The organism is Syntrophobotulus glycolicus DSM 8271 (assembly GCF_000190635.1).
GTDB classification, from domain to species: Bacteria; Bacillota; Desulfitobacteriia; order Desulfitobacteriales; family Syntrophobotulaceae; genus Syntrophobotulus; species Syntrophobotulus glycolicus.
Map to the genome: position 1 here is coordinate 3275712 of NC_015172.1, position 57671 is coordinate 3333382.

At 45.1% G+C, this 57671-nt stretch carries 57 protein-coding genes (2 of these 57 cut by a window edge); 2 read left to right on the top strand and 55 right to left on the bottom strand.

All coding sequences use genetic code 11. The features are described 5' to 3' along the window. The 12 genes from rsgA to prfB all read right to left on the bottom strand — a co-directional run. Window positions 1-525, bottom strand: partial view of a ribosome small subunit-dependent GTPase A gene (rsgA, locus tag SGLY_RS16220; RefSeq protein WP_013626231.1) — the 5' end (the start) only. The gene continues 549 nt to the left of window position 1, outside the view; 525 of the gene's 1074 nt are visible here — the first part of the coding sequence; the start codon lies at window positions 523-525; its stop codon lies off the left edge, out of view. 74 nt (window positions 526-599) lie between these two features. Continuing rightward, entirely contained in the window at window positions 600-1220 is a 621-nt protein-coding gene (locus SGLY_RS16225) for a carbonic anhydrase (protein WP_013626232.1), read from the bottom strand. A gap of 372 nt (window positions 1221-1592) precedes the next feature. Then, on the bottom strand, window positions 1593-4427 hold the full coding sequence (gene uvrA, locus SGLY_RS16230; protein WP_013626233.1) for an excinuclease ABC subunit UvrA: 2835 nt from the start codon (window positions 4425-4427) through the stop codon (window positions 1593-1595). Between the two features lie 96 nt (window positions 4428-4523). After that, entirely contained in the window at window positions 4524-6584 is a 2061-nt protein-coding gene (gene uvrB, locus SGLY_RS16235; RefSeq protein ID WP_052298655.1) for an excinuclease ABC subunit UvrB, read from the bottom strand. Between the two features lie 214 nt (window positions 6585-6798). Beyond that, complete coding sequence (locus tag SGLY_RS16240; protein ID WP_013626235.1) at window positions 6799-7815, bottom strand: hypothetical protein; 1017 nt, start codon at window positions 7813-7815, stop codon at window positions 6799-6801. 91 nt (window positions 7816-7906) lie between these two features. Then, window positions 7907-9091 (bottom strand): S41 family peptidase, encoded by a 1185-nt coding sequence (locus tag SGLY_RS16245; protein WP_013626236.1) that lies wholly within the window; start codon window positions 9089-9091, stop codon window positions 7907-7909. 54 nt (window positions 9092-9145) lie between these two features. Next, window positions 9146-10282, bottom strand: coding sequence for a murein hydrolase activator EnvC family protein (locus SGLY_RS16250; protein WP_013626237.1), 1137 nt, complete (start codon window positions 10280-10282; stop codon window positions 9146-9148). A gap of 81 nt (window positions 10283-10363) precedes the next feature. Beyond that, window positions 10364-11248 (bottom strand): permease-like cell division protein FtsX, encoded by an 885-nt coding sequence (ftsX, locus tag SGLY_RS16255; protein ID WP_013626238.1) that lies wholly within the window; start codon window positions 11246-11248, stop codon window positions 10364-10366. Beyond that, window positions 11238-11924, bottom strand: a complete 687-nt coding sequence (gene ftsE / locus SGLY_RS16260; protein ID WP_013626239.1) for a cell division ATP-binding protein FtsE — start codon at window positions 11922-11924, stop codon at window positions 11238-11240. The genes ftsX and ftsE overlap by 11 nt, the downstream gene beginning before the upstream one ends. A 145-nt stretch (window positions 11925-12069) precedes the next feature. Further along, window positions 12070-13011, bottom strand: a complete 942-nt coding sequence (locus SGLY_RS16265) for a transketolase family protein (protein ID WP_013626240.1) — start codon at window positions 13009-13011, stop codon at window positions 12070-12072. After that, on the bottom strand, window positions 13008-13841 hold the full coding sequence (locus tag SGLY_RS16270; RefSeq protein ID WP_013626241.1) for a transketolase: 834 nt from the start codon (window positions 13839-13841) through the stop codon (window positions 13008-13010). Before SGLY_RS16270 ends, SGLY_RS16265 begins: the two co-directional genes overlap by 4 nt. A 42-nt stretch (window positions 13842-13883) precedes the next feature. Beyond that, window positions 13884-15000 (bottom strand): peptide chain release factor 2 gene (gene prfB, locus SGLY_RS16275; RefSeq protein ID WP_013626242.1). Its coding sequence is split into 2 segments (ribosomal slippage): window positions 13884-14930 and window positions 14932-15000, totalling 1116 coding nucleotides; the frame shifts between segments, so codons are not numbered across the junction. 331 nt (window positions 15001-15331) lie between these two features. Between prfB and SGLY_RS17290 the strand changes: the two genes are divergently transcribed. After that, window positions 15332-17260 carry a cell wall-binding repeat-containing protein gene (locus tag SGLY_RS17290; protein ID WP_013626243.1) on the top strand — a complete coding sequence of 643 codons (1929 nt, stop codon included), beginning with the start codon at window positions 15332-15334 and terminating at the stop codon, window positions 17258-17260. 412 nt (window positions 17261-17672) lie between these two features. Here SGLY_RS17290 and SGLY_RS16285 read toward each other — a convergent pair whose 3' ends face one another. The 7 genes from SGLY_RS16285 to SGLY_RS16315 form a co-directional block, all read right to left on the bottom strand. Then, window positions 17673-19658 carry a cell wall-binding repeat-containing protein gene (locus tag SGLY_RS16285; protein ID WP_169312034.1) on the bottom strand — a complete coding sequence of 662 codons (1986 nt, stop codon included), beginning with the start codon at window positions 19656-19658 and terminating at the stop codon, window positions 17673-17675. 333 nt (window positions 19659-19991) lie between these two features. Further along, entirely contained in the window at window positions 19992-22496 is a 2505-nt protein-coding gene (gene secA, locus SGLY_RS16290) for a preprotein translocase subunit SecA (RefSeq protein WP_013626245.1), read from the bottom strand. Window positions 22497-22685: 189 nt separating this feature from the next. Continuing rightward, a complete protein-coding gene (gene hpf, locus SGLY_RS16295) occupies window positions 22686-23231 on the bottom strand; it encodes a ribosome hibernation-promoting factor, HPF/YfiA family (protein ID WP_013626246.1) in 546 nt (181 codons plus the stop codon). 296 nt (window positions 23232-23527) lie between these two features. Continuing rightward, a complete protein-coding gene (locus SGLY_RS16300) occupies window positions 23528-24271 on the bottom strand; it encodes a ComF family protein (RefSeq protein WP_169312035.1) in 744 nt (247 codons plus the stop codon). Then, a complete protein-coding gene (locus tag SGLY_RS16305; protein WP_013626248.1) occupies window positions 24268-26004 on the bottom strand; it encodes an ATP-dependent helicase ComFA in 1737 nt (578 codons plus the stop codon). The genes SGLY_RS16300 and SGLY_RS16305 overlap by 4 nt, the downstream gene beginning before the upstream one ends. Beyond that, the gene (locus tag SGLY_RS18200) at window positions 25952-26254 is read right to left on the bottom strand and encodes a hypothetical protein (protein ID WP_013626249.1); all 303 of its coding nucleotides are present in this window, start codon (window positions 26252-26254) and stop codon (window positions 25952-25954) included. Before SGLY_RS18200 ends, SGLY_RS16305 begins: the two co-directional genes overlap by 53 nt. Before the next feature lie 19 nt (window positions 26255-26273). Next, window positions 26274-27518: an O-antigen ligase family protein gene (locus tag SGLY_RS16315; protein WP_013626250.1), complete on the bottom strand. Its 1245-nt coding sequence runs from the start codon at window positions 27516-27518 to the stop codon at window positions 26274-26276. Window positions 27519-27620: 102 nt separating this feature from the next. On the opposite strand from SGLY_RS16315, the gene SGLY_RS16320 reads away from it, so the two are divergent. Further along, window positions 27621-28748, top strand: coding sequence for a glycosyltransferase (locus SGLY_RS16320; RefSeq protein ID WP_013626251.1), 1128 nt, complete (start codon window positions 27621-27623; stop codon window positions 28746-28748). A gap of 3 nt (window positions 28749-28751) precedes the next feature. Here the strand turns inward: SGLY_RS16320 and SGLY_RS16325 are convergent, their stop codons facing one another. From SGLY_RS16325 to pyrG, 36 genes are all read right to left on the bottom strand, one after another. Continuing rightward, window positions 28752-29489: a WecB/TagA/CpsF family glycosyltransferase gene (locus tag SGLY_RS16325; protein WP_013626252.1), complete on the bottom strand. Its 738-nt coding sequence runs from the start codon at window positions 29487-29489 to the stop codon at window positions 28752-28754. Window positions 29490-29516: 27 nt separating this feature from the next. After that, a complete protein-coding gene (mreB, locus tag SGLY_RS16330; RefSeq protein WP_041444868.1) occupies window positions 29517-30509 on the bottom strand; it encodes a rod shape-determining protein in 993 nt (330 codons plus the stop codon). Window positions 30510-30721: 212 nt separating this feature from the next. Then, the gene (gene spoIIID, locus SGLY_RS16335; protein WP_013626254.1) at window positions 30722-30982 is read right to left on the bottom strand and encodes a sporulation transcriptional regulator SpoIIID; all 261 of its coding nucleotides are present in this window, start codon (window positions 30980-30982) and stop codon (window positions 30722-30724) included. Window positions 30983-31167: 185 nt separating this feature from the next. Continuing rightward, complete coding sequence (gene spoIID / locus SGLY_RS16340; protein WP_013626255.1) at window positions 31168-32121, bottom strand: stage II sporulation protein D; 954 nt, start codon at window positions 32119-32121, stop codon at window positions 31168-31170. 94 nt (window positions 32122-32215) lie between these two features. Continuing rightward, window positions 32216-33466: a UDP-N-acetylglucosamine 1-carboxyvinyltransferase gene (gene murA / locus SGLY_RS16345; protein ID WP_041445520.1), complete on the bottom strand. Its 1251-nt coding sequence runs from the start codon at window positions 33464-33466 to the stop codon at window positions 32216-32218. A gap of 51 nt (window positions 33467-33517) precedes the next feature. Then, window positions 33518-34192: a hypothetical protein gene (locus SGLY_RS16350; protein WP_013626257.1), complete on the bottom strand. Its 675-nt coding sequence runs from the start codon at window positions 34190-34192 to the stop codon at window positions 33518-33520. A gap of 193 nt (window positions 34193-34385) precedes the next feature. Next, window positions 34386-34796 (bottom strand): F0F1 ATP synthase subunit epsilon, encoded by a 411-nt coding sequence (locus SGLY_RS16355; protein WP_013626258.1) that lies wholly within the window; start codon window positions 34794-34796, stop codon window positions 34386-34388. Window positions 34797-34799: 3 nt separating this feature from the next. Beyond that, entirely contained in the window at window positions 34800-36203 is a 1404-nt protein-coding gene (gene atpD / locus SGLY_RS16360; protein ID WP_013626259.1) for a F0F1 ATP synthase subunit beta, read from the bottom strand. A gap of 39 nt (window positions 36204-36242) precedes the next feature. Beyond that, window positions 36243-37091, bottom strand: coding sequence for an ATP synthase F1 subunit gamma (atpG, locus tag SGLY_RS16365; protein ID WP_013626260.1), 849 nt, complete (start codon window positions 37089-37091; stop codon window positions 36243-36245). A 19-nt stretch (window positions 37092-37110) separates the two neighbouring features. Further along, complete coding sequence (atpA, locus tag SGLY_RS16370) at window positions 37111-38619, bottom strand: F0F1 ATP synthase subunit alpha (RefSeq protein WP_013626261.1); 1509 nt, start codon at window positions 38617-38619, stop codon at window positions 37111-37113. Between the two features lie 4 nt (window positions 38620-38623). Beyond that, window positions 38624-39193: a F0F1 ATP synthase subunit delta gene (locus SGLY_RS16375; RefSeq protein ID WP_013626262.1), complete on the bottom strand. Its 570-nt coding sequence runs from the start codon at window positions 39191-39193 to the stop codon at window positions 38624-38626. Continuing rightward, complete coding sequence (atpF, locus tag SGLY_RS16380; protein WP_013626263.1) at window positions 39187-39744, bottom strand: F0F1 ATP synthase subunit B; 558 nt, start codon at window positions 39742-39744, stop codon at window positions 39187-39189. Before atpF ends, SGLY_RS16375 begins: the two co-directional genes overlap by 7 nt. A gap of 58 nt (window positions 39745-39802) precedes the next feature. Beyond that, a complete protein-coding gene (gene atpE / locus SGLY_RS16385) occupies window positions 39803-40033 on the bottom strand; it encodes a F0F1 ATP synthase subunit C (protein WP_013626264.1) in 231 nt (76 codons plus the stop codon). Between the two features lie 85 nt (window positions 40034-40118). Further along, window positions 40119-40859, bottom strand: a complete 741-nt coding sequence (atpB, locus tag SGLY_RS16390; RefSeq protein WP_013626265.1) for a F0F1 ATP synthase subunit A — start codon at window positions 40857-40859, stop codon at window positions 40119-40121. A gap of 7 nt (window positions 40860-40866) precedes the next feature. Then, window positions 40867-41220: an ATP synthase subunit I gene (locus tag SGLY_RS18690; RefSeq protein WP_013626266.1), complete on the bottom strand. Its 354-nt coding sequence runs from the start codon at window positions 41218-41220 to the stop codon at window positions 40867-40869. Then, entirely contained in the window at window positions 41210-41446 is a 237-nt protein-coding gene (locus SGLY_RS16400; protein WP_013626267.1) for an AtpZ/AtpI family protein, read from the bottom strand. The genes SGLY_RS18690 and SGLY_RS16400 overlap by 11 nt, the downstream gene beginning before the upstream one ends. 172 nt (window positions 41447-41618) lie before the next feature. Then, window positions 41619-42755, bottom strand: coding sequence for a non-hydrolyzing UDP-N-acetylglucosamine 2-epimerase (gene wecB, locus SGLY_RS16405; protein WP_041445524.1), 1137 nt, complete (start codon window positions 42753-42755; stop codon window positions 41619-41621). Window positions 42756-42831: 76 nt separating this feature from the next. After that, window positions 42832-43278: a deoxycytidylate deaminase gene (locus SGLY_RS16410; RefSeq protein WP_013626269.1), complete on the bottom strand. Its 447-nt coding sequence runs from the start codon at window positions 43276-43278 to the stop codon at window positions 42832-42834. Between the two features lie 130 nt (window positions 43279-43408). Then, window positions 43409-43831, bottom strand: coding sequence for a hemerythrin domain-containing protein (locus SGLY_RS16415; protein WP_013626270.1), 423 nt, complete (start codon window positions 43829-43831; stop codon window positions 43409-43411). A 28-nt stretch (window positions 43832-43859) separates the two neighbouring features. Next, entirely contained in the window at window positions 43860-45119 is a 1260-nt protein-coding gene (locus SGLY_RS16420) for a serine hydroxymethyltransferase (protein WP_013626271.1), read from the bottom strand. Window positions 45120-45203: 84 nt separating this feature from the next. Then, window positions 45204-45644 carry a ribose 5-phosphate isomerase B gene (gene rpiB, locus SGLY_RS16425; RefSeq protein ID WP_013626272.1) on the bottom strand — a complete coding sequence of 147 codons (441 nt, stop codon included), beginning with the start codon at window positions 45642-45644 and terminating at the stop codon, window positions 45204-45206. After that, entirely contained in the window at window positions 45644-46096 is a 453-nt protein-coding gene (locus tag SGLY_RS16430; protein WP_013626273.1) for a low molecular weight protein arginine phosphatase, read from the bottom strand. Before SGLY_RS16430 ends, rpiB begins: the two co-directional genes overlap by 1 nt. A 36-nt stretch (window positions 46097-46132) precedes the next feature. Further along, window positions 46133-46702, bottom strand: coding sequence for a manganese efflux pump MntP (locus tag SGLY_RS16435; RefSeq protein WP_013626274.1), 570 nt, complete (start codon window positions 46700-46702; stop codon window positions 46133-46135). Between the two features lie 51 nt (window positions 46703-46753). Then, window positions 46754-47857 (bottom strand): L-threonylcarbamoyladenylate synthase, encoded by a 1104-nt coding sequence (locus SGLY_RS16440; protein ID WP_041445525.1) that lies wholly within the window; start codon window positions 47855-47857, stop codon window positions 46754-46756. An 8-nt stretch (window positions 47858-47865) separates the two neighbouring features. Beyond that, complete coding sequence (gene prmC / locus SGLY_RS16445; protein ID WP_013626276.1) at window positions 47866-48729, bottom strand: peptide chain release factor N(5)-glutamine methyltransferase; 864 nt, start codon at window positions 48727-48729, stop codon at window positions 47866-47868. Window positions 48730-48745: 16 nt separating this feature from the next. Then, entirely contained in the window at window positions 48746-49816 is a 1071-nt protein-coding gene (gene prfA / locus SGLY_RS16450; protein ID WP_013626277.1) for a peptide chain release factor 1, read from the bottom strand. Between the two features lie 15 nt (window positions 49817-49831). Continuing rightward, window positions 49832-50710, bottom strand: a complete 879-nt coding sequence (locus SGLY_RS16455; protein ID WP_013626278.1) for a DUF1385 domain-containing protein — start codon at window positions 50708-50710, stop codon at window positions 49832-49834. An 81-nt stretch (window positions 50711-50791) separates the two neighbouring features. Further along, entirely contained in the window at window positions 50792-50992 is a 201-nt protein-coding gene (gene rpmE / locus SGLY_RS16460; protein WP_013626279.1) for a 50S ribosomal protein L31, read from the bottom strand. A 108-nt stretch (window positions 50993-51100) separates the two neighbouring features. Next, window positions 51101-52075 (bottom strand): class II fructose-bisphosphatase, encoded by a 975-nt coding sequence (gene glpX, locus SGLY_RS16465; RefSeq protein ID WP_013626280.1) that lies wholly within the window; start codon window positions 52073-52075, stop codon window positions 51101-51103. A gap of 80 nt (window positions 52076-52155) precedes the next feature. Continuing rightward, complete coding sequence (gene fsa, locus SGLY_RS16470) at window positions 52156-52794, bottom strand: fructose-6-phosphate aldolase (protein ID WP_013626281.1); 639 nt, start codon at window positions 52792-52794, stop codon at window positions 52156-52158. 70 nt (window positions 52795-52864) lie between these two features. Continuing rightward, on the bottom strand, window positions 52865-53719 hold the full coding sequence (locus SGLY_RS16475; protein WP_013626282.1) for a class II fructose-1,6-bisphosphate aldolase: 855 nt from the start codon (window positions 53717-53719) through the stop codon (window positions 52865-52867). Between the two features lie 19 nt (window positions 53720-53738). Beyond that, a complete protein-coding gene (locus tag SGLY_RS18205) occupies window positions 53739-54419 on the bottom strand; it encodes a hypothetical protein (protein WP_013626283.1) in 681 nt (226 codons plus the stop codon). Between the two features lie 77 nt (window positions 54420-54496). After that, a complete protein-coding gene (locus SGLY_RS16485; protein ID WP_013626284.1) occupies window positions 54497-54868 on the bottom strand; it encodes a response regulator in 372 nt (123 codons plus the stop codon). Window positions 54869-54873: 5 nt separating this feature from the next. Next, a complete protein-coding gene (gene alr, locus SGLY_RS16490; protein ID WP_013626285.1) occupies window positions 54874-56097 on the bottom strand; it encodes an alanine racemase in 1224 nt (407 codons plus the stop codon). Beyond that, the gene (locus SGLY_RS16495) at window positions 56097-57173 is read right to left on the bottom strand and encodes a lipid II:glycine glycyltransferase FemX (protein ID WP_013626286.1); all 1077 of its coding nucleotides are present in this window, start codon (window positions 57171-57173) and stop codon (window positions 56097-56099) included. The genes alr and SGLY_RS16495 overlap by 1 nt, the downstream gene beginning before the upstream one ends. Window positions 57174-57255: 82 nt before the next feature. Next, window positions 57256-57671 carry the final stretch of a CTP synthase gene (pyrG, locus tag SGLY_RS16500; RefSeq protein ID WP_013626287.1) on the bottom strand. It continues 1198 nt past the right edge of the window, so the window shows 416 of its 1614 coding nt (coding positions 1199-1614); the start codon falls outside the window, past its right edge; the stop codon is at window positions 57256-57258.

The window sequence follows — 57671 nt, forward strand, 5'->3', positions numbered from 1 at the left end:
CACAATATCAACACCCGTCGCAACACTTTGGATTTCCGTAAGTCTTTCAGGAAGATCATTACATAAATCCGACTTTGTCAGTATCACTACAGGCACTGCTCCGCTGTCCCAAGCAATCGAAAGATAACGCTCCAACCTTCGCAGATTGAAATCATGATTGAGAGACATGCAGATAAAAATGGTGTCAATGTTTGCGGCCACTACTTGAACATCGTGGGAAGTTCCTGCCGCTCTGCGAACAAATAAGCTTTTTCTCGTCAATATTTTATGGATAATGGCATTGCCATGCTGCTCATCCTCCCGGTCGACCATAACAAAGTCACCGACCGCCGGATAATCCGACGACTCATCGGAAGAATAGCGCAGCTTTCCGGATATTTGCGAGAGGACTTCAGATTTTTCTGTTGCTACATTATACAAATCTTTGTATTGGGCAACAACTCTCCCCAAATAAAGCCCTCCATGGAATGTCGATTCTTGAAGGAATCTCTCCGAGAATCCTAAATTTATTAATTTCTTATTCAAAATTCCACCTTCTTATCCGTCCATCTTATTGATACAGACTATGGTCTCTCGGTTTGGCAAAGTCGCCATCCCTCCTAATTTGATAGCTCGAATAGCCCATTTTGTTTATTGTAAATATACACCTCACCGGTCTCTATCATATAATACCACCCATAAATTGAAAGGGTTTTTTCTGTATATTTTTCTTGAATAAAAGGGTATGTTAACAAGTTTTTCATCTGCTCTAAAATATTAATTTGCTCTGTCATCCATTCTCGTTTTCCTTTTTCTTCAATAACATCGGCTAAGACTTTATTTTTAACAGGAACTGCTAGCTCCAACCACTTTTTTGTATGCGGAATTGTACTTAATATTTCATCAGGTAAATACAGAGATCTGCATCCTCCACAATTTGAGTGCCCGCACACAACAATATGTTGTATCTTTAGAACCTTTACGGCATATTCAATTGCTGATGTCGTTGATAAATACTCCTGTGATTTTCTATACGGCGGAACGATATTGGCAATATTTCTTACGACAAATAATTCTCCAGGCAAAGTTTGCGTAATTAAATTTGGATCTAACCTCGAATCGGAGCATCCGATAAATAAAGTGTGCGGATTTTGGGCTTCCCTTAACTCCTCAAAAAGTTCTTTATGTGTTTCAAAATCATTCTCCTTGAATTTGTTTAATCCTTCTAAAAGCTTCTGCATAATTAATCATCCTTTAATTCTATCTCCATTCGATACATTCAATGATATTCCATACTAATGCAAAGGAAACAGCATGTGTTCGCAAAAGATCTAAGCAAATTTCCTGTGGACGTCCGTAAATCTATCATTTCTTTTACAGACAGTACTAATATTTTCATTAAACTCTCTTATAAATCAATTCCACACTATTAATTTGAACATAAGGACCAGGAATAATCTTCTCATTGCTTATCCAGAATATTTTACTCCATCACCAATGAATTTATTGATTTCGGCATCAAAGGTTAATATCCTGCCAATAACAGGAAAACAATAAAAAACCAGCATTCTTGTACTTAAAGAACCCTCATTCAATTGCGCTTTACAATTTATTCAGCTTTTCCCCTGCTCCAGAGCTTTAACCAAATAATGCCCGGTATGGGACTTCTTATTTCGGGCAATTTCTGTGGGAGTTCCTTCGGCCACGATCTCCCCTCCCCGGTTGCCGCCTTCCGGACCGAGATCAATGATATAGTCTGCCGTTTTAATCACGTCCAGATTATGCTCAATAACCAAAACTGTATCCCCGGCTTCTACCAGACGGTGCAATACCAGCAGAAGTTTATCCACATCGGCGATATGCAACCCTGTAGTCGGCTCATCCAGAATATAAATGGTCTTGCCCGTGCTGCGCCGGGAAAGCTCTGTTGCCAGCTTGATTCTTTGGGCCTCTCCTCCGGAAAGTGTGGTGGCCGGCTGTCCCAGCTTGATATAGCCCAGGCCGACATCAAAAAGAGTTTGAAGTTTGCGGGCGATTCGGGGAACCGCGCTGAAAAACGCTAAAGCCTCTTCGACGGTCATATCCAAGACTTCCGCAATATTCTTGCCTTTATAGCGTACTTCTAAGGTTTCACGGTTATATCTCTGGCCCCGGCAGATTTCACAGGGCACATAGACATCCGGTAAGAAATGCATTTCAATCTTGATAATGCCGTCCCCCCTGCAAGCTTCACATCTTCCGCCTTTTACATTGAAGCTGAAGCGGCCCTGTTTATATCCCCGTATTTTTGCTTCGGGAACCTGAGAAAAAAGCTCGCGAATCAAATCAAAAACACCTGTATAGGTTGCCGGATTTGACCTGGGAGTCCTGCCTATTGGCGACTGGTCGATATCAATGACCTTATCAACATATTCCAATCCTTTTATCTGCTCATATTTCCCGGGCTTGATTCTGCTGCTTTGTCCGATCTCATTCATCAATCCTTTATAGATGACTTCATTGACAAGGGAGCTTTTACCTGACCCCGAGACTCCGGTTACGCAAGTAAACAATCCCACCGGAATTTTAGCTGTTATTCCTTGCAGGTTATTCTCCGCCGCTCCTTTGACTTCCAGCCATTTGCCATTGGCCGTCCGGCGTTCTTCAGGAACGGCGATTTTTCTTTTGCCGCTAAGATATTGACCGGTTATTGATTCCGGGACTTCCTTGATCTCGGCAACCGTTCCCTGGGCAATGATCTTTCCTCCATGAGCGCCGGCTCCTGGTCCGATGTCGATAATGTGGTCGGCTTCCAGCATGGTATCCTCGTCATGTTCGACAACCAGGAGGGTATTGCCGAGATCCCTCAGATTTTTCAAGGTAGACAAAAGACGGGCATTATCCCGTTGATGAAGACCTATGCTGGGCTCATCCAAAACATACAGTACACCGGTCAAGCTCGACCCGATCTGAGTGGCAAGGCGGATCCTCTGCGCCTCGCCCCCGGACAATGTTCCTGCCGCTCTGCCCAAGGTCAGGTAATCCAAACCGACATTGACCAAGAAGCCCAGCCTCTCCTTGATTTCTTTTAAGACCTGGCGGGCGATAACCTGTTCTTTTTCGGAGAGCTGAAGCAATTGGATAAACTCCAGCAGTTCACTGATATTCAAGTCCGTCATTTCCACAATGGAGATTCGTCCGACTTTGACAGCCAGCGCTTCCGGTTTCAGGCGTTTTCCGGCACAGACCGGACATGGCTTTTCCGTCATATAGCTTTCTATCTCCGAACGGACATAATCTGAGGTGGATTCCTTGTGTCTGCGCTGAAAATATGGAATCAACCCTTCGAAAGGGGCCTTCCAAACCTTTAGCTCATCAAAAATATTGTGATAGGTGAACCTAATGGGGACATCGGAACCATATACCAGAGCCTGCCACTGTTCTTCCGTAAAATCCTGGACGGGCCGGTCCATGCTGAACCCCAATTTCTCGGCCAGCCCTTCCAACAGAGCGGGATAATAATTCGAGCTTGATTTTGCCCAGGGTACGATGGCTCCTTCATTAATTGATTTACTGCGGTCCGGTATGATCAAGCCGATATCCGCTTCCAAATTAGCGCCCAGACCGGTACAAGCGGGACAAGCTCCATAAGGGCTGTTAAAAGAAAACAGCCTTGGCGAAATCTCTTCCAGAGCAATCCCGCAATCCGGACAGGCAAAATTCTCACTGAATAAAAGCTCCTCATGATCGATCACGTCGATAACGACTGTCCCTTCGGCCAGCTTAAGAGCTGTTTCTAAAGAATCCGCCAGACGGGCGGCACTTTCATCCTTTTTCAGGGAAATCCTGTCAACCACTACCTCAATCGCATGTTTTTTATTCTTTTCCAAGGTTATTTCTTCACTGAGATCACGCATTTCTCCATCAATCCGCACCCGTACATAACCGTTTTTGCGCGTCTGTTCCAAAAGCTTGGTATGCTCCCCTTTTTTACCCCTGACAACAGGAGACAGAATCTGCATTCTGGTTTTTTCAGGATAGGTCAGCAGTTGGTCCACCATTTGCTGGATTGTTTGCTGGCTGATCTCCTTGCCGCATTTAGGACAATGAGGATGGCCGATTCTGGCATAAAGAAGCCTCAGATAATCATAAATTTCCGTCACGGTTCCGACTGTCGAACGGGGATTGCGGGTAGTCGTCTTCTGATCTATGGAAATTGCGGGAGATAACCCTTCAATATCATCGACATCCGGCTTGTCCATTTGTCCCAAAAACTGACGCGCATAAGCGGAAAGGGATTCCACATATCTTCTTTGCCCTTCGGCATAGATGGTGTCAAAAGCAAGAGAGGATTTCCCTGAGCCGGATAAGCCGGTAACAATCACCAGCTTATTGCGGGGAATATCTACATCCATATTTTTTAAATTATGCACACGTGCACCGCGCACCTTGATATACTCCTGTGCCATAAAACCTCCGCTCAAACATTTAATATTTATATTTATTCTAATTATAGAATAAACCATTTCATTTGTCCCATTTTTGCGCTTGGGATTATCCGGATATTATTTTCGGCGCCTTCCCTTATGGCCATAGACTGGACCAGGATTCCCTGCCGCCTTGCCGCCTTTAGACGAGGATAAGGCTTTTCTGCGTCCCTTGGCTGTTTCACCCTTTAATTCAATGATCGCATCCCGCAGCTCCGCAGCCCGTTCAAAATCCAGGTCTTTCGCTGCTTTATACATCTCCGCTTCAAATGCTTGAATCAGTTTTTGCCGTTCTTCAGGAGAAACTTCCCCTGTTTTTCCGTACCCGGCTTCTTTTTCGGCCGCCCTCGTGGCTTCCGGAACCTCGTAGATTTGCTTACGGATGGTTTGCGGTGTGATCACATTTCTGACGTTGTATTCATTTTGAATTTTCCGTCTGCGATTCGTCTCCTCAATAGCAATTTTCATCGATCTTGTTAGCTTATCCGCATACATGATTACTTTACCGTTTGCGTTACGGGCCGCCCTTCCTATGGTCTGGATCAATGAGCTTTCCGAACGCAAAAAACCTTCCTTGTCCGCATCGAGAATAGCGACTAAAGACACCTCAGGCAAATCCAGACCTTCCCTGAGAAGATTGATTCCGACAATGATGTCGATTTCACCCAATCTCAATTCCCGCAGAATCTCCATTCGCTCTAAAGCGGATATATCGGAATGGAGGTATCTGACCTTCATGTTCAGCTGTTTAAGATAGTTCGTCAGCTCCTCCGACATTCTTTTTGTCAGGGTAGTGACGAGTATTCGTTCATCCCGGTCTATGCGCAGCCGGATTTCCCCGATCAAATCATCGATCTGTCCTTTAATCGGACGAACATCCACTTCGGGGTCCAATAATCCGGTTGGTCTGATGATCTGTTCAACCGAAACCGGACTATGCTCCAACTCGTAAGGCCCGGGAGTGGCACTTACATATATCCTTAAGGGGGTATACTGTTCGAACTCGTTAAAGCGCAAGGGCCTGTTATCCAGTGCTGAAGGCAGCCTGAAGCCGTAGTCGACAAGCGTTTCTTTACGGGAACGGTCACCTTCGTACATCCCTCTGATCTGGGGCAGAGTCCGGTGAGATTCATCGACAAACAGCAGGAAGTCTTTAGGAAAGAAATGCAACAGTGTGTAAGGCGTCTCTCCAGGCTCCCGAAAGGTCAAATGACGGGAATAGTTTTCAATTCCGTTACAAAAACCCAGCTCCCGTAACATCTCCACATCATAACGGGTTCTCTGTTCCAGTCTCTGTGCTTCGACCAGCTTTTCCCTCCCTCTTAAGACCTGAAGTCTTTCCTCCAGTTCAATTTCAATATTGCCTACAGCCTTGAGAAGTTTTTCCCGCTCTGTGACATAGTGGGAATTGGGGAAAATGGAGACATGTCTTCTTTCTCCCAGGATTTCTCCTGTTAACACATTAACCTCATAAATGTGCTCTATCTCATCTCCGAACAGTTCTACTCTAATTGCTTTTTCACTTGATGAGGCCGGACAGATTTCCACAATATCTCCACGGACCCTGAATGTTCCCCGGGCAAAGGCGATATCGTTACGGTCGTATTGGATCTCGACCAGCTTTCGTAAAATCTTATTGCGGTCAATCTCCTGATTTTGTCTCAAAGAGAGGACCATATCCCGGTACTCGTCCGGGGAACCCATGCCGTAGATACAGGATACGCTGGCGACAACAATGACATCCCGTCTTTCAAACAGGGCGGCTGTCGCTGAGTGCCGAAGCTTTTCGATTTCCTCGTTAATGGAGGCATCCTTTTCAATATAAGTATCACTGAACGCGACGTAGGCTTCCGGCTGATAATAATCATAATAACTGACAAAATATTCAACTGCATTTTCCGGGAAAAATTCTTTGAACTCACAGTAGAGCTGGGCAGCCAAAGTCTTATTATGAGCCAAAACCAAGGCAGGTTTATTCGCCCCGGCAATGATATTGGCCATGGTAAAGGTCTTGCCGGAACCGGTAACGCCAAGCAAGGTTTGGTGCTTTTTTCCCTTTAAAACTCCGGCGGTCAGCTTGTCCACCGCTTGCGGCTGATCTCCTTCCAAACGATAGGGGGCATGCAGGTTAAAATCCATCTCAGTCACTCTTTCCCACAAAAATACTCGATAGTTAATTATATCATTTAACCTGAATGAAAGCATTTTTAGGAGCACTCATCTCACAGGATATCTCGTCATTGCTCTTAAAACCAGCTTTTATAATCGCTTTTGATTTCTTATCCCGAAATAAAATTTTACTCATCTTGATCTGAGCCGTTTCTCCGCATGCGGATAGAACCTTTAAAACAAATTATATTAGCTGTGCCAGGATACTATTTAGAATGTCCGTGCGTAATTTATCCATGCCCTCAAAATTAGCACATTTGTTCATCAGATTTTTCAGTTCTATTCTCTTTTTTCGGTAAGCTTCCAGTGTTTTGACGATTTCCCGGCCGTGTTCATCTGTCAGGCCCTGTTCTTCCAGCCCATTCGGATCTCCTCTCCAGATAGCGAGATTTTTCTCCGGAAATACGATGCCGATTAAAGAGTCTGTGAACAAGGGATGGACAACAATATCTGCCGCCTGCCCCATGCTCCTGGTCTCCTTGAAAATATCTCCCAGTATTCTGTTTGGATCTTCCGTTTCCAGGCAAATGCAGTCATATTGTTTTAAATATCTGGGGGCGAGATTCAGCCAACCCTCAATCTGTAAAGCATGCAGAAATAAAAACGAAATCGCTTCTTTCTTGATTGCCAAGAGAATTCTCTCCAGTTCTCCTGTCTGCCCCGCCTTATTGACAGTGCTTTCGGACATCCCTTCTCTTGTAATTGCTTTGTTGAAAATATGCTCCAACTTAAAGTCCTTGCTTATTGTTTCATCTTTATACTCTATACTCAATTGATATAATAATTTTGTTTCCAGAGCCTCAAGCTCAAATTCGATTTTTGCAATTTCATTTTTATATTTGCCCGCTTTGATCCGGTCGCAGAAGCGATTCGTATCGATAAGCCGGACATCCCCTTCGGCGAAATTGATGTCATCAGTAGCAAATTCTTTTACATCAAGCAGACAAATTTGTTGTTTGGGCAGCAGAAATCCTGCAACTGAATCCGGGTCCCTGATGGATCGAATATAATCCAAGTCATAACCCCTGTCCAGAAGCTGAATTCCTATCAGCTTGATCATCGTCGATTTTCCTGTTCCCGGTCCTCCTTGAAGCAAATATGTATGTTTTCTTTTTGCCAAAAGCTTTGGCAGTAATGAAATATATCCATTAGGGGTAAAAGCCTCAATAAAATAATGGCGAACGCCAACCATATTTCCCACTTTTGATCTTCCTCCAGTCCACTTCTGTTTATTTATTTTATGCATAACAAAAAGCCGGGGATACACCCCGGCAGATTATCTTGCCATTATTTTATGATTTCATTTTTGATCTTATGACTTCTGCCGCTTTTTGCAGCTGGGTATCAAGCTTATTGTCCGAAGGCAGAATAGTCGGCTTTTCTCCTTCTTTAAGCTGGACAGCAATATCTGGCTCAATGCCGATCTTATGAATATCGTTCTTGTTGGGCGTAAGGTACTTATCGGTCGTCAGCTTGACACTGGTCATACTATCAAGTTGAAAGACCGTCTGGACTACTCCTTTGCCATAAGTTTTTTGCCCGATCAAGGTACCGGTCCCATAATCCTTGACAGCGCCGGAGACAATTTCCGATGCTGAAGCAGTGTACTCATTCGTCAGAACAACAAAAGGAAGGTTCAAGTACTGGGCAGTCGATTGCTTAGTTTCGGTTTTGCCTTGATTATCCACGATATGAACGATGGGACCTTGGGGAACCAGCATGCTCGCTACCTTCACTGCCGCATTGACTTCACCGCCATAATTATAACGCAAATCAATAATCAGGCCCTGACAATTCTTAGCAAGTAATTCCTTGACCACCTTTTCAAACTCATCTCCGGTCTGGGCGGAAAAGCTCGCTATATTGATTAAGCCTATTCCTGAAGATCCCGGCAGGATCTCCCCCTCTACTGTAGGCACATCAATATATTCTCTTGTCATGGTGACATTAAACTCACTGTTTGTTTTTGGCCTTACAACACCAACTGTCACCTGGGTTCCGGGTTCCCCGCGCAAGATGGCAATTGCCTGGTCCTGACTGATGGCGGATACTTCCGTACTATCAATTTTGTAGATAATATCCCCTGCTTCCAGTCCTGCTTTTTCAGCGGGGGAATTTTTGACGGCCCGCATAATCACCAGCTTTTGCGGATCAGCAGTGCTGATATGGACCCCTACTCCGCCTATCCTGCCTTGAATAGAATTCATCAGGATAGTATTTTCTTCTTCATTTTGAAAGGAACTATACGGATCAAGGGAACTCAGCATTCCTTTGATTGCCCCGTCTACAAGCTCTTCTCCGCTCGCTCCGTTCAGATACTGTGTCTCAATCAAATGAACCACGGCAACAAGCCGGCCCAAGTGTTTATAGTTGGTCATCGCCAACCCGGCTACAGCCAGAACGATAACCAGACACAAGATGAGGCCGACTACAGCGGCCTGTTTGAATGCTCTCAGCCATTTTGTTTTATCAGACAAATTATCCACCTGCCAAATTGTTGATCCTTCTTAAGGCTATTATATGCTTGTATTCTATTGGAAATACCCCAATGGATTAACTGGATTTCCATTTTGTCTGATTTCAAAATGGAGATGCGGTCCTGTGCTCCATCCTGTGGAACCGACATAGCCTATCGTCTGTCCGGGTGAGACTGCGGCACCATTGGCAATGGCAATTGAAGACATGTGCCCGTATAATGAGGAGAGTCCATTACCATGATTAATAATCACCGCATTACCGTATGCGCCGTACCATCCGGCAAAAATCACCTCTCCGGTGCCGGCAGAGACGATCTTGGCCGACGCCGGTGCGCCAATATCACAACCGGTATGCAGTTTGTTTTGGCCTGTAATCGGATGGGTCCGATATCCGAACGGACTTGTGATATACCAATATCCCGGTGTGGGCCAAGTCGATATGCTGCCCTTGACTCCGGGATTATCTTTTTGGAGCTGACGGATCTTTGCTCCCAGAGCCTGGGAATCCGCCTCCAATTTTTCTATCTGTGTAATCAGATCGTCCTGTTGCTTTTTATTCATTGCCAAGGCTGTTTCCTGTTTGCCTTTACGGTCGCTTAAATACGTTTTAGCATTTTCAGCTTCAGATTTAAGCTTCTCTGTTTCCGCTAACTTTACCGTAAGCTCAGCTTTTTTATCCTTTAACTCCTCTTGCTGTCCTCGTATCCCGCCGAGAATATTTTGATCATTTTCGACCAGGCAGCCCAAATATTCTACTCTGGAAATAAAATCTGAAATGCTCGTTGAATTGAATATGACTTCCAAATAGTTTACCTGTCCATTTTCATAGATGGCCCGTACTCTCTTCTGCAATGTGACCTGTCTTTGCTCCAGCTCCTCTGTCTTCTTTTCGACATCTTGCTGGACGACAGCAACATTTTTTTGAGCCAGTTTATATGCATTTTCTTTTGCGGTTAAATCCTTCTCCGCCTGAGAAATCTGAGATTTTAGAGTGTCAATTGTCTTCTCCATCTTTTCCGCGCCATTAGTAAGGGTATTCAACTGAGACTGAACCGTATTTTGTTTTTGACTGAGTTCCTGCTGCTGCTGCAGAAAATCATCCAATTCGTCGGCACATACAGGTAAAACAGGGGCCGCGAAAACAAACAGACTGATCACCAAGGCTATTCTGCCTTTTTTATGTAAAAACATCTTCTCACCTCTCTAAACCATTTCTGAGACTTATTTATCATCATCTTTACTTTGCTCAATCTTTAGTTTCGGTCACTTTTTCTAGAAATTCAGGAATTTTCTCATAGAAATCGCTGTTCCCAAAACGCCCAGGGTAATGCCGATTAAGAGCATGGCGCCTAAAACACCGAAAACGAATAAAGCATCGGATACAATTGGGACAAAGGTCAGTGTGGTAATGATATAATCCATCAGTCCGGAGTATGTCACTCCCACAATAATGATCGCAAAGACTGCTCCCAGAAAGCCCATAAACACGCCCTCCACAAAGAACGGCCACCTGATAAACGCATTACTTGCCCCGACCAGCCGCATGATACGGATTTCCTTTTCCCTGGAATAGACATTGGTTTTAATGTTTAATGAAATCAAAATCAGAGAAGCGCCGGCAAAAGCAATAACAACCCCGATCCCGATCATGCGGAGCCAATCTGTAAACTTCAGGAGGTCTTCCAGAATCCCCTCTCCATACCGGACTTTTTCGACTCCCTGAATTCCGGATATGGAATTTGCAATGTCCTTCACAAGATGGGCATCGGAAGATACGATCGAAAATTTATCCGGTAAGGGGTTTACTCCCCCCATATCCTCCACCAAAGATTCCGAACCCATAGAATTTTGAAAGTCAGGCAGCGCCTGCTCTTTCGTAATCAATGTCACTGTCGCGACTCCGTTTAACCGTTCAATCCGTCCCCGGATTTCCTCAATTTGCTCCGGTGTGCTGTTGTCCTCTATAAAAACTGCTATTTCCACCTGAGATTCAAAATTTTTGGCGATATTTGAGGTGTTGGCCAAAAAAATAAAAGAGAACCCCAGCAGAACCAGTGCTATTGTCAACGTGAGAATGGAAGCAACGGTTAACCATATATTCCGTTTCAGGGATAATAAGGCTTGTTGGATGATATAACCAGCTGAATTAACTGCCAAAGTAGGGTACCTCCTCAGCAATGTCTTCGGCTACTGTACTGCCTTCGATTTTGATTACCCTTTTTTTCATTTGTTCAACAATGTGCAAGGCATGGGTGGCCATCACAACAGTTGTTCCGAGCTTATTGACTTGAGTGAGGAGATCCATAATCCCCCATGCCGTATCCTGGTCCAGATTCCCCGTCGGTTCATCAGCAACCAGAAGCTGAGGTTTGTTAATAATGGCCCTGGCTACACAAACCCTTTGCTGTTCTCCGCCAGAAAGCTCATTGGGGAATACATTGCCTTTTTTACTCAACCCAACCAGCTCCAGCATATTGGCAGTATTATTTCTGATCTCGCGCGACGACTTCCCAATAACTCTCTGCGCAAAGGCGATGTTTTCAAAAACCGTCTTATTGGGCAGCAGCTTAAAATCCTGAAACACTACCCCGATTTTGCGCCTGAACATGGGAATATCCTTGGATTTGAGCCTGACGAGATTGACATTGTTTATGATGACCTGTCCGCGGGTTGCAAATTCTTCCCTATACAACAGTTTGACTAAAGTAGACTTTCCCGCTCCACTCTGCCCAACCAAAAAAACAAATTCCCCTTTTTCAATGTTCAGGTTGACATTAACCAAAGCCTTCGCGCCATTTGCATATATTTTGGAAACATTCCTAAGCTTGATCATTTTGTCCTCCTTGAAACCGGCAAAAGCACCACATTAAAATCTACTTTAAAATTTCCTCAATCTATATTTATTTCGACACTATACCACATTCTCCTGTCAATTCCCTTTGGAAATTTTTTTCGGCCAAAAAATCAGGTTATGTCCGCTAACCCTTTCTTGTTCGTACTTCCTTAACCGCTTTGATGATGGCCTCTTTTGTCAGGTTGTATTTGATTAAAAGTTCCTCCGGTTTTCCTGACTCCCCAAAAGTATCTTTCAGTCCCACTCTTTGTATCGGCACCGGGCAGTTTTCACCCAAAACTTCGGCAACCGCGCTTCCCAGCCCGCCAATAATATTATGCTCTTCAGCCGTGACTACCGCCCCGGTTTCTTGGGCCGCTGTGACGATTGTATCTGTATCCAGAGGTTTAACTGAGGCACAATTCACTACGGTAACCAGGATTCCCTCCCCGGCCAGTTCCTCAGCAGCCTCCAAGGCCTTGGCCGTCATCAGGCCATTGGCAATAATCGCCGCATCTGTGCCCTTCTTCAGAACATTTGCCTTGCCGATTTCAAACTTATAGCTGCCATCGAAGATGACGGGCACAGCAAGTCTCCCCATCCTGATGTAAACCGGGCCATGGTAATTGGCGGCAGCAATCACCGCTTCTCTTGTCTCTGTGGCATCGGCCGGGACTAATACTGTCATATTGGGGACACTGCGCATCAGGGCAACATCTTCCACCGCCTGATGTGAGGCCCCGTCTTCCCCCACACTGATACCGGCATGGGTAGCAGCTATTTTTACATTAAGCTTTGGATAAGCAATGGAATTGCGGATTTGTTCAAATGCTCTGCCTGTAGCAAATATAGCAAAGGTACTGGCAAAAGGAATTTTTCCCGCCGCGGCCAGTCCTGCCGCAACTCCCGTCAAATTCTGTTCGGCAATTCCCATATTAAAAAATCTTTCCGGATAAACCTTAGCAAAATCAGCTGTCTTGGTCGATTTTGACAAATCGGCGTCCAGAACGACAATCTGCTCGGAACGCGCCCCCAGTTCTACAAGAGCCTTGCCGTAGGCATCACGTGTTGCAATTTTTTCCGTCATGACTGTCCGCCCCCTTTTAATTCGCTCAGCGCAATCTCCGTTTGCTCGGCATTCGGAGCATTCCCGTGCCATCCGGCCTGGTTCTCCATAAAAGAAACGCCCTTGCCCTTGATTGTTTCCGCAATGATGATGGTTGGCTTATTCTTGACTGCTCTTGCTTCGGCACATGCATCCAGGAGCTGACGGACATCATGCCCGTCAGCCTCAATCACATGCCAGCCGAAAGAACGCCATTTGTCTGCCAGCGGCATGATATTCATTACTTCGGAATTGGGCCCGTCAATCTGCAGGCCATTATGATCCAGAATCGCCAGCAAATTGTCCAGTTTATAATGAGCGGCGGACATAGCAGCTTCCCAGACAAGCCCCTCGGCCATTTCCCCGTCTCCCAAAAGCGCGTATACCCTGGCGGAGGCTTGGTCAAGCTTACCGGCCAAAGCCATGCCGCAGGCCGCGGAAATGCCTTGTCCCAAAGAACCGGTTGACATATCCACCCCCGGAATCTTTTTCATATCCGGATGTCCCTGCAGCAGATGACCGGCCTTCCGCAAATATTTCAGCTCTTCCCGGGGGAAAAAGCCTTTTTCAGCAAGTGCCGCGTAAAGAACCGGAGCGGCATGCCCTTTACTGAGGACAAAACGGTCTCTTTGCGCCCAGCCGGGATTTTGCGGATCGACATTCATTTCAGCAAAGTACAGTACGGCGACGATTTCTGCTGCTGACAGGCTTCCGCCCGGATGCCCAGACTTGGCCTGAAAAAGCATCTCTATAATATCCCGGCGCATGATATTTGCCATTTTCTCCAGATATTTCACATCAGCTTCTGCCATTTTTTGTCCTCCTGCAAGTCCATGATATAAATTTTTTCATTTTTATTTTCCGGCAACAGCCTTCCGGGCATTTTGTTTCAAATAGGCGGAAATAAAAAGATCAATTTCCCCATCCATTACACTATTGACATTACCTGTCTCCGTATTTGTCCGGTGATCCTTAACCATGCTGTACGGGTGAAACACATAGGAACGGATCTGGCTGCCCCAGGCAATATCATTTAATTCTCCTCTGATCTCCAGTAATTCTTCTTCCTGCTGTTTCCGTTTGAGCTCCAGAAGTTTTGCCTGAAGTATGCGCATGCAATATGCCCTGTTCTGAATCTGGGAGCGTTCACTCTGGCATTGAACGATGATCCCTGAAGGAATATGCGTAATCCGCACGGCGGAATCTGTCTTATTGACATGCTGTCCCCCAGCGCCGCCGGAACGGTAAGTATCTACTTTCAGATCTTCGGAATCAATATTAATTTCCATGTCTTCGTTCACTTCAGGAATGACATCAACAGAAGCAAAAGAGGTATGCCTGCGTCCGGAAGAATCAAAGGGGGATATGCGCACCAAACGGTGCACACCTTTTTCACATTTGGCATAACCAAAAGCGTTCTCTCCGGCCAAAGAAAATGTCACACTCTTGATCCCTGCTTCCTCTCCCGGCAGCAAGTCCAAGGTTTCTACCTTGTACCGGCGCCGTTCTCCCCAGCGCAGGTACATTCTGTAGAGCATTTGAACCCAATCCTGGGCCTCCGTTCCCCCTGCCCCGGAATGCAGGGTGATAATCGCATTATTTCGGTCATATTCACCGCTTAAAAGAATTTCCAGCTCCAGTTCATCATATTGGGCCCTGATCCTGTGGATGTCCTTCACAATTTCATCCTCCAGAGAGGAATCATCTTCTTCCATGGCCATCTGCCATAAGACTTCCAAATCTTCGGTTTCAGTTTTAAGTTCTCCAAATAATGCTACTTTATCCTTATTTCCGGTCAGTTCCTGCATGATCTTCTGGGCATTGCTCCGATCATCCCAAAAATCCGGTCTGTTCAGTTCTTCTTCCAATTGTCCGATCTTAACTTCCCGTGCAGGGACGTCAAAGAGAAACCCTCAAATCCGCAAGACGCGCTACTAGGTTCTCGATCTCTTTTTTCCAGTCAGCAAGCATTTTACCACTCCTCACAAAATATATTAATCAGTTTTCGTTTCTTGGCTCTTCGCCTCCTCCAGAAACGCTTTTCCGCCCGGACTCAGTCTGCTCTCAGTTTGAGCCTTTTAGCCGTCCCTTGACAATATGCTATCTTTATAATAATAAAGGGAGGTTTTGAAAATGTCCACCCGATTTTAGGGATAAATCCGCATATCCATCATCAGACTGCATCCGGTGTCCTCTCCACTTGCAAGTTAAATAATGATTTACTATGCAGCACGGATAAATGTACCATTTTTCTCAACAAATGTTATGATATAAACAAAATTATAGAGAGGAGCCATTCAGAATGCGGAAAAAAATATTAGCCTTAATTGTAAGTTTCATTCTTATATTTTCATTTACTCTCCCAGCCTATGCTTTGAATTCGCCGTCAACAACCCGGTTAACCGGAAATGATGAATATGCTACATCGTCAGCAATTGCCCAGCAATGGGGTGAATCTGATTATGCAGTTTTAACGTGCGGTAATAATTTCCCCGATGCTTTAAGTGCCGCTCCCCTTGCCAAGAAATACAATGCTCCTATTTTATTAACTGCCAATAATGATTTATCTGAGGCCACTAAACAAACTTTAATGAGTTTATATATTAAACATGTATTTATCATTGGTGGATCGGGAATTATTTCTTTTGATGTTGAAAATCAATTGAACTCAATGAATATCCAAACAACGAGGATCTACGGGAAAGACAGATATGACACTTCCGTTCAAGTCGCGAAGCAGTTGGATACACCTGGACAATTCGTTGTCTGCACAGGTACTGATTTTGCCGACGCTTTATCAATAGCTCCGATTGCCGCTATAAAACAGATTCCGATCTTATTCGTACCTCGTGATTCTTTACCGGATTCAACAAGGAGTTATCTTTCTTCCTTAACTGGAATCACCACTACATATGTAGTCGGCGATTCCAATATCATTTCAGATAAGATTGTTAACCAGCTTCCTTATGCCGAAAGAATTACCGGCTCTGATCAATATGGCCGTAATATAGCGATAAATCAAAAATTTGATTATCTGTTCGAGGAAAATGGAGTCTGCCTGACTACGGGAAATAATTTTACCAATGCTTTGACCGGTGCCGCCTTTGCCGCTAAAATGACAGCGCCTGTTTTTTTCGTGAAAGAACGCACGCCCAGTGCAACCAAAACTTATTATCAGCAAAAGTTAAACAATTTAAATACGGTTTATGTTTTTGGCGACGTGGGTGTCGTTCCCGACAGGATCTTAAATAATTTAAGTGTAAATAATGAAGTGCAATTCACTGAATATCTAAGCGGAGAAATACAAGAATCTGTTTCTTTCAACATGGCAAAGCAGCTAAATGCCGTTGTCATTATCAACGGAGAAGTCATAACCCCAGGAAATACTGTGAATTCATTTATGAAAAATTTGAAGACAAGCAAGGATATCGACTTATTCATTTTCAATTATCATACAAAAGACACCTCCCCGGCTTTTATCACTGTAACCCATTTTTACAAAAAAGACGATACTCTTTATCTACAAACTTACGGTGCAGAGACTGAAGAAGGCACTGCAAATCCTTGGGATCAAATTCCCACATTTGATTCATCATCAATTTGTAAGATTGATTCTTTGACGCTCAACCCATACGGATTTATTCTTTATACCTCCCAGGATATGGGCTCTGTAGAATATAGTCAACAGGTAATCAACCAACGGGAATTATTTGATGATATGAATGAAAGGTTCCGTTTATCAGAAACCTATTTGAATATCTTTATCGGTAATTTGGGTTTAAAAAATGAATGGGATTCTCCGGCAGAAATTACCGAGAAGAATCCATTTTTCTATTGGTTTTACCTGTTTGAAGATATTTACACTCATAAAATGGGCGGAAGACTTGATGCATATTTTGAAGCAAAGGATGGCGGCTGGGTTGTTGTTCCGATTTCTTCTATCCAAGAAACATTTGCCCAATATTTTGATGGTGTCACAAGGCAAATGATTATCGATTCTTCACAAGGATGGTACAATAAAGAACTTGATGCTGTCGTGTACGGAGGTGGACGGGGCGGTGAACCCCCCAAACCGTTTGTGGTATCTTATGAAGAGAAGGATCAGACTCTAACCATTAATTATATTTTCTTAGACGTAAGTGGAGCACCAGTAAACGATGGGATTTACCGTCTCATCATTGAGTTCAAACCTGATGGATCATTTCGATACCGTTCCAACAAACTGCTGTAATCCTGATTTTATTGAGAGCTCCAGTATTAAAGTGTTTTGCTACAGAAAAAGAAGTTTCATAACGATCGGACCCGCTTATTCTGATCATACTGTTTTCTCCCAGCCCTGTGATCCGGGCGGCCTGCTAACTGGAGCCGGATAGCTGTCGTAACCTCAAACCTGTGTGCCAATATAAGTGTGAATCTCGTATTTTATTCTGTTTTCACGTAGAGTTCCTTCTTAAAAATTGTTCCTGGCTGGCCGATTACGTAACGATCAACCGCATAACCTATTCCCATGAACAAAGATTGGTACTTTATCACAGATACCTTTGATGACTGGAACGCCGCATAAAAAAATCATCTATCGCAAGGCTTTTACCCAGCAATAGATGATTCGGTCTTTCAAATTTTCGTTATTTCTATTTCTCTATCTAGCGTTCGAGCTGCTCTTGAATTTCCTTACTGATAACCGCCTCTCCCCCGAATAAGGCTGCTTCGTTACATTTGATGCTTAATAGATATTCTATGGCCTCAGCGGACAATTGATCACCTGCCAAAATGATCGGGGCCTTGCGTTTCGCCGCATAGACACTTCCTGCCAGGGCATCCGGATAATTGGTCCCTGTTGCCAGGCAGACGGTTCCCCCAGTATTAAAGTGTTTTGCTACAGAAAGAGAAGTTTCATAACGATCGGACCCGCTTATTCTGATCATACTGTCCTCCCCCAGCCCTGTGATCCGGGCGGCCTGCTCCTTAACCCTGGGACTGATGGCTCCTTCTCCGCCAATGATATATACTTTTTCCGGCTTGATGGCCGCCAGCTTTGTTTTGATGGTTTCGCTCAGGCCCTCTTTGGCAACTAAAAGGACGGGATATTGCTTTTCTGCCGCCACGCTGCTGATCGCTAAAGCGTCCGCATAGTTTTCCCCGCTGGCTAAGACTACCGGTGTTCCGGTCTCACTGCCGATCTCCCCGGCGATCTGGGCCGAAGTGTCGTAACGGTCTATCCCGCTTATTCTGATGATATTTTGATACCCCGCCGCCGTTAGTTTCTCTACCAGATCACTGCCGGACGCTGTTGCCCCGCCCAGGATATAGATGGAGCCTGACTGGTCCAGACTGGTTTGCAGGTAGTCTAACAGTTTTCTCTGCTCGCTCTCTTTTCCTCCCGCCAATAGGATTGGCGCATTCAGCTTGGCGGCCAGAACACTGCCCGTCAGGGCGTCCGGATAATTGTCCGCCGTGGTCAGGATGACATTGGAGATTGTTCCCGGATACTCGGCCTTAGCTATGGCCAATGCGGTCTCCACTCTGGTTGGTCCCCAAAGTCTGGTTACGCTTACCGGCAGGGAGCAGAACTTTCTCACCGTAATTTTGTCGTTATCAGCCGTGTCAGTATAGGCTACATATGGTATATCGTTGCCCATTTGAAACGATGTCCCAAATATTGACCCCTTGGCCAAATTTGGACTGCCAACAGTTACCCAGTTGCTCCCGTCATATTTTTTTACAATCATTTTGTGGCTATCATCGCTGCTCTTGCCATCCGTATAGGCAACATAAGGTGTACCGTTATAAACATCCAGGGACGGGGCGGCATATACCTTACCATCGGAAATCTTTGGACTGCCGACAGTTACCCAATTATTCCCGTCATATTTCATGACCGCTATTTTATCTAAATTGTCACCATAAGCATAAGCAATATAGGGTGTACCGTTATCGATATTCAGGGAAGGACAAAATACTTTGTCTAAACTTGGATTACCAACGGTTACCCAATTGCTCCCGTCATATTTCTTCACCACAGCTCTACTTGGAGCTTCACCGTTAGGAACATCAATATAAGCAACATAGAATGTCCCATTATCCATCGTAATCGCCGGAGCATTTATTTGTTCTTGGGAGAAACCGGGACTACCTATGTTTACCCAGTCGCTCCCGTCATATTTCATCACCGTCGCTTTATTGCCATTCGCATCATCAGCGAAGACAACATAGGGTGTGCCATTATCAACAATAAGAGACGGATCAGCTATCATTCCGCCGGCAAAACCGGGATTGCCTACGTTTACCCAATTGCTGCCATCATACTTCATGACCGTAACTCCATTATGATCATTATTTTCATTATCATAATCATAAGTGTAATAACTAACATAGGGTGTTCCGTTATCCACATCAAGTGATAGCTGATATATCGGCCCACTCGAAAAATCCGGACTGCCTACGGTTACCCAACTGCTGCCGTCATATTTCATGACCGTCGCTTTATAGCCATTTGTCTCACTTGTAAAAGCAAGATAAGGTGTCCCGTTATCTACTTTCAGTGACGGAATATTTGTCTTATCAATAGAAAAAGCCTCATTACCAACGTTTGTCCATTCTGATAAAGCATACGCCATATTAACTGGCATTATGGAAAGTATCATGTTTAATGCCATAATGACTAACAATATTTTTTTTGACTTTTTAGGGTTCACAAAAACACGCCCTTCATTTTCCTATATTGTAACTTACTCCCTGTATTATAGCACAAATTATTCCTCGGCTGAATCAGATCAGACTTGCAAGTTAATTTTATCGCTTTATTCAGAAATAAATTCGCAAAACATTGAACGAGGTTCAGAGCGTGACCTGATTGCCTCTGCCCGAAAAAATAAAATCCCATTGCCTCGAAAATTTAGACAATGGGATTATTACACATTCTGGTGATTCTAAATCAATTGTAAATGAAGACAGGCCGGCAATCAGTCATTAGCCCCGCAGCACTTCTTATATTTTTTGCCGCTCCCGCACGGGCATAACTCATTGCGTCCGGTCTGCTGACCCGTTCTCCGGGGCTGCTTAGGCTGGTCGTCTTCATACATATTCTCCGAGACATTTTGTGGTTCCTCCGGGGCCTGCTCAGTTATTCTTGGCGTTACCCTCATGATATAAGTCACGATATCTTCCTGAATAGCAGAGATCATCCCCTGAAACATCTCATAGGCCTCATTGCGGTATTCCACCAGGGGATCCTTTTGGCCGTAAGCTCTGAGTCCAATTCCATCACGAAGCATATCCATAGCATCCAGATGATCTTTCCAATGGGTATCTACGATTTGCAGCACGACAGCTCTTTCAATTTCCCGCATAAGCTCAGAGCCGAACTCATCCTCTCGTTTTTCATACAGCTCCCGGGCCTTTTCCAGCAAAAATTCTTCAACTTCTACCTGAGATAGATTCTCTATTTCTTCATTTGTTATCTCATGATTGGGCAGAAAGACATTTTCACAATATTCCAGAAGGCTTGGAATATCCCATTCCTCGGGATAAGGAGTTTCCCCGCTGAACCGGACAATTGTATCTTTAATGACCTTTTCCAGCATATCCTGAATTTGTTCTCCGACATTTTCTTTGGTCAGTACCGCTCTTCTTTGCAGGTAGATAATTTCACGCTGCTTATTCATTACGTCATCATAATTAAGAACGTGTTTGCGCACTTCGAAATTACGGTTTTCCACTCTTTTCTGGGAGCCTTCTATGCTTTTGCTCACTATCTTTGACTCGATCGGCACACTGTCATCCATACCAAGTTTGTCCATAAAACCGGCAATATTATCCCCGCCGAAAAGCCTCATCAAGTCATCTTCCATTGAGATATAAAACTGGGATGACCCCGGATCTCCCTGACGGCCGGAGCGACCGCGCAGCTGATTATCAATCCTTCGCGACTCATGCCGTTCGGTCCCTATAATGTGCAGACCGCCCAATTCTTTTACCCCTTCACCCAGAACAATATCCGTACCGCGGCCGGCCATATTCGTTGCTATGGTGACCATTCCTTTTTCCCCTGCTTTGGCCACGATCTGAGCCTCTATTTCGTGGAACTTGGCATTAAGGACCTGGTGGGGGACACTCTTCTTTTGAAGCATTTCACTGAGGACCTCGGATTTTTCAATAGAAACCGTACCAACCAATGTCGGCTGTCCTTTACTGAATTTATCAATGATGTCCTCGACAACAGCCTTAAACTTGCCCTGCTCGGTCCGGTAGACAATATCCGGCATGTCTTTTCTGACCATCGGCATGTTTGTCGGAACGATAACAACATCCAATCCATAAATATTAATGAATTCGTTCTCTTCCGTCTTTGCCGTTCCCGTCATCCCGCCCAGCTTATGATACATGCGGAAATAGTTTTGGAAGGTGATTGTCGCTAAAGTCTGGGTCTCTTTCTCTATTTTAACATTCTCTTTAGCCTCAATCGCCTGGTGCAGTCCTTCACTGTACCGTCGGCCAAACATCATCCTGCCGGTGAATTCGTCAACAATGATGACTTCACCGTCTTTGACCACATAATCCCGGTCCCTTTTGAACAATGTATAGGCTTTCAACGCTTGATTGACATGATGGGCGACTTCATTATGCAAATCATCATACATGTTGTCCACGCCCAGCATGGTTTCTACTCTGCTCACTCCTTCTTCGGTCAGAGTAACAACCCTGTCCTTCTCATTAACATGATAGTCTTCTTCCGGCTTCAGACGCGGTATGACCTTGGACACCCGATAATACAATTCTGTCGGTTTATCCGCTTCCCCCGAAATAATGAGCGGAGTTCTTGCCTCATCAATAAGAATGGAGTCCACTTCATCGATAATCGCATAATTCGGGTCCCTCTGCACAATACCCCTAGGAGATACAGCCATATTATCCCTTAAGTAATCAAAACCGAATTCGTTGTTTGTCCCATATGTGATATCGGCCTGATAGCTTTCTCTTTTTTGTTCATGGGATAAGCCATGCACGATTAACCCTACGGTCATGCCTAAAAAACGGTATATCTGCCCCATCCAATGGGCATCACGGGAAGCCAGATAGTCATTGACCGTCACAACATGAACCCCTTTGCCTTCTAATGCATTGAGGTAACAGGGCAAAGTCGCGACCAGGGTCTTTCCTTCCCCTGTTTTCATTTCGGCAATTCGACCGTCGTTTAAGACCATGCCCCCGATAAGCTGAACATCGTAATGTCTTTGCCCCAATACTCTTGCTGATGCTTCACGGACGACCGCAAACGCTTCTTCCAGCAAATGATCCAGTTTCTCCCCCTGCTCCAGTCTGGAACGGAACTCAATGGTCTTCTCTTTCAATTGCTCATCAGACAGTCCCTTTATCTCTGCTTCCAGAGCATTAATTTTGTCGACACGTTTTTGATATTTTTTTACGTCCCGGGCATTATCATCAAAAAGGTTTTTGATAAAGCTCATATTACACCTTCTCTTTCCGTGGCTGCATAGTAACTCATTGCTTTATTTTATCACCGGATGCAGAAAGGTTCAATGTTCCAATAGGTGCCAAAGACATTTTATTGAAATAATTGCCAAAATTAAAAAGACCGTTTCCCGAAGAAAACGGCCTCTAAATCAGTTTTTTCCCTGTTATTGAATTAAATTCGGTTAATCAAATTTACTGAGATCCATCCGGTCGGGCTCCAGCAGTCCGTAGTCACCGTCTTTCCGGCGGTAAACAACGTTCATGGTTTCTGTCTCCAAATTTACAAAAACAAAGAAATTATGACCGATTAAATTCATCTGCATAACAGCTTCTTCCACAGCCATGGGCTTATAATTAAACTTCTTCACCCGTACGATTCTGTCTCTTTCTTCAAGATCAGGGTCTTTTTCCTGCCGGTTTTGTTCCTTAAGCACCTTGCTGCGTTTTTTATTGATCCGCTGCCGGTATTTCTCTATTTGACGTTCGAGTTTTTCAACGACTAAATCAATAGAGGAATACATATTGTCGGTCTCTTCCTCTCCCCTGATCATCATCCCATTCAAGGGGGCGGTTACCTCTATTCTCTGACGTTCCTTCTGAACTGAAAGCGTTACATTGACATCAGTAAAATCATCGGAAAATTTCTCAAGTTTGCTGACTCTCTTTATCACATAGTCTTTGAGTGCGTCTGTTACTTTAAATTGCTTTCCCCTTATTATCACATTCATAAGTTCAGCCCCTTTCAATCCGATATATATTTTAAATATTCCATCTTCAACGCCAAAATTCCTGCTTCCCCTAATCCCTTTATTCCAGGATTCTATTTTTAGTGTATTTTCTGCAACCGAGAATATAATTCTTCGACACTTATACACAATAGGCTGTGGATAATGTGGATAACAAAGGTTCTTTCGTTAAAATTAGATTCTTCCGTGTGGATAATTCTGTGCCTATCCCAATTTTTTTTTTATGAGCTGAGTCCTGTTAGTTCGATAGTCCTAACTTTAATCGACATTCTTCGCAATTATTCTTCCGGTCCTGCTCCGCCCGCGGCAAGACAGAATCCGTATACCTTTTCAGCTCCCGCTTCCATCAATACTTTAGCACATTCATTAAATGTTGTGCCTGTGGTTGTTACATCGTCTGCCAGCCAAATAACTTTTGCAGCCACATTGAAATTTGGACGAAGTTGAAATGCTCCCTTTAAATTTTTTAGCCTTTCCTGTCTGCCTAACGAAACTTGGGGGGTAGTCTCACGAATTCGTTGCAGTCCGTCCTCTTGCCTGATCAATAACGCCCGTGCCAATAAGGAGGCCAATACTTCGGCCTGATTAAAGCCTCTCTCCGAAATTCTTTTTTCCGACATCGGCACTGGAATCAGCAGGTCAGGTGGCGGCAATTTTCTTACCGCCCAATTTATGACTGCTTTTTCCAGGGGAACCAGTAAGTAAGGCTGACTATAAAATTTAAATTGATGAATATATTCTTTCCACCTTCCCTGATAATATCCCAAAGCGGTTATCCCCGCCAGATAGATCGGACCTCCGCCCTGAATACAATCCTGGCAAAGGAAATTTTCTTCTTGAATAAACCTCCCGCACTGCTTACACCGGGGTGCTTGGGGCCGGAGATCATTGTCCATGCAAGAAATACAGACAGGCCCTTTGCCCTGCCCGCATAGCACACACTCCTTTGTCTTCTGAAAAAACAAATCGCTGCTGTTCTTTTTTATTGTTTCCCATAAATCCCTGCCATAATTGAGCATCAATCCACCAGCCCTTCTCTGCGGGCAATTTCATTCTGTTCTTCGATCCATTCAACCGCTTCTTTCATCGCTTTTGTCAGGGTTAGGCCGCTAAATATCACTTTGCCCTCCGGCCTTTCTAAAGTCCTGCCGGCTCTCCCCGCCATTTGCACCAGGGATCTTTCATCAAAAACAGGATGATCGGCAAATAAAACCATAACCTGCAATCCATTTAAGGTGACCCCCCGTTCCAGTATTGATGTCGAGACAAAGAAATCATACTCTCCCTTCAGGAATATCTGAGTTTTCTGCTGTCTGTCGGGATCTGAGCTCCAGCTTCCCCCCACTTTGGATCCTTTAAAAGAGACTTGCAGCTGATTAATGATTTTCGGAACAAGATCGATAACAGGCACGAAAACAAGCACCGGCCCGTTTGCCCGCAGCCTGCTTAATTCCAGCCTGACCTGTTCTTCTATGCTCCCGGTCCTCATACTTAACCCCTTTGATTTTAACAAAACCGGCACTGGTAAAGGCTTCCGGTGATGTCTTGCCGGAAGTCTGACCAAAAAGACCTGTCCGGATTGAACCTTTTTACGTATTTCCGGTGAAGGTGTAGCCGTTAGATTGATTATTCTGGCTCCCGGCTTCATTGCCTGCCGAATCCCGTACTCCAAAGCTTTGTTCCCATAATACGGGAAAGCATCCATTTCATCAAGAATCACCAGATCAAATGCCTGGTAATAATGATAAACCTGATGAGTGGTCGCCGTGACCAAACCGGCCTGCCGGAAGCTTCGGGGTAAATCCCCGCTTAAAATCTGGGTATCCTGTTCCGGGAAAGCCTGTTGGCTTCTTTGAGCCGTATCGTGTACAACATCCCTGCGCGGGGTGGCATAAAGCACTCTTTCTCCTTCAGCCAAAGCCTGAGCAATGACCTCAAAAACAACTTCTGTTTTTCCTGCCCCGCAGGCGGCCCATACCAAGGCTTCCTTGACTTGGCCCGTTTTCATGTTTTTGTCTATTAGCCGGAGTTCCTGAACAGCCTTTTCCTGCGCTCGGGTTAACTGAAAAGGCAGTATGGCTCCTGGAATGGTCTGTTTTTTCCCGGTCATCTCCTTCTTCCCGGAACCGGAGGTGTCCATGGATGTCCATCTCAGTACAGCCTGTTGGCTCGAAAGGGCCCCCAGTGCCAGACAATGGGGACACGTCCTGCTTATTCCATAAATACCCGGCCAGCTTTCCAAATCTGTTTCCCCGCAGCGCGTACATCTCCATTGACCTCCTTTTCTGGAAATAGCCGCGACCCATTCTGCCAGACCCAGATGAACCGCCTGTTGGGCCAGTACAATGATTTCAGAAACTGTTAGCCCCATATCGGCGGCTAAGCTCTTCATTTGGCCTTCAAATAACTGCCTGTTTCTGATTTTATCCGCAAATGACCTTGCCAATGCCTGATGATCAAGTATTGCCTGATGAGCAAGCCATTTTTGGGGAGGAAAAGCCTTCCTCAGATCAAGCTGGACAAATTCCTGAGGAATACCGGTTTTTTTCAGCCTTTGGCTGATCTTTTTGCGAAAATGGTCCTTTGCCTGTAACCATTGACCATTTTCCATATTGGCCGGGAAAATATCCTGCCAGCAGCTTAAGGGCAGAGCCGGACCCATCGCAATGATTTCCTCAGATAAGAGGTCATCCACTACAGGATCAAGTGAGAAACTTATTTCTTTTTGCTGTTTTACGATTGCATAAAATAGCATCTTGCTCCTCCCTGGGGTCACCAAGGCCATTGATCCAAATTTTTTCCCCGGGAAACAAACCGTTTCTTTTGGGTATGTAGTACTCTTGCCCCCAATTCCAGAAATAAATGGAGGATTTGTTCGCTCTGTCTTCATTAAATAAGTTTATTTCTCCATTCTTACAATTAATTCCTTTCAATGCTTCTGCAAATAAATCTTCTATCTTTAAACTTGTCAGCCAAAAGATAAAAATAGAACTAACCATCAACATCAACGATATCCTCTGCATCTCAAACACCATCCCGGATCTTATTTTTCTTCGTATTAGTATATGTTTGGATGCTGTCCACAGGTACCGTGTATGATCCGGTGTTTAAGCCTAAAAGAATCCAGAACAATATCCCGAGTGCTCCAAAGGCCATATCTATATCAACCATGCAATGCAGAGCCAAACAGCTTAAAGCTCCTGTCAGGGCCAGCCTTTCTCTTTCCCCGCTGCTCATCGCCTGAAAATACTGTCTGCCAATAATGATACTCAGCCCGAAAAGCAGCAAAACTCCCGGGATCCCCTGATTGACCAGAACCTTGATCAATGCCGAATGGGGATCTGTACTCAAGTATTCCGACTGCTGGACTAACGGATAAAGGGACCATCCTCCGGCTTGCGGAAGTAAATGCCCCAGCCAGGCAATTTCCAGCCCATCCCTGTAATATAATAATCGCTCCCCGATACTTGCTCCCGGCCATGCCAGGAAATGGCCGCCGGCTCTGAGAAATAGGGACCAATTCTGCCAGATCAGAAAGGCTGCTGCAATAAAAGGGATGAGGTCTGCCTTCTGAACTTCTGGCAGCTTTAACCTGCCTGGGGCTTTAGCTAGGGTTTGTCTTCCCTGAAACAAAATAAAGACGAATAAAAATATGAGTAAACTTCCCCTGGAGCCTGTGGCGGCAATGGAAACTGCAAATAGAAGCTGAAGACATTTCTTAAGATTAATTCCCCGATATGTGGTCTTTCCTTCCCCGGACTCCGTTAAACAAAGCATTACCGCGAAAAAAATGCCTGCCGCATTGGGGTAGCCCCAAAAAGAACAAAGCCGGTCTTTCTCTGGTCCTGAGGATGGTATCCAGATTTTATCCAGTCCCGGAAGCCATCCGGCTGCCGCCACGATTATCCCTGCCGCAAGCAATTTGCCGATCATTTTTTTTCTTGCCCGAATATCCAGCCCTGCTCTATAGCTGAAATAAAATACGAATAAGAACAACAACCATCTTAGTCCTTCCAGCCATCCCTCACTTTTGATGACAGACTGAGCTAGTCCTGCCAGGGAAAGCCCGGCCATCCCCAAAACAATAATAATGATCCACCGATAATATTGATTTCCGGACATTTCCTCAAACTGAACGGTCCGGCTAAAAAATGCCCAAGCAGTGAAAAGGCCCCCCAGCACTATCCATTCCCGCTGAAAATACATGCCATGACAAACAAGAGCGATATAAAAAAAAATGATTACTCCATTTTCGTCCTTAATTTTCAAGAGTATCCCTCCAGGGCTTGCAAGTCCACGAAGTTTTCTCTATCATATTTATCATAAAACAGGAAAGTTTATGCCTTGAGTGGTCAGCGGGGGATTATTTTTATGAGCTATCGTATCTTACAGCTAATCGGCGGCGGCGAAATTGGCGGTGCCGAAATTCATCTGCTTAATTTAATGCTGAGTACTGCCAAGAATCAGGCAAACTTTAGTCTCGGCTGTTTGTGTCAGAACTCGCCCTTTGCTTTGCAGGCGGAAAAGCGGGATATCCCGGTTACTCTTTTCCCGATGAGATTCCCTTTGGACATTTTGCCTCTGCCTCGTATGATTTCTTATTGCCGGAAACAAAAGATTGATCTGATTCATGCCCACGGAGTCCGGGCAGATTTTCTCGGCCGTTTAGCGGCAAAATTTTTGGCCATTCCTTGCATTTCAACTGTTCATAGTCTCTGGCAGGACGATTATCCTTCACCTTGGAAAGGGAAAATCGCTCTATATACTGAAAAACTCACCTTGCCCCTATCTGCGGGGTTAATTACCATATCCGAGTCCCTTCATCATTCTCTTTCGGCCTTATTGTCAAAAAGACAGAGCAAAAAAATACCCCGAACCGTCATTTTCAACGGTTATCCTGCCTTGGATTTTGGAAATAAGGCAGAGCTGCGCCAAAGGTTCCGGGAAAGATGGAAAATACCCCCGGAGGCCTTGGTCATCGGCACTATCGGTCGTTTACACCCGGCTAAGGGACAGATTAATCTTTTTCGTGCTTTGGAACATCTCCAGGGAGAATTTCCTGATCTTCATTTTTTACTTATTGGAGACGGACTATTATTTAATGATTTCAAAGGCTTATTGGAAACCTCAACTCTTAACTATACCATGCCCGGCTATCTGCCTAATGCCTGGGAGGCTCTCCCTGCCATGGATTTGTTTGTCCTGCCTTCTATCCGCGAAGGGATGGGCCTTGTCCTTCTCGAAACCATTCAGGCCGGCATTCCTATTGTCGCTTCGCGTGCCGGCGGCATACCGGAACTGCTTGTTGATCATACGGACGCCCTTTTAGTCCCGCCGGGCAGTCCTCAAGAGCTTGCTTCTGCCTGCCGGACACTGTTAGGCAATCCCAGTCTTGCGAACAGCCTTGCCCAAAATGCTCTGAAAAAAGCTTCTTTGTTTTCGCTCGACCGGATGGCAGAAAAGACCCTGGCTTTTTATGCGGAGGTTCTCAAAGTTTGAAGCCTATCTTTGGCGAGGTCTATTTTTTTTTACCTTTTGTCTTAAAATGGCAAAGACAAATACCGGTAAAATGCTCTGCCTCTTGAATCGGGAAGGCTCTGAAACCAATCGATACAACCATTCCAGACCAAGCCTGCGAACCCATAACGGAGCTCTTTTCACTTGTCCCGAAAGAACATCGAAGCTGCCGCCTACTCCCATACTTACATATGCTAAATCAGGATGATTGTAGATCCATTGCTCCTGTTTGGGCGCACCTAGTCCAACCAACAAAATATCCGGAGAAAAATTTCTGATCCTGCCTATGATCTCTTCTTCCTCATCCTTCCCGAAGTAACCATGATGAGTCATAAACTGAACTTTTTCATACTTCTTGCTGAGAAATGATGCTGCCTCCTCCGCTACACCGGGTTTTGACCCTAACAAAAATACTTTTCGTCCCTCCACATCCGCTGCAGCCATGATCTCTGTGGCCAGGTCTATCCCGGTCAGCCTTTCCAGCCTGACCCCTTCCAGGACTTTTGCCGCCCAGATGATTCCGACCCCGTCCGCCAGAATGAGGTCGGCACCATTCACAATATTTCTAAGCTCTTCATTCTTTTCCGCCCTGAAAAGAATCTCCGGATTGGCCGTGACAATCCGGAGATGTTTCTTCGACTTTATCGTCTGACAAACAAGTGTCAGAACTTCAGACATCCGGAATCCATCGATCCGTACGCCCAAAATATTCACTTCATCCATGTCAACACTCCACATCAGCAATTGTCTTTATCTAAAGGATGTTTTCAGTACTTTTCCCGTACCGAGAGCTACACACGAAATCGGATCATCCGCCAAGGTTACCGCCAGGCCGGTCTCTCTGGATATTCTGCTATCCAGCCCATTGATCATCGAACCTCCGCCGGTCATGACGATCCCTTTGTTTAATATATCCGCTGAGAGCTCCGGCGGCGTCCTTTCCAGTACATCCTTAACAGCCGATACGATTGCTTCGATCCCTTCTTCCATTGCCTGGTAGGTATCTTTAGAATGGACCACCACTGTTTTGGGTAGGCCGGTCACCAGGTCTCTCCCTTTTACCTCTACGGCAGCTTCCTCTTCTTCTTTCCCTTCGGGTACCGCAGATCCGACCTTGATCTTGATGTTCTCCGCCGTCCGCTCCCCAATCATTAAGTTATGTTCTTTTCTGATGTAGCGGATAATCGCTTCATCAAGCTTATCCCCGCCAACTCTGATACTTTTCTTAACCACTATGCCGCCCAAACTCAGTACAGCTACATCCGTGGTCCCCCCGCCGATATCGACCACCATGTTTCCTTCCGGACCATAGATATCCAATCCGGCCCCCAGGGCCGCAGCATATGGTTCTTCTACAACCTTGACTTTGCCCGCTCCGGCTTTAAATGCCGCCTGTTTAACCGCTCTTTCCTCGACTTCAGTGACCCCGGAAGGAATACACACAACAACCCTATTCTTCACAAAGGGAATGATTTTAATTCCCGCTTTTTTCAGAAGATATTTTAACATCATTTCGGTTGTTTCATAATCTGCGATAACCCCGTCACGCATTGGCCTGATCGCAATAATATTTCCCGGTGTTCTCCCCAGCATTTTTCTTGCCTCTTCACCAACAGCAATTTTCCGGCCTGTATTTTTATCTATCGCTACAACTGAAGGCTCGTTTAATACAACTCCTTTTCCCCGTACATAAACGAGAATAGTTGCCGTTCCTAAGTCAATTCCCAGATCCATCCCGAACATAAAGTGATACCCCTTTCTCATACATCCAAACAGAGAACGCATCCATTTGAATGATTCTCATGACTTTACTTATTCTTTATTATTCGTTATTTTCCTTTATTTTTCCAAAAAATCTGACGGTTTTTGTCTATAATATCGCATATTGTTTTGTTTTTATATAAGAAAAAGGAAGCGCCTGTTTAACAGACCCTTCCCCTTTTGCCTTAAACTCTTTAATCTTCTTCACTGGAGTGTTTATATTTTCTTTTTGTTGCTTCTCCTCCCCTGATATGCCTCTCTGCTTTGTTGCTGTCAAGTATATTTTTAACTTCAGCGGATAATTGTTTATTGATTTGCGGCAATCTTTCTGTCACATCTTTATGTACCGTGCTTTTTGATACCCCAAATATTTCTGCTGTTCTTCTAACGGTTGAGCTGGATTCCATAATATAAGTGCCAATATCCAGGGCCCTTTTCTTTATATGTTCCTGCACATCCCTCTCCCCTTTGCCTTATACCCAATGTATAGTTCATTTATATGCATGAGCAATCAAAAAAGACATCCAATAAAGGATGTCCTTATTTGGTAATTGCTGCCTGCTTCCGCTTACCTCATTTCTATCTTCACTTTATGAATTAAACCAGACCGTTCTTTCCTTTATCTAAGCTGTTCATAAAGCTATTTTTCCACCTGGCTGATTTCGGTTCCTGTGTAATAATGCTTGAGGATCTCCTCGAAGTTTCTCCCTGCTTTAGCCATATCATTTGCGCCATACTGGGACATTCCAACTCCATGTCCTTTACCGTAAACAGTAAAGATGATTTTATTCTGACTCACTGTCCATTCAAAGTCCGTGGAATTCAATTTCAATTTGGAGCGGAAATCCTTGCTTTCAAATCGTTTGCCCTTAACCGTTAATTGTTTTATCCTGCCTGAACCCGTTTTTTGCATCACAACAATATCAGTTTTACTGAAACTGCCCGCAGAGTCCTTGATTCCCAAAAGCTGATAGAAGGTTGGAATATCATAATCCTGCTTGGCCGCAGATCGTGCCGAATTGCTCTCTTCGGAAGAAACACTGACTAAGTAATTCACTTTATTGCCCCAGACTTCCTGGGAAAATTCCGTAGGCTTGCGTCCGCAGCTGCTAAAGAATAATGCCTCTATTTTTTTTCCCCTGTAAGTGATTACTTTCCCTTTTGTTGCCTGTACCGCACGAGAGAGCTTCTCTTTATATTGCCAATATTTAAAAAATCCCCATTTATCGGACATTTCCCTGTTAGAACACCAGGCTTGAGTTTTTTCTGTCGTATCAACATCATAATCCGCGAGATCCTTGCTGTCTTCTTTTCTCTTCAGCACATATGTTCTTGCCGCTACAGCCTGCGCTTTCAGAGCTTCAGGCTCAAATTCCGCCGGCATTTCTGCGGCCAATACTCCAACCAGATAATCCTCCAATTCCATCTTCTTCATTTTTCCATCCGGCATCAGAACCCGAACTGTGTCATTTTGGTTCTTTTCAATCTGATTCAGGATAGCTGCAATAAAAAAAGAAATCAGTACACATAAAGTCCCTGCAAGCAAAAAAATAGGCAGACCCTTTTTTATCCGGATGTATCTTCTTATTCTCACTTTTTCCTCCCGTGCGGTACAAGCATCAATGATACTTCATTTGTATGCACGAGATGGATTCTATATGATGATTATTTGGCTAAAATGCTTGCGGTCAGTCTATCCGTTCAATCTCCGCTCCGATATTTTTTAGTTTATCTTCGAGGTTCTCATACCCCCGGTCGATGTGATAGATATCTCTGATTTCGGATACTCCACCGGATGTCAATGCCGCTAAAACCAATGAGGCACCTGCCCGAAGATCGCTGGCTACTACTGTCGCGGCATTGAGGGTTTCTACTCCCTGAATGATGGCGCTCCGGCCTTCAATCTTGATATCTGCTCCCATTCTCTTTAATTCATCCACATGCATATACCTGTTTTCAAACACGGTTTCTGTGACAACAGAAGTTCCTTTTGCTCTGGTCAGCATAGCGAGGAAGGGTGCTTGGAGGTCCGTTGGGAACCCCGGGTGAACCTGTGTTTTTATATCTACCGCGTTAAAGCAGCCTTTACCAATTACCCTGATTCCTTCATCTTCTTCCCGATAGATTACTCCGGCCTCGTCTAATTTGGCTAAAAGCGGTTTCAAATGGGCCGGTATGACATTGCGCACCAAAACTTCTCCTCCGCAGGCGGCTGCCATCAGAATATATGTTCCTGCTTCTATGCGGTCCGGTATGACGGTATGAGTCGTCCCGTGAAATTCTTTAACTCCCTCAATTTTAATAATATTCGTCCCCGCTCCGCGTATTTTTCCGCCCATCTGATTAATAAATGTAGCCAGATCTACAATCTCCGGCTCCTGAGCCGCATTCTCTATAATTGTCGTTCCTTCCGCGCAAACGGCAGCCATCATAATATTTTCTGTAGCCCCGACACTGGGGAAGTCAAAATAAATCCGGGTTCCTTTTAATCTCGGTGCTGAAACATCAAGAAAGCCGTGATCCATGCGAATCTCAGCTCCCATAGCTTCCAGGCCTTTAATATGCCAATTTATCGGACGTGAACCAATGGCACATCCCCCCGGGTGAGATATTCTGACTCTGCCTTTACGGGCCAGCATCGGCCCCATAATAAAAATTGAGGCCCTCATTTTGGAGATCAGATCAAACGGTGCTTCAACACTTCCCACATCTTTTATACTGACGGTCAATTTCTCTCCATTGCGTTTAATTTTTCCCCCCAAGGCTTCAATTACCTGGCACATCACTTGAACATCAAGCAAATCAGGGACTTCTTCCAAAACCACTTTATCTTTTGTCAGCAGGCAGGCCGCAATAATTGGTAATACCGCATTCTTGGCTCCGCTTACATCAATTTTTCCTTCAAGTTCCTTGCCGCCAATAATTCTGAATTTGCTCAAATTCCTGTCAACTCCCCAATTCATTCTCCCGATTTACTCCATGGACTAATTCTAAAACTCTTCAATCAGAGCGGGCATTGCCAATATTGTTTTACTTTGCGTATTTTGATCTGCAGCTAAAGACTGAACCGTACTCAGGACTTCGATATTAAATTTGGCACCTTCTTGGGGAAACACGGGAGCATGGGCGCTCCATCCGGTCAGGACCATAATCTTTCCCTCTTGTCCGGATTGATCAACCCTAACCTCATTTAATTCAAAATATTGCTCAAGATCAATACTGGAATTAATTCTTTCCTCAAAAAAAACTTTTACCTTTTTTTTATCGAAATTTCTGTGCAAATACGCCATCATTTTATCTATTTCCGGTTCCTGCTGTCTGTCAACAACTGTTGATATTGTAAATTTAACTGCTTTGTCGCCATACGCATTTTGCAGATCCTCACGCAGCCATTGAATTCCCCCGGCCGTGAGCTTATCTTCGATCAAATGGGCTTGGTCATCATCTTCCGTCCATAGTATATACCTTACTGCCGCCTCTTGACAATCAGTAAGGCCGGAGCCTAACAAATAAGACTTGCCTCCGGCCGTGAATTCATCGTCACCGGCCTTTATGACTGATCCTTTTAATAAGAGTAAAGCCAATATACTTAGTATTATACCAATCACAGCAACATATTGCTTATTTTTCTGGTAATGTTTAGCTCGCTGCCATTTTATTCTCATCTTTCACACCTCTTTTTCACTACTATTCTGACCAAAGAAAAAGAGGCTGAAACATATCTTTCTGATTTATCCTTCAATGCCATTAATAAATTTCTGAATGAATTCTAAAATAAAGAAACTGTTTCTCGGCATTATCGCGAGGAAACAGTTTCTTTTTGATCAGGATTGATGACAATCATATTATTTTTTTTACTCAATGCTTGGTGATTTCGGCAGCTTTCAAACGGGCTACCGCTCTGAGCAAAGCAAGTTCCGCCCGAACCATATCAATCTCTGCGCTTTTTGACGCCAGACGCTGTTCGGCTCTTTCTTTAGCCGCTTTAGCCCTGACAATATCAATGGTATCCGCCAGTTCGGCTGATTCGGCTAAAAGGGTAACCTTATTGCCGCCTACTTCCATAAAGCCGCCGCTCAAAGCCATTCTATTGACCTTGCCGTTTTGGGTAATCCGGATTACTCCAATATTAAGAGTCGCCATCAATGGAGAGTGGTTAGGCAGAATCCCGAGTTCCCCGTCCTCTCCGGGAACCACCAGGAATTCCACTTCATCATTAAAAATTGCACCATTAGGTGATACGACATTAAGAGTGAATGATCCAGCCATGGATTATACAACTCCCATCTGTTTAGCCTTCTCTACAGCCTCTTCAATAACACCGACAAATCGGAATGCTTCTTCCGGCAGATCGTCGTGTTTTCCGTCCAGAATTTCCTTAAAGCTGCGAATTGTCTCTTTAAGTGGAACATACTTTCCTTTCATACCGGTGAATGTTTCAGCAACTGAGAACGGCTGTGAAAGGAATATCTGAATACGGCGGGCTCTTTGTACCAATAACTTATCGTCTTCAGAAAGCTCGTCCATACCAAGAATAGCGATAATATCCTGCAATTCCTTATAACGCTGCAAAATTATTTGCACCCCGCGGGCTACTTCATAATGCTCAGCTCCCACAATATTAGGAGTCAGAAGCTGAGATGTGGAATCCAAGGGGTCGACAGCAGGATAGATACCAATTTCTGTAATAGCACGACTAAGAACCGTGGTTGCATCCAGATGCGCGAACGCAGTCGCCGGAGCGGGGTCAGTCAAGTCATCGGCCGGCACATAGATGGCCTGAACGGAAGTGATTGAACCCTTCTTCGTTGATGTGATACGTTCTTGCAAGTTACCCATTTCCGTAGCCAGTGTCGGCTGATAACCAACGGCTGAAGGCATACGGCCCAAGAGTGCGGACACTTCTGAACCGGCCTGGGTAAACCGGAAAATGTTATCAATAAAGAGCAGTACGTCCTGACCTTGATCATCACGGAAATACTCGGCCATAGTCAGTCCGGACAGTGCTACACGGAGACGGGCGCCGGGCGGTTCATTCATCTGACCGAACACCATCGCCATCTTGCTGATAACTCCGGATTCTTTCATTTCATTCCAAAGATCGTTTCCTTCACGAGTACGTTCCCCTACACCAGCGAACACGGAAAGACCACCATGCTGGGTAGCAATATTATTGATCAATTCCTGAATTAGAACCGTCTTACCAACTCCAGCACCACCAAACAGTCCGATCTTACCACCTTTGGCATAGGGAGCAAGTAAGTCAACAACTTTAATTCCTGTTTCCAGGATCGTATCTGTGGTCATCTGATCTACATACTTAGGTGCTTTACGATGAATAGGATATTTCTTTCCGGAATCAATTTCCGGTAGATTATCAATCGCTTTCCCTAAAACATTAACCATTCTTCCTAATGTCTCCGGGCCAACGGAAACTGAGATTGGCGCACCTGTATTAACTGCTTCCATTTCTCTTGTCAAACCGTCAGTCGAAGACATCGCAACACAGCGCACGGTATCATTACCGAGATGCTGGGCTACTTCCAGTGTCAAATCCATTTTCTTTTCTTCACTTTTAATCGTGATTGCGCTATAGATCTCTGGCAGAGCATCGGGAGCAAACTCAATGTCAACTACCGGACCCATAACTTGAACGACTTTACCTATATTAGACACAAGCTAGCAACCTCCTTCGTTAAGGTTATTATCCGGCAACTACTCCAGCGCCGCAGCTCCTCCGACAATCTCCGAGATTTCCTTGGTAATCGCTGCCTGGCGGGCTCTGTTCATAGCCAGTGTTAATTTAGCAATCATATCCTTGGCATTCTCAGTAGCCGAATCCATTGCAGTCATCTTCGCTCCCATTTCCCCCGCTTTGCTTTCCAGCAAAGCACTAAAAAGCTGGGATTCAATATACTTTGGCAACAGTCTCTCCAGCATTTGCTGAGGTTCAGGTTCAAAGGTATACAACCCTGCCGGCTTTTCGCCGGAGGACTCAATAGGCAGGAGCTTCTGCAAGCTTGGCTCTTGAGTCAGGACTGAAATAAACTTTGAATAAACAAGGTAAACCTCATCCAGTTCACCGGAAGTATACAGTTTAATAACTTCCTGGGCAACCTGTCTAGCAACACCATAATCCGGATTATCACCCAGTCCGGTAATACTTCTGATTACTTCGGCTCTGCCTTTGCCGAAATAATCATTGCCTTTGCGGCCTACCGCTACCAGCCCAACATTTACGCCCTTGTTTTCTTCGAGTAAACTCCGCGTCAGTCTTATGAGGTTTGCGTTGAATCCTCCGCAAAGACCTCTGTCGGATGTCACCAGAATATAGCCTACTTTTTTGACCGGACGTTTTTCCAAAAGCGGATGACTGACATCAGTCTGGACTTGAACCAAACGGGACAAGACATCCTGAATCTGCTTGGAGTATGGGCGGGAAGCGACTACTTTTTCCTGAGACTTGCGCAACTTTGCCGCAGCAACCATTTTCATGGCTTTGGTAATCTGCTGCATATTCGCTACGCTGCGAATTCGTCTGCGAATATCGCGTATTCCTGCCACTTCATTCACCTACTCTTTCTTAGGCCAAAAAGCCTTGTTTGAACTGTTTGATCGCTTCTTCAATCTCTTTAATCAGTTCATTGGAAAGAGCCTTTTCGATACGGATTTTTTCCGGTATAGATGATTTCTGATCGCGCATGAAGCGGAGGTATTCTGTTTCAAATTCTTTCATTCTTTCCAAAGGCACATCATCAATAAAACCACGGGTAGCCGCAAAAATAACAAGCACCTGCTCTTCAACCGCCATTGGCGTATACTGCCCTTGTTTCAAAATTTCCATGGTTTTTTGACCGCGAGTCAGACGGGCCTGAGTCGCTTTATCCAAGTCAGATCCGAACTGGGCAAAGGCAGCCAATTCACGGTAAGACGCCAGGTCAAGACGAAGCTGTCCTGCAACCTGTTTCATCGCTTTAATCTGTGCGGAACCACCAACCCTGGATACGGAAATACCAACGTTGATCGCCGGACGGAAACCGGAATTGAACAGGTCTGATTCCAAGAAGATCTGACCATCTGTAATGGAAATCACGTTGGTCGGGATATATGCCGATACGTCTCCGGCCTGTGTCTCAATGATGGGCAGAGCCGTCATAGACCCGCTGCCTTTTTCTGGAGACAATTTAGCGGCACGTTCCAGCAAACGGGAATGCAAATAGAATACGTCTCCGGGATAAGCTTCACGACCGGGAGGTCTTTTCAAAAGCAGAGAAAGTTCCCGATAGGCAACAGCCTGTTTGGTCAGGTCGTCATAGATGATCAAAACATGCTTGCCATTATCGCGGAAGTATTCTCCCATAGCACATCCGGAGTATGGTGCAATGTAAAGCATCGGCGCCGGTTCTGATGCCGTAGCAACGACAACTAAGGAATATTCCATAGCACCATGCTCTTCCAGTTTCTTCACAACACTCGCAACGGTTGACTGTTTCTGGCCAATCGCTACATAAATACAAATACAGTCCTGGCCTTTTTGGTTGATGATGGTATCAACAGCCACTGCCGTTTTACCGGTTTGACGGTCACCAATGATCAACTCGCGTTGTCCGCGGCCGATTGGTACCATGGAGTCAATTGATTTCAACCCTGTCTGCAGCGGTTCATGTACCGATTTTCTGTCGACAACACCGGGAGCATTGGATTCAATCGGTCTATAACCGGATGCAGCGATTTCACCTTTGCCGTCAAGCGGCTGACCAAGTACATTTACTACACGACCAATCAAAGCATCGCCAACGGGAACTTCCATAATTCTGCCCGTGCGTTTGACTTGGTCTCCTTCTTTAATGGTTTCGTATGGCCCCAAGATAACACATCCGATATTATCTTCTTCCAAGTTCATCGCCATACCGTAGATGCCGCCAGGAAACTCAAGAAGCTCGCCTGACATCGCTTTTTTCAGGCCGTAAATACGTGCAATACCGTCACCAACCTGGATAACCGTACCGACATCAACAACTTCGAGGGCGTTTTCATAGCGTTCTATCTGTTGTTTAATGATTGAACTGATTTCTTCCGGACGCAAGTTCATCCTTTTAGCTCACCCCTACTTCCTGCTGAGGTTTATACGATGATTTCCTCAACTCTTCACGCATGCGCATAAGCGCTGCGGCAATTGAGCCGTCCATCACACGGTCACTAATTTGAAGCCTGGCTCCTCCGATCAACCCTGGGTCAACATCAGTCAACAACCTGACTTGCATACCTGTTGATTGGACAATGATGTCTTTCAGTTTATTCTCCTGATCCGGTGTCAGAGGGGCAGCACTGGTAATCTTCGCTTCGACTACCTGACGTTTTTCGTCGGCCAAACGCGTAAACTCTTTTTGAATATATACAACCAGGTTCTGCCTTCTGCGGTCAACGAGCAGATAGAGAAAACTCCTGGTAATCTCCCCCATTCCCTTAAATAAGTTTTCCAAAAGCTCTTTTTTATTTTGCAGGGAAATATTGGGGTGATTCAGTACATTTCCTATCTCGCCGTTCTGATCAATGATTTCCGCAATATCACGCAACTCAGTATCAATCCGGTCAAGGACTGACATCTCGACCGCGATTTCAAAGAGGGCTTGCGCATATCTGCGAGCTAATGCTCCATTTAACATGGCTTATTCCCTACCTCTTGAATAAATTGGTCTATGAGTGTTTCCTGACCTTCCAGATTAAGTTTTGCCCGAAGAATCTTTTCGGCAACGGCTACAGACATATCGGCCACTTGAGCTTTCACTTCCAAGACAGCGTTGTCACGTTCCCGTTGAATATCGGCCAGAGCGGCCTGCTTCGTCTTTTCAGAATCTATGCGGGCTTCTGCCAGAATCTCACTTGCACGTTCTTCACTAATCTTCGTCGCTTTATTAATGATCTCCTGTGCTTCCTGTCTGGCTTTGCGCATTTCTTCCTGATATTCTTTCTTGATTTTCTCGGCTTCTTTTCTCTCATTTTCGGCACGAGAGAGATTATCCTCAATAAACTGACGGCGTTTTTCCATCATATCCATCAGGGGTCTCCAAGCAAATTTAGCCAGAATATAGACAAGAATCAGGAACGAAAGCATTTGGGCTGGCAGTGTATAGTCAAAGCCGATAAGAGCTCCACCTTCACCACTGGCAGCTTCTGACGCAACCACATGTGCAAAAATTATGCCTAAGGGGTTCAATCGATCCTCCCCTCCTCTCTTCAACTATTGTTCGAAGATTTAACCAGGATCAACGATTTTATTTTGTAAACAGCATGAGAAGTGCGATAACCCATGTCAAAAGAGGAAGCGCTTCGATCAAACCAACACCGATAAACATCATACCTTGCAATGAACCTTTAGCTTCCGGCTGACGAGCCGTGCCTTCAATTGCCCTGGAAATAACGTTACCATTACCCAAAGAAGCTCCCAGAGCCGCAAAACCAGCAGCAAGACCTGCACCTATCATAGCAGCAGCACTTACATCCATGTGAATAATCCTCCTTAGAATTAAAAATCTTTTGTTTTAAACTTTTTTAAAAAATTTTCATGTCTTAGTTTGAACACTATTCAATTTAATGATCCGTACTTACAGCTTGAGCAATATAAGCAATTGTCAGTACTGTAAATACAAATGACTGGATCGCCCCAATAAAGATGCTGAATCCAAGCCAAATAGGCATCGGGAGAATTCCACCGAATACCGATTTGCCAGGCAGCATCAAAATGACGCTGATCAGTACTTCACCTGCAAAGATATTACCAAATAGACGGAAAGCCATGGTCATCGGTTTAGACAGCAAATCAATGAAGTGAATCGGCAGGAAAACCGGGAAAGGTTCAATAAAATGATGAAAATAATGAACCCCTTTATGCTTGATGCCCAGTGAAATAACGATAATGATTGTCAGCAGGGCCAGAGCCATTGTTGTGTTGATATCCGCAGTCGGAGATGCCAAAGTAGCGTGTCCGAATATTTCGTTGAGACCAGCGAACTCTACATGCTTAAAAATGGGTTGAAAGAAATTAGGAATTAGGCCCAGCATATTCGAGAAAAAAATAAACATGATCAGAGTTACCAGGTAACTGAGCATTGGTGCACCCTTTTTATAGTCCATGTTTTCGGCTACAAGCCCTTTTACTAAGTCAATCACCCATTCCAGAATGTTCTGAAGTTTGCCTGGTTTGCCACTTGTCAAATTTCGCACGGCTAAAAACACAAAGATCAGCAAAATAGCCATGGCTATCCAAGTCATCATTAATGTTTTTGCTCTAAATGTCCCGTTTCCCAGATGCCAAAGGAGAATATGCTCCATTCATTGCTCACCCCCTTTCATTCTTATTCTTTATTGACAATACAAGGGGTATAATTACACCCACTGCAATCCCCCCGGCCAACATAAGAAGCCAATCCTGACGAAACCTTGCTACGACAGCAACAACCATTGAAACAAATCCCAACCGTGAGAACAAGTTTATCATATATGCCCGCAAAGCTGATTCCATTGTCTTGTCCATTACTTTGCGTGTGAAACGGAAAAGCATTTGAACATTAAGCATACCTGTCAGAAAACCGATCAGAAAACCTATAAGGGGATCGTACTTTGTGAATAATATCCCAAAGCAAACCCCCGAAGTAACTATAGAAGAAAGTATTACCGCGATTCTACGACTCATCGTTGGATTTTCCCAATCTTTGAAGTGTGTAAATCATGTAGGCTAACCCAAGTCCCACACCTAGCAGCATTAAAATTAAAGTGAATATGTAGGTGCTTCCAAATAGTGTATCGAGGTACTGGCCTACAAAATATCCTGCTGCAGTTGTCCCGGCTAATGCTCCGGAAATAGATGATCCTATAGCCATAAACTTAACCACTTTTCCCATTTTAGGATTTTTGGCCATCTAAGCTCCCCGATTCTTCATCGCTTTACGCATGTTTCCCTTATCTTTTTAAACTATTCCAATCTTCCTGAATACTCAATTAACAATAATTTTCTAACATTTCTGCATATAAATCAAGTCATTTCTTTCATTTACGATTAATTATTTACTTAAGGGTTTTCTCTTATACATTTTATTTGTTATTTAGTACTATTTCAGCAATTTTTTGACTGGCATATCCGTCTCCGAAAGGATTTACCGCAGCAGACATCCTGTTGTATCTCTGCATATCCGACAACAGAGTTCTCAGCCCTTGTAAAACGCTGTCATAATTTGTCCCCACCAGCTCAACCGTGCCGGCCGAGACTGCCTCCGGCCTTTCTGTGGTGTCCCGCACGACCAGAACAGGTTTGCCCAAAGAGGGGGCCTCTTCCTGAATCCCTCCGGAATCCGACAGGATAAGGTATGCTTTGGCCTGAAGATTAACAAAGGGCTCATAGTCCATCGGCTCGATCAGATAGACCCTTTCCTGTTCCCCTAAAACCTCATTAACGACTTGTCGGACCATTGGATTCTTATGCATGGGAAAAACAACATAGACATCTTCAAATTCTTCCAAAACTGTCTTCAATGCCTGATAGATTTGCCGCATAGGCTCGCCCCAGTTCTCCCTGCGATGTGTGGTCATCAAAATCAGGCGCTTATCCCGTTCCTTTTCAAGGACAGTCTGAAGCTCAGAACTCTCAAAAATAAAATCTTCCTTAACAGTTGCCAATAGGGCATCAATCACTGTATTCCCTGTTACATAGATTGTAGACGATAATACCCCTTCATGCAAAAGGTTGTTTTTGGAAACCTCCGTAGGGGCAAAATGCAAATCTGTCAGGACTCCGGTTAGCTTCCGGTTAATCTCCTCCGGCCAGGGCGAATATTTATCCCCTGTTCTTAAACCTGCTTCAATATGCCCTACTTTAATCTTCTGGTAAAAAGCCGCTAAAGCTGTTGCAAAAGTCGTTGTCGTATCTCCCTGGACCAGAACGATATCCGGCCGGTCTTGGACAAAAATTTCCGACATGCCGGTTAAAACCTTGGATGTAATGTCCGCCAGAGTCTGCCCATGCTTCATTAAATCCAGATCATAATCCGGAATGATCTGGAACAGGGCCAAAACCTGGTCCAGCATTTCCCTATGCTGGGCTGTAACCGCAACCTTGCACTCTACCTCCGGTATTTCTTGAAAAACCTTGACTACCGGAGCCATTTTAATGGCTTCCGGTCTGGTGCCAAATACAATCATGACCTTATATTTTCGAATCTTATCCTGTGTCATATGCAAATCACCGGCTCCCTCCAGCTAATCCCTTTCATTCTTTTACACATTATAGCATAACGCAGCGGTACGCAGTTTAACTTTCAAAGCGAATATTCCTCTTCATTCCATTTTCATCCAGAAAGACAACTCTCTTAATCATGGCGTTCTTAATCATCCGGCGGCATAGCAGACAGGGCTCACTTGGTGCCGGTTCGCCATTACCGTGATACCCTGCCACATAGATGGTCCCATTCTGCATTTTAACAGGATCACCGGCAATAATCGCGTTTTGTTCAGCGTGCACTGCTACACAAAGCTCATATCTTTCTCCCGGAGGGATATTTCTTTCCTCCCTGGTGCATTTTTTGATGTCAATGCAATTATCCTCTCCGCGCGCCGCTCCATTATACCCGGTACTGACAATGATATTGTCCTTCACGATCACAGCACCATAGTTTCGCCGCAGACAGGTCGATCTTCTGGAGATCAGCCCGGCAAGCTCTAAAAAATACTCATCCCAGGAAGGTCTTGGGTTACCCATCATTTTCCTCCTCATCCCATAAATCTATCAACAGGTTTATTATATCAAAATTTATATTGAACCGGACTATTGCGGGATGACAAAAACAAACGATCCCTCTTAAAACGGGATCGTTTGTTTTGTCATCTTTTTATTTCTCGTCAATAAGCAGAGGAAAAAGTCTATTCTCTTCAAGTTCCACCCTATTGAGGATTTCACCGATAATCCTGTTCGTGTCTTCGATAAAAATACCCGGTTCATTTTTGATTGCTTTGGGATCAGAGATATATTTGTGTTTATAATTGTCAAAATGCCTTTTGACATGGCTCATTTCCCGCATATACAACTCTGCAATCTCCCGGACGTTTTCATCATCATGCTCCATGAGAAAAGGATACAAATACTCATCTTCATATTGCAAATGGGTCTGAATAATATTACTGATCGTCCCTATTTTCAAGGCTATCCAAAGATGGTTTTTCAGCACTTCCTCTTCATTATAGACATCCTCCAGAAGCTCCCTTAATGCTACTCTCATTTCATCATGTTGTTTTTTGGTCTCGATTTGATACATATGAATCGCCTCCTAACCAACTTTGCAGCTATTTATCCGATGCCAAATAGAGGGGAAATTTCTGACATAAATCAGCGACAATCGCTTTAGCCTGCTCCAGCTTGCTTTCATCAGAACCGGCGGTAATGGCCAAGTTAATCGCTTCAGTTATTTTCTCCATTTCCGGTTCTTTCATTCCCCTGGCCGTTACGGCAGGCGCGCCGATTCGAACTCCACTGGTCACAAAGGGGCTTTCCGGATCAAACGGAATGGTATTCTTATTTACTGTGATCCCCACATCATCAAGAACCCTTTCCGCAACCTTACCTGTCACATTTTTGCTGCGAACATCAAGCAGAACCAAATGATTATCCGTACCACCGGAAACCAAACGGAACCCTCTGGCGATAAATCCCTTAGCCAGAGCCTGGGCATTGTTGATGATCCGCTGTTGATACTCTTTGAATTCCGGCTTCAGTGCTTCACCAAAAGCAACCGCTTTGGCCGCTATCACATGCATCAGCGGACCGCCTTGAATCCCAGGAAAAATTGATTTATCAATTTTCTGGGCAAATTCTTCCTTGCAAAGAATAAGTCCGCCGCGCGGACCGCGGAGGGTCTTATGCGTTGTCGATGTCACAAAGTGGGCATGCGGAACCGGGCTGGGATGCAGACCGGTCGCGACTAGCCCGGCAATGTGGGCCATGTCAATCATCAGGTATGCCCCTACCTCATCCGCGATTTCCCGCATTACGGCAAAATCGATGACTCTGGGATAAGCGCTTGCTCCGCCAACCAGCATTTTGGGTTTGCATTCCAGGGCAATCGCACGCAGTTTGTCATAATCCACCACTTCAGAGTCTTTTTCCACTCCATACTCAACAAAATTGAAATACGCTCCCGATAGATTGACCGGGCTGCCATGGGTCAGGTGTCCGCCATGAGAAAGGTTCATCCCCATGACGGTATCTCCGGGCTTAATCATGGCGAAATAGACAGCAGTATTTGCCTGTGCGCCGGAGTGAGGCTGAACATTCGCGTGTTCAGCGCCAAAAAGCTTTTTCACCCGGTCTCTGGCCAGGTTTTCGACAATGTCAACATATTCGCAGCCGCCATAATACCGTTTGCCGGGATAACCTTCAGCATACTTATTTGTCAAAACCGAGCCCTGAGCCGCCATAACGGCCCTGCTGACAAAGTTCTCCGAGGCAATCAACTCAATTTTATTTTCCTGCCGGCCCTGCTCCAATTCAATAGCTTCAGCTACTTCAGGATCCTCAGGCGCGATATACTTCAAAATATAGTCCATATGAATCGTTCCTCTCCTTCATTATGATTCAATTTTAATTTTCTTTTATTTTAAGGTATTCAATCCTTATTCGGCAACAATTCTTTAGATATTTTCCAATGCAGAAAGCATTTCCACCCTTTTCGCATGCCTGCCTCCGGCAAAAGAAGCCTTTACAAAGGTATCCACAATATCCAAAGCCAGTCCTGCTCCAATCACTCTTGCTCCCAACGCCAGAACGTTGGCATTATTATGTTCTCTGGCCATACGCGCCATATAACTGTTTACACAGAGCGCGGCCCGGATTCCTTTTACCTTATTCGCGGCCAGAGAGATCCCGATACCTGTACCACAGATAACAATACCTAAGTCAGCCTTCTTTTCCATTAGTGCTTGTCCCACAGCGGCCCCGAAAGAAGGATAGTCTACTGATTCGCAGGAGTCCGTTCCATAGTCGGAAACTTCATACCCCGATTCCCGCAAGTATTCCTTGATTTCCTCCTTAAGAAGATACCCTCCATGATCAGCGCCAAGTGCAATCTTCATCAGTCATCCGCTCCTTTGCCCTTCGTTAATACCTTTGCCATTTCCTTCAGCATTTCCTTCAGTTCTTCCCTACAAAAACAGTATTCCTCAACAGATCCTCCCCAGGGATCGCTCACATCTTTATCCTTGCCTGCCCAGATACCAAGACGCTTAATCTTTGGCCCAAATTCGGGGAAAGATATCTTAAGCTGCCTCTCCTGAACAGAAGTCATTGGCACAATCCAGTCTGCCCAGGCTAACTTACCTTCCGTGATCATCGCCGCACAATGATCGTTCAGATCAATTCCCTCTTCCTCCATCACCAGAACAGCGTGATGACTTGCGGCTGATCCTTCCCAAGCGTTCAAACCTGCCGACCCAATAGAAAATTCCTCCGGGAAAATCTCTCCAGCCAATCCTGCGGCCATCGGGCTGCGACAAGTATTGCCTGTACATACAAAAAGCATGTTCATCCTTATTATACCTCTTTCTTCAATCCGGCAGCAAAGTTAACCCAAGTGTATGTAGAAAATCGCCGTAAAACACATTTTGATCCCTATTCCCAGAAGAATGCACCCGCCGAGAACCTGAGCATTACTGCCTAACCCTGTTCCCAGTTTATTTCCTAACAAAATGCCGCCACCTGTCATGATCCCGGCGGTCAGGCCAATAATGATGATCGCCCGCAAAATATCGTTGACCATGGTACCCAGAGAAAATCCCATACTCCAAGCGTCAAGACTTACACTAAAAGCGAGGACATACAGTCTCCAGCTTTGTAAACCGGCCACCTGTATGGAGTCTCCGTTCCCCTTTAACACATTGTAGATCATTTTGAGACCGAGTGCCACAACGAGAATTGCTCCAAAAACAGAAGCCACAATCCCAAAGAGGTCTCCTGCCATACTCCCCAGACAGAATCCAGCCCACGGCATAAAAACATGAAAAAGCGCAATGGTCAGCACCATTCTCCAGACAAACGCCTTCCGTATTCCTGTAAGGCCTAACGCCAAGGCAAAAGAAAATGCATCCATCCCCAGCCCTACAGCAACCGCAATCACCCATAAAGTACCTGACATTCCGTTTCACCACTCTTATCGGGCTTTGAATGATACCTTATATCATTGTATTTATTTTTTCCCGGTTAAGAACCTTTTGCCTGCCGCCTTACGCAATCTGTTCATAAACGCAAGTCCGATCCCTTCCGCAGGCATCCCTTCAACGAAAATCATCTCCATATTTTGCCGGTCACAGAGTCTTAACCCCTCATACAGCCTGCGGGCAGCCTTACCCGGGTTTGTTCTGGCGCCCATGACAAAAATCAGTTCCAGCTTCTTCTTTTCTTCGTCCTGAAGCATTTCCTCTGTTTCCCGCAGACAAAGCAGCGCCTTTTTGGGTGTTGCCGCGTATTCAGCCAGGCCTTCCCGGATCTCCTGTAAAACTTCACTGCCGTCCCCGGACAAAAGATGCACTTCTCCCTCCGGGGCATAGTGCCGGTATTTCATTCCGGGCGCTTTGGGCACAATATTTTCTGTATTCATTTCGGTTAAAAATGGATCAACCTCTACTTTGCCCAACACTTCCTCAAGCTGCTCCCTGGTAATCCCGCCTGGCCTTAAGATTACGGGGATTTCTTCGGAAAGATCCAAAACCGTTGATTCCAGACCGATTGCACATTTGCCGGCATCGATCATCAGAGGGATCCGGCCCTGCAAATCCTGCCAGACATGTTCTCCATCCGTGGGACTCGGTTTTCCTGACAAGTTTGCACTGGGCGCCGCAAGCGGGCACCCGGAAAGTCTAATCAGACTGAGCGCGACAGGATGATCAGGCATCCGAAAGGCAACAGTCTTTAAGCCACCGCTTATCACATCAGGGATGAACTCTGCCTTGGGAAGCACCATAGTAAGTGGTCCCGGCCAAAACGCCCCGGCACAGATCTCCGCCTTATCGTTCCAAAAACTTGTCAGCCTCCGGGCCTCCTCTAAATCCGCGACATGAAGAATGAGCGGGTTATCCGCCGGTCTCCCTTTGACCTTGAAAATTTCGGCACAAGCCCTGGGATTTAAAGCATCCGCTCCCAAGCCATAAACTGTTTCCGTTGGGAAGGCCACCAGATTGCCCGCTTTAATTAATTGAGCAGCTTCTTTAAGCTCATTCTCTAAACTCAGCCATTGCTCCTGATTCAATTTTCCACAATATTTTTGATCTAAAACCAATCTTTTTGTTTTCATCATACCGTTCAACCTTCCACAAGGATCATCCTGTTTAAACCGGCCAGATCATTGAAAACCTTTGTTGAATATCCTTTCTCCGCAAACAATTTGCAAACTGCAGGCGCCTGAGCGGAACCGATCTCGGCAAGAAGCTTCCCTCCTGGATGGAGGAAATCGCCCGCTTGCGCGGCCAGCCTGCGATAGATTTCCAGCCCATCCTCTCCCCCGCAGAGCGCCAGATGAGGTTCTCGTAATACCTCCGGTGAACAATCCTCCATTTCCGGCAGCGACACATATGGGGGATTAGTCAAAATCCAATCAAACTTTTGGTTGGCAACGGGAGTAAACAAATCACCCTGTCTAAAATCGATTTCAACACCATGCTTGACCGCATTTTGCCTGGCTACTGTTAGCGCATCCTCCGAAATATCCACAGCGGTTATCTTGACACCCGCAATATAGCGGGCGGCAGCAATTGCCATCACACCGCTTCCTGTCCCCAGGTCAAGAAGAGAATATTCCTTGTCCTTACCAGCTCTTTTCTCTGCAAGTTCAATTAGTTTTTCGATCAGCATTTCTGTCTCAGGCCTCGGAATCAGGACCCTCCGGTCTACATAGAAATCAAGACCCATGAATTCACGGGTCTTGACAAGATAGGCCAAAGGTTCTCTTTTTCCCCGTTGCTCCAAAAGCTCCATAAATCTGTCGGCCTGGATGGAGGTCAGGGTGCCCTCCCTTTCCAGATATAACCGGTCCCTTGATATCCTCAGAGAATGAGCGAGTAAAAGATCAGCCTCGGTACGGGGATCATCCACCCCTCTTTCGGCCAGATAAAGAGCACCCTCTCTCAGATGGTCAATGATTGTTGTTTTCTCTATTCTTGTGTCCATGGCAATCCTACCCGCCTTATCTTACCGCTGACTTCAGCCTTTCTTCCTGGTCCTTAGCGATCAGAGCATCGATAATCTCTTGAATATCCCCCAACAAAATGTTCTCCAATTTATGCAAAGTCAAGCCGATTCTATGATCAGATACCCGGCCCTGCGGAAAATTATAAGTTCGGATTCTCTCACTGCGGTCCCCGGTTCCCACTTGACTTTTCCGCTCCTGGGCAATTTCCCCCATGGCCTCCTGCTGAGCCTTTTCCAAAAGTCTGGCCCGTAAAACCTTGAGAGCCTTATCTTTGTTCTTATGCTGGGATTTTTCATCCTGACAGGAAACTACAATACCCGTCGGAATATGGGTCACTCTCACTGCGGACTGAGTGGTATTCACCGATTGTCCGCCGGGACCGCTGGAACAAAAAATATCTATCCTGATCTCATTAGGGTTGATTTCAATATCCACATCTTCTGCTTCCGGAAGTACAGCTACAGTAGCCGTAGACGTATGAATGCGTCCTCCGGATTCCGTACTCGGAATACGCTGGACACGATGTACCCCGCTCTCATACTTCAGCATACTGTAAGCTCCCCGTCCCTCAACCATAAAGATAATTTCTTTAAACCCACCGATATCCGTATAACTGGCGCTGAGCATTTCCGTTTTCCAGCCCTGTTCTTCGGCATACCGGGAATACATTTTATAGAGATCCCCGGCAAAAAGCGCAGCTTCTTCCCCTCCGGCTCCCGCTCTGATTTCCATAATAACGTTTTTTTCATCATTAGGGTCCTTGGGCAACAACAGTATCTTCAGTTTTTCTTCATACTCTTCTTTTCTATTTTGCAATTCGTCGATCTCACTCTGTGCAAATTCCCTCATTTCAGAATCCAATTCTTCCTCAAGCAAAGCCTGGGCATCCTTCAGCTGTCTGAATATTTCCTTATATTCCCGAAATCCTTCTACAATTTCAGCTATTGCGGCCTGAGCCTTGGCATTTTTTTGGTAAGCTGCTTGATCGCTGAAAATTTCCGGATTACTGAGCAATTCGGTTATTTCGTCATACTTTTTCTCTATTTCTTCCAGCCGTGCAAACATGTTTCCCTCTCCATTCTAGTTTAATGTCTGTCCGGTTTCTATAACACCCTTCAGGGCGGCAATTGCCACTTCTACCTGGTCATCCTCCGGCTCTCTGGTTGTCAGCTTCTGCAGCAGCAGCCCGGGTGTGATCAGTATGCGGACACCAAAAGAATCAGCATGCCGGCCTGTAAACTTGAGAATTTCATAAGATACTCCGGCTACTACAGGCATCAAGACGATACGTGATACAATTCGCCACCATAATGGCTCAAGTCCGAGAAAAGCAAATATAATGATGCTGACAACAACCACAATGAGCAGAAAACTCGTTCCGCACCGCGGATGAAGCGTAGAATGCTTTCTGGCGTTTTCTACCGTTAATTCTTCCCCGGCCTCATATAAGAAAATCGTTTTGTGTTCCGCACCGTGATATTGAAAGACCCGCTGAATATCCTTGAGCCTGGATATTAACAGAATATACGCTACTAATAAGGCCAGCCGGATCAAGCCTTCAAGCAGGTTCTGAAGAACCGTGCCGCTGACATGCTCTCGAAGCATATCGGCCGAAAGTGTAGGAACCCCTACAAACAGCACTATTCCGGCAAATAAAGCAACCGCCACCGTTAAAAAGGTTTCCCAGAAGGAAAGCTCCTCCCCCTCTTCTTCCCCGATTGCCCTGTTGGCTGAAAACATCATCGCCTTCATTCCTGTGATCAATGAATCAATTAACGCTACGAATCCTCTGATTACCGGCAATTTAAAAAACTTCTTTTGCGGCCAGGAACTGAGTTTTTCTTTTGTCACTTCTATTTCACCACTCGGCAGGCGGAGAGCTATGGACATTTCTTTTGACCCACGCATCATAACCCCTTCGATTAAGGCCTGACCGCCATACTGAACCGGTTTTTTCATCCTGCACCTCCAAAAATATTGAAAAGCAGAGCTTGTGGCTCTGCTCCGCGTTTCTTATAGCAACGACCACAGGTCGTTGATTTATTGCATTCCGTATTTCTTTTTAAAGCGATCCACACGCCCGCCGGCATCAACAAATCTTTGTACACCTGTAAAAAACGGATGGCACTTGGAACAAATTTCAACTTTTATATCCTTTTTGGTGCTTCCTGTATCAATAACATTGCCACAGGCACATACTATTGTGGTCTGCTCATAATTTGGATGTATTTTTTCCCTCACAACCGGTCACCTGCCCTTCTCTACCGAATCCGGCTAACTTTGAAGTCAACTTTAAATATTTTAACATAACTATGTATGAAAGGTCAAGAAAGACCAAACCCAAAGTTGTTAAAAAACTCCCTTAATCGCATACTTCGGCTTTTTGGCAAAAAGGTGCTTTGCTTCAATAAAACGCACCGTACCTGTCTTGCCACGCATAACTAAAGTATGAGTTGTGGCTCCGTCAGTATTAAAGGTAACTCCCCTAAGCAGAGGACCTTCTGTAATTCCCGTAGCGGCAAAAAAGATATCGTCGGTGTTTACCAGATCATCCAGCTGCAGCAGTTTATTGATATTTTTAATACCCAGTGCCTGCGCGCGTTTGATATCCTCTTCATTCTCAGGCCAGAGCCTCCCCTGCATTTCCCCACCGATACAACGTAAGGCGGCGGCAGCCAGAACTCCTTCAGGCCCCCCTCCAATACCCATCATCAGATCAATCCCGCTTCCTTCGATACCACAGGCAACTGCCGGGGCGACATCACCGTCCGATATCAGCCTGATCCGGCAACCGCTGGCTCTCACTCTGGAAATCAGCTCATAATGACGCGGCCGGTCCAGAATCACCACTGTCAGATCTCGAAGCTGCTTCTTTAAAGCCTTGGCGACATTATTCAAATTTTCCTCAACCGGGGCGTCAAGATTAATACAGCCTGCTGCCTGCGGGCCTACAGCAATCTTGTCCATATACATATCCGGAGCGTGCAAAAGGCCATATCTCTCCGTAATGGCCATCACCGCAATAGCACCAGGCAATCCTTTAGCCACAAGATTCGTTCCTTCTAATGGATCAACCGCAATATCAAGCTCAGGCTGTTCCCCGTTACCCAGCTTTTCCCCGATGTAAAGCATCGGCGCCTCATCCATTTCTCCTTCACCAATGACAACCGTACCGTCCATATGAATGGTGTCAAATAGAGATCTCATGGCTTCGACCGCCGCATCATCAGCCGCCTCCTTGTCTCCTCTGCCCACCCAGCGGGCCGAGGCAAGTGCCGCCGCTTCAGTAACACGGGCAAATTCCATGGTAAGCTCACGTTCCAACTTTTTTATCCCCCAATTCCGTCTATTCATTTCAGCCATTTTTCAAATAGCTTTATTTAAAGTACCCTTACTTTATTGAATCACCTTTTCTGCCAATCAGCAAGGAATTTTTCTATTCCGGCTGAAGTAAGAGGATGTTCAAAGAGTCTGAGCAGTACCGCATAAGGGACAGTTGCCACATCAGCACCTACTCTTGCCGATTCCAATACATGCAGCGGGCTCCGTATGCTGGCGGCAATAACCCGGCAATCGAGATCATACAACTCATAGATCCGGCAAATGTCATTCAGTAAGCTGATCCCGTCTTCTCCAATATCATCCAGCCTGCCCAGAAACGGACTGACATAAGATGCTCCCGCCCTGGCAGCCAGCAAGGCCTGAGTTGGTGTAAAAACCAGAGTGACATTTGTCTTAATCTTCTCGGAATTGAGTGTCTTTACCGCCCTGAGTCCTTCATGTGTCATTGGAATCTTCACGACAATATTGGGATGAATAGCCGCCAGCTCCCTGCCTTCGGCAATCATTCCCTCACCATCCAAAGCGATGACTTCCGCGCTGATCGGCCCGTCAACAATAGCCGCAATCCTACGGATCATCTCAAAAAAATCACCCTCTTCTTTGGCGACGAGGCTGGGATTTGTGGTCACGCCTGCTATTACTCCCATATTCCAGGCCTTTTCTATCTCATTAAGATTTGCTGAATCAAGAAAAAAACGCATTTTGATCCTCCCGGCATTAACCCTTGTTCACAACCAAAGGCTTAGTTCAAAGTGTCGGCTGATTCCTCTGTTATGCCTTACCGCTGCTGCCAAATACTCTTATTTTTTCTCTGATCGTCTCAATCGCCGCCTCCCGGGCCGGTGTCAAGATCTTGCGCGGATCAATCTCTTTAGGATTATCCTGAATAGCCTTGCCGGCCGCATAGACAAAAGCTTCTCTGATGTTCGTATCAATATTTACTTTGCAAACACCCAGGGAAATCGCCTGGCGAACGGCATCATCCGGTACTCCTGATGATCCGTGCAGAACAATCGGTGTAGAAACCAATTTGACAATCTCCCGCAAACGGTCAAAATCCAGTTTTGGAATACCCTTATATTGTCCATGTGCCGTTCCTATCGCCACCGCCAAAGCGTCTACCCCTGTTTCATCACAAAACGTTTTCGCTTCCACAGGATCGGTAAAAAAAGCATCCTTTTCCGAAACACTGATATCATCTTCAGTACCGCCGATTTTTCCAAGTTCTCCTTCAACCGAGACCCCAAGGGGCCGGGCTACCTCAAGCACTTTTTTGACAAGGGCGATATTCTCTGCCAAAGGATGTTTGGAGCCGTCAATCATAACCGAACTAAACCCATGACGGATACACAGCATACACTGATCGAAACTTGTGCCGTGATCTAAATGAAGGGCGACCGGAACACTGACACTTTTCGCAGCAATTTTTGTCAGCCCAGCTATATAATGAATCCCCGCATATTTGATCGCTCCCTGACTGGCCTGGATAATAACCGGCGATTTTTCCGCTTCGGCCGCAGTAACAATGGCCTGAACAATTTCCATGTTATTGCAGTTAAAGGCTCCGACCGCATATTTGCCTTGCTGCGCTTTCTGAAGAAGATCTTTTACTGGAACAAAACTCATGATAATCATTCCTCCAAATTTATTGTTTTTTTATCCAAGATTTCTCCCTCTGTAAGGGATTATTGATCAGCGTTGTCATATTTTCTTCCAAAGATATTGCCGCCATATGGTCAATTTTAGAAAGAATCTCTTTATCTGCTGCAGAAATCATCCCCACGGCGTGGCATTTCTCACAGATAATCTCAATCCCTTCCGGCAAAATTTCGACTGCTAAATTATTATTGCCGCATTTACATCCTAATAAATCAGCCTCGGCCATTTTACCGATTTTTTCCATCAAAGCATAGATAATAAAAAAGTATTCAAAATCATTGTCCGGTTCCTCATCATTCACCAGCTGTGAAGCAAATTGCACAAACCCTTGCTTCATTTCCTGACATAATCCCGTTATGGAATTCCTTTTTCCGATATAACCTATTGGAAGCTTTTTGACTTGACATTCAAGCTTAAGAACATCTTCCCCCCATACGGCAGAGCGTTTAGCCACAATTTGGTGGGTCTTGCCACAATAAATACAAGGATATTCAATCCGGAATTTACTGTCCTCGATTTTTAATATGGTCAGAAGAGGGGCTCCGCATGAACAGGAAAAATACTCCTTATTAAAGTGGGAAAATGCGAATCGAGAAAGCGTTCTGAAATGTAGTTCCCCGCATTTAGAACATTGAACCCCGACCATTGTATCCGTCAAAATGATCATAATCCCCACCTCTTTCTGGCAACTATATTCGTCACTTCTGAATTTATTCCTGCCGCCATACCGGAGAATTGTTTCTTTTACTCTTCTTTTTCCCTGAGAACATCTTTAATCTGCTCTCTCAGCTCATTAATATCGAAAGGTTTAATAATAAATCCGACCACACCCAGTTCTTCCGCAGTATTGATATGTTCTTGATCTCCATAGGCCGTCATCATAATTACCTTGATTTGGCGATCATTTTCTTCTCTGATCTTTTTCAGAACATCTATCCCGTTCATTCCAGGCATCTTAACATCCATAAGAAGTAAATCAGGCTTAAATTCAGACATGATTTCCAGAGCTTTTACTCCTGAAGCACAAGTCTCAATTTCATAACCACAATCTTTGAACACTTCTGTTAACAATCTTCTAATTCCAACTTGATCATCCACTATTAAAATTCTAGGCATTTGCATTACTCCCTTTCCGGTTTCTTCATGTCCCAAGTTGTAACTATTGGATATTCTGTATTTAGCTGGAAAAATCCTTCTGCGACCTTTCTTTTCAGAAGATATTCTTTATTATTAATGTAATACCGTTCAATTCTGGGATTGGCATTCGTTCTTCTTAAAGGGACCTCAACAATGTCCCCTGCCTGACACTCCGCCGCACCAATATCCAATACTGTCAGCTGCATCCCGATTTTTCCGGCAACCTTGACAGGCCGGCCGTTCAGCGTCAACTTTTCCCGGCCAAGATAAATGCCGCCGTAAGCAGCGATATTTTTAATGATGATTTTCATTAAATCAGCCAGGCCTTGGGGAACCAGCCTTGGCTCTACACCGAATCCATCTGTATACCCTGCTGAAATCACGGCTAGTCTGGTATCTTTTTTGCAGCGGTATAAACTTTGATAGCCGACAAAAGTGCCTTTGGGAACCTCACGGATATACAATATTCTTGCTTTTGCTTTCCAGGGATCTTTCAGCTCTATGCTGCCGGCAAAAAACTGGGAGGGTAGATGCCCCAACAAAAGAGTCCCTACTCTGACAAATTCATGGTGCATTTCAGGAAAATCTAAAAAAGCGGCACTATTACAGACGTGTTTAATCGGAATGTTAATCCCTAAGCCTTCTAATCTCTCACAAGCACTCAGAAATTTGCCGTATTGTCTCTTTGTATAAGCGTTATCCCGCTGGGCCGCCCTGGCAAAGTGGGTAAAAGCTCCCTCTACCTTAACAAAACGCGCTGTCTGTAAAAACCCTGCTAATTGCGGCAGTATCCCGACCATCAACCCGGTTCTGCCCATTCCTGTTTCAATTTTTAGATGGACATTAATCTCCGCATGATGTTTCGCACAAATCTCCTCCAGCAGTGGAACCCAGGAAGCTTCCGGCAAAGAAAGGGAAAGCTCTTTGCGGATGGCTGATTCCCAGTCGGCAGGCCTTGTTGGGCCTAATACCAGGATCATCCCCTCAATGCCGTTTTCTCTCAGGATGGCTCCTTCTTCAACCGTTGTTACAGCAAACTCCCGGCAGCCTTCCTCCTGCAGCGCTTGAGCGACAGCAACAGCTCCAAGGCCATAGGCATCGGCTTTCACCACGGCCAGGCAGCGGGTACCGGGGGAAAGTTTCTTTTGTATTTCCCAATAGTTATGTACAACTGCATCAAGGTCCACCTCAATCCATAAATTGGACATTATTTACCCCTTCTAAAGCGAGCCAGCAATCCTTTCAGCTTGCCCGAATACAACTTTTCCGCTGTTTGCCAGAACCTATAGAAAAAAGGACGGTAAATATAATCCCATTCCCCAATAAATTCTGTAAATTCGCCATTAAACCCTTTTTTAAATCGATATAAGCCATATAAAGGATTATCTTCGGAAAGATCTCCGGATACTCCTCGAAAATCGTAAAGGGTACAGCCCATTTTTTTGGCCCAGCGAATCATTTCCCACTGAATCAAATAATTGGGCATGACTTTGCGGTGGGCATTGGATGATGCTCCATAAATATACCAGGCCTTTTGACCGGTAAGGAAAGCAAATGTTCCGGAAATGATTTCCCCTTCGTATTCCGCAACGAAAAGCTGCCCAAATCCGGCGGGAACCAGCGTATCATAAAGATCTTCAAAATAGGAATAAGCCCTGACCAGAAAATGATCCCTTTCCGTCGTCTCTTTAAGCACTTCATAAAACTTCGGCAGCTCTTGTCTGGTACCTGTACGGATTACCACACCTTTCTTTTCCGCCAAACGAATATTATAACGGGTCTTTTGCTGCATATTTGCCAGCAAACACTCTTCGTCAGGCGAGATATCCAGACGAAAAACAAACCTGGGCTGAACCCCTTCAAAATTTTTTCCGGCATCTAAACGGTGAAAATTGTGGGTGAGAAAATATTTCTCCAGTTCTTTATCTGCAGCGGCAATATCCGGATCAATTTTAAGGAGAATGGCTTTCCTCTTTTTCGCCAAATCTTGAATTGAGGCAAGAACAGCATCAACTTTTTCTTGATCATGAAAGTCAACTACCGGGCCCCGGGGACAATAAAAAATAGGGATGCCAATTAACGGCAATTTTCTCTCAAGAACTGTCGCGGCGGCAATGATTTTGCCATCCTCCTCAAGAATCATGCGCCATGGCTGCCAGCCCGTTCTCCCCTTAATCGCTCCCCATTCCCACAATTGCATGGAATGCCCCTTCGGATGAACATTAATAAAATGATTAAAGATTTGTTTCTCATTCTCCTCCAGCCATCTGGCTGAATATTTCATTAAACAGTACCTCCCAAAAAACCAGCCTGTTTGTGCTGGTTTTTCTATTATTGCCATTTATTGTTGTTTATTGTACTTTTGATTATGATTTGTTCTGATTATTGAGAGAAGCCAGGATGAACTGCTGAAAAAGGGGATGAGGCCTGTTGGGCCTGGATTTAAATTCAGGATGATATTGGGAGGCGACAAAAAAAGGATGCTCGGGGAGCTCTGCGACTTCAACCAACCTGTCGTCAGGTGAGGTTCCTGAAAAAAACAGTCCTTTCTTCTCCAACTCCGGTCTGAACTGATTATTCACCTCATAGCGGTGACGATGCCTTTCATAGATCACTTCGTTCATATATGAGGCGTATGTAACACTTTGTTGCCTGAGCTTGATAGGAGATATCCCCAGGCGCATTGTCCCTCCCATATCTTCAATGTCTTTTTGCTCGGGCAGAAGATCAATAACCGGATACTTGCTCTCAGGATTAAATTCCGTACTGTTGGCATCCTTCA

Excerpts from the sequence above, each read along its gene's own strand:
- SGLY_RS16420 (WP_013626271.1), bottom strand. The coding sequence starts at position 45,119 with ATGGACTATATTTTGAAGTATATCGCGCCTGAGGATCCTGAAGTAGCT.
- fsa (WP_013626281.1), bottom strand. The coding sequence starts at position 52,794 with ATGCGTTTTTTTCTTGATTCAGCAAATCTTAATGAGATAGAAAAGGCC.
- hpf (WP_013626246.1), bottom strand. The coding sequence starts at position 23,231 with ATGAATGTGATAATAAGGGGAAAGCAATTTAAAGTAACAGACGCACTC.
- SGLY_RS18200 (WP_013626249.1), bottom strand. The coding sequence starts at position 26,254 with ATGTTGATGGTTAGTTCTATTTTTATCTTTTGGCTGACAAGTTTAAAG.
- SGLY_RS16270 (WP_013626241.1), bottom strand. The coding sequence starts at position 13,841 with ATGGCAGAAGCTGATGTGAAATATCTGGAGAAAATGGCAAATATCATG.
- SGLY_RS16455 (WP_013626278.1), bottom strand. The coding sequence starts at position 50,710 with ATGAAAAAACCGGTTCAGTATGGCGGTCAGGCCTTAATCGAAGGGGTT.
- atpE (WP_013626264.1), bottom strand. The coding sequence starts at position 40,033 with ATGGATGTAAGTGCTGCTGCTATGATAGGTGCAGGTCTTGCTGCTGGT.
- secA (WP_013626245.1), bottom strand. The coding sequence starts at position 22,496 with ATGAGCTTTATCAAAAACCTTTTTGATGATAATGCCCGGGACGTAAAA.
- prfA (WP_013626277.1), bottom strand. The coding sequence starts at position 49,816 with ATGTTTGCACGGCTGGAAGAAATAGAGAAAAAGTATGACGAAATAACC.
- SGLY_RS17290 (WP_013626243.1), top strand. The coding sequence starts at position 15,332 with ATGCGGAAAAAAATATTAGCCTTAATTGTAAGTTTCATTCTTATATTT.
- SGLY_RS16250 (WP_013626237.1), bottom strand. The coding sequence starts at position 10,282 with ATGTTTTTACATAAAAAAGGCAGAATAGCCTTGGTGATCAGTCTGTTT.
- SGLY_RS16305 (WP_013626248.1), bottom strand. The coding sequence starts at position 26,004 with ATGCTATTTTATGCAATCGTAAAACAGCAAAAAGAAATAAGTTTCTCA.
- SGLY_RS16350 (WP_013626257.1), bottom strand. The coding sequence starts at position 34,192 with ATGAGAATAAAATGGCAGCGAGCTAAACATTACCAGAAAAATAAGCAA.
- SGLY_RS18205 (WP_013626283.1), bottom strand. The coding sequence starts at position 54,419 with ATGATCATTTTGACGGATACAATGGTCGGGGTTCAATGTTCTAAATGC.
- ftsE (WP_013626239.1), bottom strand. The coding sequence starts at position 11,924 with ATGATCAAGCTTAGGAATGTTTCCAAAATATATGCAAATGGCGCGAAG.
- SGLY_RS16475 (WP_013626282.1), bottom strand. The coding sequence starts at position 53,719 with ATGAGTTTTGTTCCAGTAAAAGATCTTCTTCAGAAAGCGCAGCAAGGC.
- SGLY_RS16265 (WP_013626240.1), bottom strand. The coding sequence starts at position 13,011 with ATGACGGAAAAAATTGCAACACGTGATGCCTACGGCAAGGCTCTTGTA.
- wecB (WP_041445524.1), bottom strand. The coding sequence starts at position 42,755 with ATGACACAGGATAAGATTCGAAAATATAAGGTCATGATTGTATTTGGC.
- SGLY_RS18690 (WP_013626266.1), bottom strand. The coding sequence starts at position 41,220 with ATGAGTCGTAGAATCGCGGTAATACTTTCTTCTATAGTTACTTCGGGG.
- SGLY_RS16285 (WP_169312034.1), bottom strand. The coding sequence starts at position 19,658 with ATGCCAGTTAATATGGCGTATGCTTTATCAGAATGGACAAACGTTGGT.
- SGLY_RS16325 (WP_013626252.1), bottom strand. The coding sequence starts at position 29,489 with ATGGATGAAGTGAATATTTTGGGCGTACGGATCGATGGATTCCGGATG.
- alr (WP_013626285.1), bottom strand. The coding sequence starts at position 56,097 with ATGTCCAATTTATGGATTGAGGTGGACCTTGATGCAGTTGTACATAAC.
- SGLY_RS16440 (WP_041445525.1), bottom strand. The coding sequence starts at position 47,857 with ATGAAAACAAAAAGATTGGTTTTAGATCAAAAATATTGTGGAAAATTG.
- SGLY_RS16430 (WP_013626273.1), bottom strand. The coding sequence starts at position 46,096 with ATGAACATGCTTTTTGTATGTACAGGCAATACTTGTCGCAGCCCGATG.
- atpA (WP_013626261.1), bottom strand. The coding sequence starts at position 38,619 with ATGAACTTGCGTCCGGAAGAAATCAGTTCAATCATTAAACAACAGATA.
- mreB (WP_041444868.1), bottom strand. The coding sequence starts at position 30,509 with ATGTTCGGGATGGATCTGGGAATTGACTTAGGAACGGCAACTATTCTC.
- rpiB (WP_013626272.1), bottom strand. The coding sequence starts at position 45,644 with ATGAAGATTGCACTTGGCGCTGATCATGGAGGGTATCTTCTTAAGGAG.
- SGLY_RS16355 (WP_013626258.1), bottom strand. The coding sequence starts at position 34,796 with ATGGCTGGATCATTCACTCTTAATGTCGTATCACCTAATGGTGCAATT.
- SGLY_RS16225 (WP_013626232.1), bottom strand. The coding sequence starts at position 1,220 with ATGCAGAAGCTTTTAGAAGGATTAAACAAATTCAAGGAGAATGATTTT.
- SGLY_RS16375 (WP_013626262.1), bottom strand. The coding sequence starts at position 39,193 with ATGTTAAATGGAGCATTAGCTCGCAGATATGCGCAAGCCCTCTTTGAA.
- atpB (WP_013626265.1), bottom strand. The coding sequence starts at position 40,859 with ATGGAGCATATTCTCCTTTGGCATCTGGGAAACGGGACATTTAGAGCA.
- prmC (WP_013626276.1), bottom strand. The coding sequence starts at position 48,729 with ATGGACACAAGAATAGAGAAAACAACAATCATTGACCATCTGAGAGAG.
- uvrA (WP_013626233.1), bottom strand. The coding sequence starts at position 4,427 with ATGGCACAGGAGTATATCAAGGTGCGCGGTGCACGTGTGCATAATTTA.
- SGLY_RS16320 (WP_013626251.1), top strand. The coding sequence starts at position 27,621 with ATGAGCTATCGTATCTTACAGCTAATCGGCGGCGGCGAAATTGGCGGT.
- uvrB (WP_052298655.1), bottom strand. The coding sequence starts at position 6,584 with ATGGATTTTAACCTGCATGCCCCCTATCGTTTGGAAGGAGATCAGCCG.
- SGLY_RS16495 (WP_013626286.1), bottom strand. The coding sequence starts at position 57,173 with ATGAAATATTCAGCCAGATGGCTGGAGGAGAATGAGAAACAAATCTTT.
- SGLY_RS16415 (WP_013626270.1), bottom strand. The coding sequence starts at position 43,831 with ATGTATCAAATCGAGACCAAAAAACAACATGATGAAATGAGAGTAGCA.
- SGLY_RS16400 (WP_013626267.1), bottom strand. The coding sequence starts at position 41,446 with ATGGCCAAAAATCCTAAAATGGGAAAAGTGGTTAAGTTTATGGCTATA.
- SGLY_RS16435 (WP_013626274.1), bottom strand. The coding sequence starts at position 46,702 with ATGTCAGGTACTTTATGGGTGATTGCGGTTGCTGTAGGGCTGGGGATG.
- SGLY_RS16410 (WP_013626269.1), bottom strand. The coding sequence starts at position 43,278 with ATGGGTAACCCAAGACCTTCCTGGGATGAGTATTTTTTAGAGCTTGCC.
- SGLY_RS16485 (WP_013626284.1), bottom strand. The coding sequence starts at position 54,868 with ATGCCTAGAATTTTAATAGTGGATGATCAAGTTGGAATTAGAAGATTG.